Here is a 57,671-nt window from a genome sequence, read left to right on the forward strand (position 1 = left end):
TTTGTAACTCTACATCCATTGCCCTACTTACCTTTCAGGGTTTTTTCTGTTCATTCTTTTATTCAGAATACCCGGAAAGTGACAGAAGAGGGTTAGTCCCCATTAGGATGCAAATTCAGGATTGATCGACGAGAGATCAAATTGCTTGATCGCCCGTTACAATAAGCATAGCTACTGATGCAGAATCTGGGATCAAAATATTTTGACTAAAGATTTCGTTTAGCTGAAAAGGCTTTGTTTTGTTCTTTTTGTTCAATTGTTAATTCTCAATTTCTTGGTTTTTTAATTGGAGTCGTAATTAAATTTCCTCTCAGATCAGCCTTATCTCCTTTAAATCTTTGTTTGAAGTCAAAGTCTAAGCAATATTCTCCGAACTTTACCCAGAAGCAATCGCGATACAACAATCCAGCATCGGCAGCGAAAGGCTGTAAGTTAAATTTGCCAAGATTTACGCAAGGGTGATTGCTAAAATTTCAACATACTTTCATTAAAAATATTTTTTAGTGCCCAAAGATTAAAATTTTTAAGAAGTCGTCACTTGCACCTTTGACATCAGAGTATATAGCTTCAATAATGTTCTTATGTAAAAATCCGTACTTGTATAGGACTCCTATTTGATTTTGCTAAATATACTGAGAGCCAAAACCTGATCCGGCTAGCTTTCAGTCAGTTTGGCTTTTACAAATCAAATGGGATTGCTATATAAACTGATATTAATAGGGTTGCATTATGCTTTTCTTGAATTCAATAACCAGCTTAAAAAGTCGCCAAAAAAACAATAAAATAGGCACGCTTTTTTGGACTCATAGTAACATTGTGCTGCTCACTGGATATTTAATTAGTCTACCGATTTTTACATTGATAACTTTATCCTTATTATTGCCCTTATTCACTGCTAGCTTATTCACTTCCATTGGAACCTCGCACCACTCTACATCGATTCCTTGGATAGATGATGCATCTGAATGTGAACATACTGGGAGAAACTGGAGCGATCGCAAGTGTTGGGATAATGAACACAATCCCATGTTCTGAATGGATATTGCCCAAAGAGAGTATCCAAACAATTAGAAGAATCGCCTAATTTGACAAAACAGGCTAACAGCCTTGGAATTAGATCAAAATGGATATGTAGCCTGTTGTTTGTTCAACCTTGAATCAACCTAACTTTGTGCGTAATCTGCAAGAAACTCACTTTTTATCTATAAATGCTTACATATCAGTTCTCTAAAAACTGAATAACCAACTTTGAGCATTAAATGAGCATTGTGGTAAACAGCAGTAAAACACTGACTGGTAAGGCTAGAAAGGATCAAGTAGCGGTAAGGGTTGATTCAGGATGAATAAAAGCTTGTTTCCCTAGAACTGACTTTGTGGACGAGAAACAGGTGGAGATAGCGACTTAAAAATAAAATCATCAATCTCTCCTATTAACTCTGGGCGATCGCAGTATGGAGTTGCTAGCGGGCAAAATTGTGGAAATGACTCCAGAAACCCTAATTCATTACAGCTAGAGTAGATGAGAGTGATTTTTCTTAGTGATGAATCGCGTCTAGAGGCGCGATTCATCTGGTTTTATCAACCAGGGGGCCAGTCCAACTGCCGTCCTCCCAAAATATGCAAATGTAAGTGATAGACTGTCTGACCACCATCATCACCAGTGTTGATGACAACTCGATAACCGTTTTTCAGTCCTGCAACTTCTGCAACACGTTTGGTTGTTAACAAAAGATGCCCCAATAGAGCATGATCTTCAGATTCAGCATCAGCTAATGTGGGAATGGGTTTTTTGGGAATGACGACGATGTGAACGGGCGCTTGGGGGTGGATGTCTTTGAATGCCAGAGCCAAATTATCCTCATAAACAATATCAGCGGGAATTTCCCGACGAATGATTTTGCTGAAAATCGTTTCTGTAGTTTCATTCATGCCAATCTACCTACTCATCTGCTAGAGATTTTAAAGGTTTACTGTAGTGACTTGATCATTTAGACAAAAAAATATTCCTTTCTGTGATAAAGTCTTTCATAGACAAAATTCCTCCCACCCCAGCATAGAGACAATAATTACAATCTCTCAGTCAACTCTAGGGTGGGATTTTCATGCTTAGAAAGTTGTATATCTTGTGTACCAGTGCTTTGGAGATTTATATGAAACAGTCAAAATACTATTTTGTTGTTTTTATAATTATCATAATTAGTATCTTTCTGCGTTTCTGTTTGTTGCAAAATCAAAGTCTTTGGTTTGATGAAGGCTGGAGTTTAGCTTTATCTGATGGTACAAGCGTTCAAGAAAATCTCTTTAAAATTATAAATCGAGAAGCTGGTGACAAATATCAACCGCTTTATTATTTAGTCTTGTTTTATTGGCGTTCGGTTTTTGGAGATAGTGAATTTGCCATTCGATCGCTCTCAGCCCTGCTGGGAGTCGCCTCAGTCATTACCATATTTTTTACTAGCCTACGTATCTATGGAAAAAAACATGCCTTATGGTCGTCCATGCTCCTAGCAGTTAGTTCTTTTAGCGTATTTTACAGCCAAGATGCCAGACCTTACGCATTATTAATATTTATAGCCTCACTTCAAATATATTTTTTTAGTTATTCATTCAGTGTAGATAAAAGTAATAAGATTATTTCACAATTACTTTTTGGTATCTTTACTGCCATCGGAAGTTTTGGCAGTATTTTGATAATAATCTTTAGTTCAGCCATTTGTTTATCTCATGCTATTGTCTATAGAAACTTAAAAGAATTGATCAAATGGTGGATACCTCCAGTAGTTTTTTCTTTCCCAATGATTTTGTTCTACTTGTCTTCACCTGCCGCATCTGATCCAACAGCTACTACAGTTACTCGTAGTGGATTACCCATAATTCAAAACATTATGTTTGTGATCTACGGTATATTAGTCGGGACATCTTATGGACCACCACTGGAGGAATTACGCGATGACGAAAAGATAAAAGTTGTACTTGGCTACTGGCCTCAATTATTAATATTTGTTATTGTTATTACTGTGATTTTTCTAGCTTTAGTAACAAGTTTATTAAGACCCCGCAAGAGAAAAAGATATCAACGGGCCGATTACTTCTTTACATCACTTTTGGTCACATCATTTTTACTAGCTTTTATGTTTGCTCTGGTGACCAAAATAAATTGGCTACCGCGCCACTCTTTTTATCTATGTATACCAGTTACCATTCTGATTCCATCAGCGTTTTTACATAATTACCAACGGAATAATAAACTTTATATAGTGCCTCAAGTTACCAAGTTAGCTACTATTTCTTTACTAATTATGAATGTTTATTCAAATTTTCAATACTATTTAAATCCAGCCTATGCAAAAGATGACTACCGTTCAGCTGTTCGCTACCTTCTACAACATCGAAATGAATCTGCAAAATCTGTATTCTTCTATGGACAGCCTAGATTATTACAATATTATGGAGATTCATCGACTATATATGCACCACAAAATGTTCTAAAAACTGTCAAGGGAAAAAATCTGGCAGAAAAAGTTAGTACAATGACCAAAAATGCAGATCCAGTTTTTGTAATAGTTAATCGCGAATTTGATTGGGAATTAAAAGATATTTTTAAAAGAGAAATGAGTGATTTATATAAATTGGAAGATGAGGCTGATTGGCCTTATATGAAAATCTATCGATTCACAAGGAAGAAGTAGAAAAAACCGCCATAATAATCTAATTGTAAGCTGTCATATTCAAAAATGCATCATTTATGTCATTTTCAAAAATACAGCATTTGCGATTGCTCTCAACTTGCCATTGACATATTCCCCTTGATACCAATTGCTTTTTTAGAGCAAATTTTAGATGAAAACTGGTTTCCCGAATATAACCACAATCATCACGGTAAGGTTACAGCGAACGCGATGAACTCAAAAGACAAAAGTTTTTAGAACAATTAGCTACTTGGTCTTCAACAGAAATAGTTTACGTGGACGAATCAGGAATGGATAACCGTGATGATTACGGTTACGAGTAGAATCAGCAAGGTGAGCACTTTTATGATTTAAAATCGGGACAACGTAAAGGAAGAGTTAATATAATTGCTGCTTTGTGTAACCAACGCTTATTCGCACCATTTACTGTAGAAGGAGCGTGTAACCGAACAGGAGAGTGAGACTTGGCTCTAATCATGCTTAATTCCGAGCCTAACTCCTGGACAGGTTGTGATAATGGATAATGCAACTTTTCACAAAGGAGGAAACATTGAAAATTTAATTACAACAGCTGGATGCTTCCTTATTTACTTACCTCCCTATTCACCTGACTTAAACAAAATCGAAAAATGTTGGTCATGGCTTAAGAGTCGAATTCGCTCTTCAGATAGAAAACTTCGATAGTCTACGAACTACGATAGAGGATGTCTTGCGTTTAGTGTCCTAATCTATCTGGCTACTGCTATACCACCTGTGGAAGCAGAAAAGGTGGCTATGGTAATCAAATGATGGATGCGATCGCCTCTGAACTTCCAGATGGTGCATGGAAAATGTTAGCTTTACCTGATGGGCAAGTGCGAGTCACACTGAGTTGGCGTTTACTCTAGTTGATCTGGCTCAAGAAATTCATCCACGCCAAACCCGATTAAAATGAATACGCAACTCGCGCTTCCTCAAGGAGTATCAATCCGTGCAGCCGGACTTAATAGGCTTGGAAATTAGTAAAGGAGAACTGAGACGTTTGACTGGGTTCGATCCAGAAGACGTTTTTCGACCCTCGGTTCTGCGAGATAGCAAGAAGCGATTAGGGTTTTTCATCAATGAAATGCTGGTGACGCTGGCGCTAACCCCAGTAATTGTTGGCTTTGTTTACGCCTTTATTATTCTGCCGACAATTGGTTCTTCAATTCGACTAGGAATTCTCTTACTAATTTTAGTGCCAATCCCGATATTAGTTGGGCGATCGCTTTGGCGACAATTGACCTGTCCTGAAGGACTGACAATACTTTTAGATGAAGTTGATAAATATCATGACCTGATTAGCACTATAGATATTAATGACCAATTGGCAGCATCAGGAAACATAGAAAGCAGTATCCATGACCGAGATAAAGTAACCGCCGCCCTGCAACTGATTAGAGAAGATTTAGTCCGCGCTCTGAAAACGGAACGGATTTTGCGAGATAATAAAAAATTGCTTGCTAATAATCAAGAGTTATTTGTCAATAATTTAGCCAATCTGCAAGCTTTAGAAGTTAGTAGTCAAGCGGGCGAATATGCTCAACTACTAAATCAATCATTGCAAATTGCGATCGATGTGCAAGCAGAAATCAGAAAATTGCACAAAGGCTGAATTGATGTTTGAAAAGTTACAAATGATACTGAAAAACCTCTCTCCTCATAGGAGAGAGGCTTTGAATCTCTCCCCAACACTAGTAGGGAAGGAGATAGGGGGTTAGGTTTCAATTGCTTTGATGTTTAGCAAAATACTTTCCAAGTCCAAACTTTCCTAAAAAACAATCACCCCGTTGACTTAAATGAGCAACAAACCCAAAATAATTGTCTTGGATGATGACCCTACAGGTTCTCAAACAGTCCACAGCTGCTTGCTGCTAATGCACTGGGATGTGGACACTTTACGCAGCGGGTTGCAGGATGATTCGCCGATTTTCTTTGTGCTAACTAACACTAGATCGCTAACACCAGAGTCAGCTGCATCTGTCACCACAGAAGTTTGTCAAAACCTGAAAATTGCCTTGAATGCTGAAGGAATTGACGATTTTCTGATTGTCAGCCGTTCTGATTCTACTTTGCGGGGACATTATCCCATTGAAACCGATGCGATCGCACAAGAACTCGGCCCTTTTGATGCTCATTTTCTCGTACCTGCATTTTTTGTTGGCGAAGCCTCTCGAAGAGACGGCGGACGCATCACTCGTGACAGTGTGCATTACTTAATTATTGCTGATGTACCTACCCCAGTCCATGAAACAGAATTTGCCCGTGATTCCGTCTTCAGCTACGATCACAGTTACTTACCCAAGTATGTCGAAGAAAAGACTCAAGGACTAATTAGTGCCGAAACTGTGGAAAGGTTTCTCCTGGCCGATATTCGCGCTGGTAGTTTGGAACGCTTGTTACAACTCAATGGTAATCAGTGCGCTGTCGTAGATGGTGAAACTCAAGCCGATCTCAACCGCTTTGCAGTAGACATATTAGCAGCAGTAAGTCAAGGAAAACGCTTTCTGTTTCGCAGTGCAGCAAGTATTTTAACGGCTTTAGCCGCTTTACCACCCCAACCCATTGCCGCCGAAAACATGGCGCAGTACGTGCGACAAGGCAAACCAGGTGCGGTGATTGTTGGTTCCCATGTGAAAAAGACTACTCAGCAATTAGCAGCGCTGTTGCAAGTAGAAGGAACTGTGGGAATCGAAGTGAATGTAGCGCGATTACTTGATGATGGGGCAGATGAATCTGCGGCACTGCTAACTGAAATCAAAGAAAGTACACGGGTGGTACATGAGGCTGGCAAAACACCAGTGGTTTATACTAGCCGTGAGGAACTGAATTTTAAAGATGTCAAGACACGATTGGAGTTTGGGGCAAAAGTTTCAGGTTTATTGATGGATATTGTGCGCGGTTTACCATCTGATATAGGATTCTTAATCAGCAAGGGTGGTATTACCTCTAATGATGTTTTAAGTAGTGGACTAGCTTTAACTTCAGCCCGCTTACTCGGTCAAATTTTAGCTGGTTGTTCAATGGTGTTAACGCCATCGGATCATCCTCAGTTTCCTAATTTGCCAGTGGTGCTGTTTCCAGGTAACGTCGGTGATGCTGATGCCTTGGGGACAATTTATCGGAGGTTGACTAAAACAGTCTTGAGTGCTGAGTGAAAATGATCATAATTTTGAACTACAGCAAATCACAAGTTAGTGAGGTACAGTATTTTAGTCTACAAGACAGATAAAGAGCTTTTTTTATTTACTCCTGACTCCACACTTTCTTGCCTGACAATGTTGTTGTATTTTGCAACTGATCTAATATTAATAATTATTCGGAGTGTCCCTTGTCTTTTGGCTAGTAATGCATGACTTCTGATTCTGCGACTCCCAATCTAGAGTCAAATTCTGCACTTCCTAATGCAGAACCAAACTCTATCCTTTCTGAGGTAGAGGTAAATCCTACTGTTTCTGATCTAGAGTCTGATTCTATCCTCCCGGATGCTGAGTTAAATTCTGTCCTCCTTTATTTAAAATCAAATACTGTCCTTGCTCCTGTAGAATCAAATCCTGCTAACCCAGATGTAGAGTCAAATCCTGGTACGGCATCAGATTTTATCCTGACTGATTTAAATCCCAATGAGTCAGCCTTATCAGGACATCGCGTAAATGACAATACTCAAGTTCAGTTAAAAAGTCAGGAGGGACGACTATTATTAATCTTGCCTCCGGAATCTCAAGTATCTGCCTCAGAACTTAGTTGGTCTGATATTTGGCAACAAATAAGACAGCGTTTGAATGCAGGCGATCGCTTCCGTATATCTAATACCCCTGTGCATCTGATGGCACAAGACCGCCTAGTAGATGCCAGACAACTGCAAGAACTTGCTGAGGCTTTAAGTGAAGTCCAACTCCAGCTAATATCTGTCTCAACAAGTCGTCGGCAAACTGCGATCGCTGCCGTGACATCCGGATATTCTGTAGAACAACTACAGCCCGTAAGTTCTCTGGTCTCAGAGTCAAAAGCTACAGCTATACCCCAGGCAGATGCCCTCTATCTGGAAATGACAGTCCGCTCTGGAGTAGAAATTCGTCATCCTGGTACAGTAATTATCTTGGGAGATGTAAATCCAGGTGGTATTGTAATTGCAGATGGAGATATTATCATCTGGGGTCGTCTACGTGGAATCGCTCATGCTGGGGCCGGAGGCAATCATGAGTGTCTGATTATGGCTTTGCAAATGGAACCTACCCAATTGCGGATCGCAGATGCTGTAGCTAGGGCACCAGAAAAATTACCGATGCAATTTTTTCCAGAAGTGGCACATATTATGCCCCAAGGGATTCGCATCGCTAGGGCTAGTGATTTTTCCAGAAACCAATTTACTAAGATCAATCAGTAGCCCTGAATATTTACTTAAAAGATGAAGAATATGAAGGATGAAATATAGCGGTTTTCATGTAGATGGAATACACTACTCTAATCCCTTTCCCCTAGTTAAGTGTATTTCACACAACCGAGCGTAGATGCTTTTTCGGCTTGTCGCCAGACATCGCTAGAAAAAAATATTCATCCCTCGCCCGAATCAGGGAGACCAGATATTTCTTCATACTTGATACGATACTTCATACTTTATACTGCGATTTACTGTTTTATATTTCTTGAACCCTCATTGACCGCATTTCTATCATGACTCGCATTATTGTGATTACCTCCGGTAAAGGAGGAGTGGGCAAAACCACAGTTTCAGCAAATTTGGGCATGGCTTTAGCCAAAATGGGGCGTCAAGTTGCCTTGGTTGATGCGGATTTTGGTCTGAGAAATTTGGATTTACTGCTAGGGCTAGAAAACCGCATCGTCTATACTGCGGTAGAAGTCTTAGCCAGAGAGTGTCGCTTAGAACAAGCCTTGGTGAAAGATAAGCGCCAACCCAATCTCGTACTCCTGCCAGCAGCCCAAAATCGCTCCAAAGATGCAGTCACACCTGAACAGATGAAGTTATTGGTGAATGCGCTAGCGCAAAAGTATCAATATGTGATCATTGATAGCCCCGCCGGCATTGAAAATGGGTTTAAAAATGCGATCGGCCCAGCAAAAGAAGCGCTAGTTGTCAGCACACCAGAAATTTCCTCAGTTCGTGATGCTGATCGGGTAGTGGGGTTACTAGAAGCACAAGGTATCAAGCGTGTTCATTTAATAATTAACCGCATTAGACCCGCAATGGTGCAGGCAAATGATATGATGTCAGTGCAAGATGTTCAGGAACTTCTCGCCATTCCCCTGATCGGGGTAATCCCTGACGACGAGCGTGTTATTGTATCTACCAATCGCGGCGAACCCTTAGTGTTAGCGGAAAATCCCTCTTTAGCTGCCACAGCCTTTGAGAACATTGCTCGTAGATTGGAAGGGGAAAGTGTCCAATTTATGGAGATCGACTCGTCCCAAGACAGCATCTTCGCCCGTCTACGAAGGTTGTTGTGGACAAAGATTGTTTAACTTACTTTTCCAGTCTCCACGCCAGACCTATTCGTAATGATTGAACTTCTAGAACGACTTTTTTTTCGCGGTCCTGATAGCAGTCGAACTCAAGTTAAACGTCGCCTGCAATTGGTGATTGCTCACGATCGCGCCGACATAGACCCTCAAACGTTGGAAAAAATGCGGCAAGAAATCTTAGATGTAGTCTGTCGCTATGTCGAAGTTGAGACAGAGGGCTTAGAGTTCTCCTTAGAAAGCAACCAACGAACAACAGCTTTAATTGCGAATTTACCCATCCGCCGGGTCAAAGGCGTCATACCTGAATGGGAAAGGGGCGATTAGTCTCTATAGGTTTAATTTTAGTATTTTTTATCTTTTATATCAAGTTCGGATGAACACTTATAATTAAGCTGCCCTGGTTTTTGGCCACCAGTAGTAGCAAGTTAAACCAGAGATTAAATCATGTTGTTTCATCAGTTCTTGACAACGAAGCACTAATAAAGCTTCTAACTCATCTGCGAAAATAGTTGATGTTTTAATTGCGACTGCACTTGATTTAATTAATCCGGTACATTTAAAAAACTGGTTTACAAACTGTTGTTACTGTACTTCGTAAACCTGCAATCTGCTGTATTTATTAGCTAGCGATCGCACCTTTTTCACCCAACCTCACAAAATCGCGTTGCTCCGGTTCCTCCGCGCATGATGATGCAACAAAGCGGCGCCTGTTCAGACGCCAAGTCAGTCATTGTGTAGTGCTAGATAATTGCAACTGATACCAATTCTGTATGAAGATGCGCTAAACCATATTTAAGTACAAGAAAGAAAAACGAACTGCAAAGGACGCATTCGCGCAGCGTCTCGTTGGCGCAGCCTCTCGTAGAGAAGAGAAGGACACAAAGAAAGAAGAAGTTAAAAGGGTTTAGCGCAGCCTTTAGAACTCCACTCGTAAAACTTTCGCAGTTCGGACAATCCCATCAGGTGGCGGTGACGTAGTACCACCGTCGGTCGTAAAATAAGCCACCCGACCATACTCCCCCGTCATCCGTCCCCAAACACCGCTAGACGGTCCGAGCAACTGCTCGGTGAGAGGGTCTACCTGCGACGCTGTGCCTCACCCCACGGTTCTCGCTCGGCTCTAAGGACACGCGATCAATGGTGTTTTCTCGGTGCGTCGTGACGTACGCAATGCCAGCGTCTTCGTCGATGCAAAAGTCATCGAACATTCTGCCGTCGGCGACGTGTTCCGGTTTGGCAGCGGGTTCGTGCGTATCAGGATCGACACGCACCCGCATGAAGAGCTTTTGAGCGGTTGTCGTGTAGTAGAGATAATGGCTCCTCGACGCATACCGCACTCCGTTGAGTCCCGGTTGAGGCGGTTTGAGCGGACTGTTGGGATTGAATGCCATGCTGTCATGCTTGAGCCAGACGCTGGCTTTAAGCTCGTTTCCATCTGTGGGGAGATCGACTCGCCAGAACAAACCCGCAACCGAGTCTGCGATGATCATCACAGTCGGCGCGATCAAGCAACTGCCGTTGAGCGCACGCACGGGATCGGGAAATTCCAGAAGGATTTCCGGCTTGAGCGGACTGTTAGGAGTCCAACCGCGCAAATCAAAGCGTTGCAGGTTCGATTTGTGGGTTTCATACACATCTGAGGTGCAAATATAGAAAATGTCTGGCTCGACCTCTACGAGGCTCAACGCGGGGAGTGCAAAGGTGTGTATCAGGATTGGATTGATCGGCACGTCCGCAGTTGTGGGCGGAATGTACCAAAGCTCCTTTTGATTCATTGCAGTGACAAGAATAGAGCCATTACTGCGGATTGCCAGGTTTTCAAGGAAATAATGCTTTGGAAAACAAGCGATCGTCGTGAGCTTGGCTTGTGGCACGGTTTCAGACGGCATAACGGTTTTCGTGTAATGGTTAACAAACGATTAGACCTGTTCTTGCGGAGCTGGGATTTCAAACGCATTGAGCAACGCGCAGACGCTGTGATAGATCCCAATGAGCGTAATGGCATCAACTAACCCCTGCTGCCCGAAGGTGCGCTCCGCCTCACGGTAAAGCGCATCATCGACACTGTGTTCAGTGGAAAGTTGTCGTGCAAAACGTTGGGCAATCTTCTCTTGGTCGCTCAGGTCATCGGGCAACCCGCCGCTCACCAACGATCGTATAGACTCCTCCGAAAGACCTGCCTTTCGAGCCACAGCCGAATGTGCGTAAAGCTCGTACTCTGACTTCCATACAGCACCCACGCTTAGGATCAATACTTGGCGGACTCGATCGCTCAGCGAGGTATATTTCTCTTCAATGGCTTGTAGCTCCAAGAAAGCCGAGGTAACATGGGGGCTGAAAAGCACCGGATTGAACGGACCGATTAGTCTGCCATCTTTAGTTTTGCTCTGAAAATGAGCGCTATCCGCCCACGGAACTGCTGTCTGATTTATACGATCATAAAGCCCCTTCTGCTCAACCGACAGCATTTGAGGATCTAAAAGGGGCAGGCGACCGCCCAACGTATCAGTTTGATTAAACATTACGATTTTTTCTCCTGTAATGACTCACTTGCATCCCTTGCTGTTTCTAGCTCAGCAGCCAAACTGTTCCATCGAAGCTAGAGATGGCGATTTGTTGATTATTGGGGTTAAAGCTGACATCGGCAAGCGTGAACGGTTTTAAGGAATCCAAACCTAAACCCTAATTCGCTCTGGAGTTACCGAGCTATTTCAAACCTGCATTTTCAGCATTGACTTGTGCAAAACTTGACCACTCCTGCTCTGCCCGTCCGTGCGCAATCGCGCTTAGCATATGTTCATACACTAAATTCACAAGCGGCATCGGCACATCAGCCTCATCTGCAACTTGTCGCACCAATCGAATATCTTTGAGACCTAGTTTGAGTGCAAATAAAGCTGGGTCAAATCGTTGCTGAGCAATTTGAGTTCCGTAACTTTCATACATCGGCGACTGATACACCTGATTCAGGACTTGTAGAAAGGCTTGTGGCTCAATTCCCGATTTCTGCATTAACGCAAATGTTTCACCCAGCGTTTCCATTACGGCAGTGATGGTAAAATTGCCAGTGATCTTAACTAAGTTCGCCAGCGATGGGTCTGTGCTGACGATCGAGATGCCCCGACTCATGGCTTCAAGTATCGATCGACAGTGTTCGATCTGATCGTTATTGCCACCTGCTACAATCCAGAGATTGCCTTTTGCAGCAACATCAGGTCGTCCAAACACTGGCGCTGCGAAGTAAGCCTGTCCAGCCTGGGCATGATGTTGAGCTAACTGCTTTGAGAGATTCGGACTAATACTACTCATCGAAATGTGAATGGCATCTTTGGCGAGTCCTGCACTCAGTCCCTCATCGCCCAACGTAACGGCTTCGACCACTGCATCGTTTGACAGCATCGTAATTACAACTTCACACTGACGGGCAACTTCAATCGGTGAGTTCGCAACTTGTGCGCCTGCTTGCTCAAGCTCATCTGCTGCGCTCCGGGTGCGATTGTAGACAACGAGATCGGGATATTTCTGAAGCAAGACATTCGCCATTGCTTTTCCCATATTGCCTAAACCAATGAATCCAATTTTCATTTCGACTACCTTTGTAGAATTGAATCTAAGTGCGATCGCACAGATCAACGATCATATTGAATCGTTAAACGCTGTTTGAGCGATTACTTATTAAAAAAGCTGATTAAATCTGAAGCGAGTCGTTCAGGGCATTCAATGGGCAACCAATGTCCTCCTTTGGACTCAATTTCAGCCACCGTTTTTTCGGCTTTTTCAGCATTGCCAGCGTAGTGTACGACCACCGCGAAACCATCCTGAGCGAGTCGAATTGCAGTTGCCTGTTCGATGCCACGCGACGCACCTGTGACGATCGCAACTTTGTTATTGTTCATCATCAATGACCCCTATTTTTAATCGTTATTGCTTCAGTCCAACGGCGTTGGAGGGAACGTCGAAAGCCATGAGCGTCAGCGAAACGCCAGTGAACCATCCGAGAAGGACAGTCACATCAACGATGCCAGCATCCCCCAACAATTCTTTAGCGCGTCGGTAGAGACCTTTTGGGACTACGCGCGAAGCGATCAAAGCTGACACGAGTTCATATACCACTTGCTGCCGAGGATCGTCAAATGAAGTCGGCAGTCCGGCAATCATTGCTTCCACCTTCTTTGGTGGTAGACCGCCCATTTTCTCTGCGATCATCTCGTGTTCATAGTTGGAATAAGCTGCTGACCAGTGACTATTGATGAGATTGGTAGCAATCTCGATTTCAGCCTTTGTCAGGGTTGATTGGGTCTGATAATAAGCACCCGTGGGCACGATCGTTTGAGACAGTTTCGGATTTGCCAACCAAATCTTGTGAGGACCGGGCACGAGACCCCGCAGTTTCATCGTGAAGTCATACGCTGCTTTCATGTTGGCAGGCATCTGATCAACGGGAGTCTCCTCAAATCGGCCAAACGTACCAAAGTCGGATTTTTCGGTCATATTGTTGGTACTTCGCTTAGCGTAAAGAAGGGTTAACGGTGGAACGCTTTATGCTGGGAGTATAAACTATTGTTGCAACATCATTACTACATTTACGGTCGTACAATCAATTCTTTCAGTCGTAACTGTACAACCAGTGCCTTGTTAAAAATCCGTCCTCCTTTAACTGAAGTTGTGCTTCCTGAGCAGTACTTTCGTTTGCCCCTGGAACCACTTCTGGCTGCATCTATTGCCAGCGACGCACACCCACCGACTCAAACACCCCAGCTTTGTGAAACGGTTCTGTGATTTGAACTTAAAAATGAGAATTTAGCTTATGATATAGATTCAAAGCATAGGTTCGTTGTCGATAGAAAGTACGCGCCTCAGCAGCATTCGCGACGTTGATGATCATCAGCGTGCCAACGATGCCGCCCTCTGCGTTCTCGAATGGCCCACCAATGTGCATTTTGGCGGTGTTTTCCTTGAGATATTGGAGATGGCGATCGCGAGTCTGTTCACGCAGTTCTCCAATGATTTAATCAACTTGCAATCTCATCTAACGTCGGTTGTTCCTGCTTTGATGACCTTAGTGACCAAGGCTGAGTCTAAGTAAGCACGGACTTCGACAATCTGCTGATCGCGGAATTGGCAGATCCAACAGTATTCATTATTGAACTGAACACCACTCTTCGCAGTCGCTTGGGTGTAAAGTTCAACGATCGCAGTGTCTCCATCAACGAAGACATCGCGCGTGAACAATTTCAAATCCCCGCTGAATAAAGGATTAAGCCGTGAGAAGGTCGCTTGGTGGAACGCAGTTTTCGATTGATAATTGCCTGCGAGGGGTTGTGTACCCAACACAGTCCATTTCACATCATCTGCAACAGAGTCAAAAAATTTTTCGGACGTGTCGCTTTCTAAATGCTTGAATATGTTGCAAACAGTCTCATAAGTAATCATAACACCACTTTTTTCGTCCTTTTCACTTTAATGATTTTGAAAGAGTCGCATTCACCAGATCGTTATGTTAAGCCCTAACTTAAGCAGAGAGCTGCCGATGATTCCCGTCCGATCCCCGTGTAAGCATCCGCGATCGGACAAGTCCAATACCGGGAGTATAATGTTCGCGGGACGATCGCCTAAACAGGGTAACGTGTATCCAGTTCTTTGCCGTTGACGACAACGGGACTGGCATCAGTCATAATAAATACCAAGACCGCAGGAACAGACCCTCGATTGATCCAAGCATGAGTTGCACCTCGCACAATTACGGAATCACCAGTTTTCAGGTGAACAGTCTCGCTACCCTCAAGCTCTAAATCGATCTCCCCTGCCAAAACCACGTCGTAGTCCAACGTCTCCGTTCTGTGGGGAATTTTGGCATGACCTGGAGGAAACTCCGTAATCCGAAACGCGGCTCCTTGACCATTTCCCACATAATTAAAGTCATGATAGCGCTGAACAACCCCTGCCTTTTGCTCAACGGCAGCTTCCGCAGAATTATCAACGGGCATCTTGTCTGTTGACCACAGTTCACACCCACTGATTTTTGTCTCCGTACCAACTGACATAGCTGGCAACACCTCGTCGCTAGTTGCCATAGCTTTACCACTCGAATCATTCGCAACAACTACTCTTCTCACTTTAAAAGCCATTTTTCCTCCATCAAAAAATTCCATTCAATGTTGATTGTGTCTGATAGTAGGCACCAGTGGGTATGATCGTTTTAGACAATTTCGAGTTTGCCAGCCAAATCTTATGGGGACTGGGCACTAAGCCGCAAAGTTTCATTGTGAAGTCATATGCTTCACGAGTTTATTTAATTTTCGTTTTCTGCAAATTAGATTGTTTCTCTAACTTACTTCCAGAGAAAGGCTGAATACAATGACTATAAACGACAAAAGATTGACCTAAAATGTCAAAGAGAGAATTAACGCAGGCGGTTCGGAAAGGATGGGATTGCACGCTGTCTCAATTAAACTAGTGCAGGGCATTTTAAGTGCCGCCCTTGCTGCTGACTCAGACTTAGAGGCAGAACAAATGTTGGCTGCCATCGGGCTTTACCCAGAAATCCTAAAAGATGCTGATGTATACATTTCCCATGAAAAGTTCACTGCCCTTTGGGTAGAATTAGTTCGTTGTTCCGGCAATCCTAGCATTGGTCTAAGGATGGCGGAGTTCGCACAGCCTAGTAGTTGGGATGTGGTAGGTTATGCCGTCGAGAGTAGTCCTAATTTGAATGAAGCAATGCGGCGTATTGTTCGCTCAGTAAGAGTTCTGCACGAAGAGGCAGAGATGGCTTTTGAAATTCAAGGCAAGGTCGCACGCCTAACTCATGCTATCTCAAGTTCTCCTCTCCCTTTACACCGTGCTGCCTGTGATTGGGTTGTAGCAGGTATCTTCTTGCTGATTCGGAGAATAACAGGAGTAGATTTTGTGCCCCTCAAAGTGGGGTTCCAGCACAGCTTACCTGAAGATATTTCTGCTTATCATCGATTATTTCGCGCTCCCGTAGAGTTTGATCAACCCATTAATGAAATTGTTTTTGATTCTACTTTTCTCTGTTTACCGCTCTTGAAATCAGATCCAGGTCTCGGAAGAGTGCTAGACCGTTATATTGAGGATTTACTGGCGAAGTTGCCTACTTCAGGAAATTTTATCGATGGCGTTCGTCGGGAAATCAGTATAGAACTACGTGGAGGGAATCTGGAAGTTGAGATGATCGCCAAACGCTTGGGATTTGTCTGCCGCACCCTCCAGCGCAAGCTTAAGGAAGCTGGCACTTCTTATCAAGAACTTCTCGATCAGACGCGGCAATCGCTCTCAATGCATTATCTTCAAGAACAACACATGGCTGTGTCTGAAGTGGCATTTCTCTTGGGTTTTTCGGAAGCTAGTGCTTTCTATCGGGCATTTAAACGTTGGACAGGCACAACACCAAGTGAATTCCGTCGTACTTTGAAACTCATCAATGATAAATAACTAGTTGTACTAGACTAAAATTATAATCGCCTCGAGCCGAAATCAAGCCGATTTTTGACCCAGATTAAATCGTAAGGCTCTTTCTGCTCAACCGACAGCACTTGAGCATCAAAAACAAACAAGCGACCACCCAGCGTCTCAGTTTGGCTTGACATCAAATTGCTTCTCCAAATTACAATCTAAAGCTTTCTGAACAGTGAGCGAGCAGTTGTTTGCACTAAGATTCAAAAGAAATTCAGCCTTTCTACATCATTGTTGCAACACTGAGCCGTCAATTGCTATTTATCCCGCTAGTTATATTAGAGTAACTTTAATAGGGGCAGATACAAACGAAAATATAACTAATGTATCTCTTTATTACGGTTAGATAATTCAGCAGTCAGGTCATTTTAGCGTTGATGCAGTGCTTGATGTAAAAACATTTGATAACTATGCTGAATCAGCAATGAAAAATGTTCCATTTCTATTCCAAAACACAAATGTTAAAGCAACAACTAATTTGCTGACATCATTAGCTTATGAGTTGATCTCAAAACTAATTCATACACTGACATTACCAAATCATCCAGAGTTTCAGTAGTGCGTCAGTTAACTATGAGTAATAGGTTGGGTTTCACTGCGTTCAAATCAATATAGCAGTTGTTAAACAGGATAAAAAAATCCCGTTGTCGTCACTGCTGACAACGGGAGTATATAGGATTTTTAATAAACTATCGGTAGGCTACTTGTGGGCCTGCCCAAATTTCTGTAACCTTTTTACCAAAAGTAATCGCCTGATCATTGCCTGTTGTCGTTACAGTCTTGCCATCATTAGCAACTTGCATTAATGGCCAGTTTTCCTCACCCAATTCACCTGCACGGAACAGCACATGATCCGGTTGGCTTTTACTCCAACCTAACAATACGGCAATTTTTTCATGATCTTCTTCATTAGCAGGAGCAACTGTGTTAGCGTGATTTTTTTGCCGATCCCAAATCACTGCACTATCTGTAGAATCACCTGTGTTAAATATGCCTTCAAACTTGCGTGCTAAGAAGCGATCGCCTTTTTCTGACCAGCTAACTGGAACTAATACCCCAATTTTACCGTTCGTATCAGTTTCTTCTAACGACACCGCCTTTACAGCCTTTACCTTTAATAAAGGATCACTAACAGAAGTAGTTGAAGCCATCACCCACAACTTCTTGGTTTGCATATCTTGAACAAACAGAACGCTGGTGACACGACTGTTATACATTTGGGGTTTTACTTCTAGTTGTACCCGGCTATAAACAGCATATTTCCCATCGGGAGAAACTACAGGTATGCTGCGGTAGTGACGCACTCCCGAACCACCCTTAGAACCAATTGCCTCTTGAGTCGCTGTGATCCATTTCCAAGGAATAGGATGAGGACTGCCTATGGGATCTATTTGTTCTGCTTGAGCTTCATCACGTGGTTCAACAACACGTATTTCCGTCGCTGTGGTTGGTTGTGATTCTCTTAGAGTTGGTGCTACTTGAGTTGCTGTCAATGATTCAGTCAAAGACTTTTCTCTAGAAAGAGAATTTTCTCGCCCTTTCAAAGACTTGATATTAGCAGCTTTGAGTTTTCGGATTAAATTAAGTTGACTAACAGGAACATCAGTTAATGGTGCGAGTTCAACTGCTGCCAAAGGATCAGGAACAGTTAAATCGCTGTTTGACACAGAATTATCTGCTTGAGCCAAAGACTCAGTTTTATCCGCTGGTAATACTTGCGCTTGGTGGACAGCAGTACTTTGTGTTGGCACAGAGTCAAATTCTTCTGTCAACGAGTTGATTTGATCTGTTTTTAATATTTCAGCTATTTCAGGTTCCTTAACTACAGCTATTTCCTTTGATACAGAGTCAGACTCTCCAGTCATCGAAGTTAGTTTTGCTACTTCGGATCTGACTGGGGTCGAGTGACTCGATGCCCCTAGCAAGGGTGCGATCAGTATCACAACGACAACGTAATTGAGAAATGGTTGCGCGCGGAACCATCCTGACAGCAAAAGGGGTTTAAGCATTTGTAGACTCTCTAGAGGGGCGGTTGCTATGTGAGAAGCAATACCTATGCAGCAATGGGGCAGGCAGTAATTATATGTATAACAAGAAACTAAAAGCAATGACGAGATAATTTCTTCAAAGCTTGCAGAGTTTTACAAAAATTAAGTATCATTGTCTACACCTTTTATTACTTAGGTACTGAATATTTTTTTTCAAGAATATGCGAGTATAGTAAATATGCTAAGTTCTCAGTAATTACTACACGAGATATAATATTGCTGTTGCTATACCCAACCACACCTAAAAACAGGTTTTAGTCAAGGGAGATTCAAGTATAGTTTGTGGCTGATGAAGCTGGCAACCAAGAGTGAAATGACTCGATTATTGGGGATTGTACTAGCGATCGCTAGTACGCAGCAAACAAGCCAGGTTACACACTAGATATAACAGCGCAAACCCTCATAATGGTAAACATGAGGCGTTACCTGAAAAGCTGCAAAAGCAGACGCATAATACATCATACTCAGAAAATATTGCTGTCAGCAACCCAAAGTTATAAATTGCAATCTCAACTACAAAAATAGCTAGAAACACAATAGTTTTTTAGAAAACTAACTGCATTTAACGTCAATTTAGGGAAGATGAACAGGAACACAACAAAATTTACTCGGTAGATGCTCTAGCAGCTCGTGACGAGACGCCACTAAAGGATTTGGCTATCCTTAGGCAGATGCAGCTGATACTAACTGTTAGACTTATTAACTTAACTATTAAGTTAAATCTTGCAGCCTTTGGTTTCACCAATACGAAAATATTGTACCACCAAACAGCCGATATTATTTACCATTAACTAATGACTAACGATTAACAACTAATTATTAATGAAAATTGTATTCTTTGGTACACCCCAGTTTGCTGTGCCCACGCTGGAAAAGTTATTGAATCATTCAGAATTTGAGGTGTTGGCAGTTGTCACCCAACCAGATAAACGCCGGGAACGCGGAAATAAACTTACTCCAACATCTGTAAAAGCGATCGCTACTGCTCACAACTTACCAGTATGGCAACCCGAACGGGTGAAAAAAGACACTGAAACTTTAATCCAACTCAAACAATTAAACGCAGATGTGTTTGTTGTTGTTGCATACGGACAAATTTTATCGTCAAAAATCCTAAATATGCCAAAGTTAGCCTGCATTAATGTGCATGGCTCGATTTTACCCAAATATCGCGGTGCAGCGCCGATTCAGTGGTGTTTGTATAACGGTGAAAGAGAAACGGGGATCACAACCATGTTAATGGATGTGGGGATGGATACCGGTGCAATGCTACAAATTGCCACTACACCAATTGGATTACTGGATAATGCCCAAGATTTAGCCGACAGGCTAGCTGGGATCGGTGGGGATTTGTTGGTAGAAACTCTGTTGAAGTTGGAACGTCAGGAAATTCAACCAATTCCCCAAGATAATTTAGCCGCTACTTATGCGCCTCTGATTCAAAAACAAGATTATGGTTTGAATTGGTCAAAAAGCGCTATCCAATTACACAATCAAATTAGAGGTTTTTACCCTAACTGCACTGCTACCTATCGTAACAACCTGCTGAAAATCACCGCTTCTGCTCCCCTTGCTTCTGTAGGCGATCGCGATCTCCCACCAGAATTACAGGATTTTATACATAAATTGTCTGATTTGTCAAATGTATCAGATCAACCGGGAGTTGTAATGAGCATTGCCAAAGGAATTGGGGCGATCGTCCAAACTGGGGAAGGTTTGTTGCTGTTGCGAGAGGTTCAGCTAGCTGGTAAACGTCCCCAGTCAGGATGGGATTTTGTGAATGGTACCCGCTTAACTGTGGGAGAAATATTTGGTGCGGGGAGTTGAGGGGCTACCAATTTTAGATTTTGAGTCGCACCAAAGGGGCGCTGACAGCGCCACTTGGACTTTGGTGAAGCAGTGCGTTCTTCTCACATTGGGAGAGGCTACGCCAACGCGGAGCATCTCGTAGAGAAGGGGGTCTCCCCCATGAGCGACTGCTGTTAGCGCAGCGTAAAGCCTTCTCTTCTCCTTCTCCTATCGGAGACGCTGCGCGAACAAAGACGCTAACGCGAACCAGAGGCAAGTCTTGCAATACGCTGTTTGCGTTCGCCAACGGCATGGCAACTCTTAGAGATGCTGTTCGCGTTCGCTTAGAGCGACTCATCGAGCGTCGGTACGAGCGTCACCCGAACGCGAGTGCGTTTCCGATAGAAGAAGGGATTAAAGGAAAAATCTAAAATTTAAAATCGTTTGACTGAGCGTCCCTTGCGCGTCTCTAAGAGTTGCCGAAGTCTAAAATCTAAAATTAAATAACTCCTGACTTTTCATAAAAGTGGCAAGATTGGCAAGGGCCATCTGGGTTGACTGCACAGCGAATGATTTCTGAATGAGCATTGTAGCAGCAGGTGGCATCGCCAATTACCCAACGTCCCGCAACCAAACTTTTCTCAGATGGTCGTTTAGCAGACTGGACGTAAATGGCAATATTATGCAAGCGGTAGCGCCCAGCTTTAAGTTGGTATCGATGGCGGCGCTCTAAAACTGCGTAAGTTTTACCTTGAAAATCGAGATAGTTTCCGGGTTGGGGTGTCCAATCAAGTTGCACTCTGCCGAGCGACTCACGCGGATGCGTCAGAATCACCTCGGTTTGTAAAGAGTCTGACTCCATAAGCTTATGTGATTTGATTTACATTATAAGGATAGTATCGCAATCGCTTTCTTTAGCTTACCGAATTTAAATTACAATTAATAATTCACTATATTTGCGAGAAATATACAAACAGTAGAGTAGCACAGCTGTGCTACCTAGAGATTACGGCAACCAAAAGTCAGGTAGGATAGATTTGCCCAAGTCACGCAAAGTTTGGTTGAGCGATCGCCCCACTTGTATATGCACTTCATCCTCTTCTACAGCTAAAATCTCAGATGGCTGACCTTCTCCCAAATAAGACACCACCAAATTTGCCGCCTCCAAACCAGTAACATAAGCCTTTTCCTGTGACCAAGAACCATGACGGTTCACAATCCAATCCCCACTCATAAATACATTCTCAAAACTTGTCTTAGCGGGTAACATATAACGATAGCTACCAGGTGCAAAGTGAGTCACCGCCTGAGTTAGCCGAATTACACTGCTATCAATGATCTTTGCCTCCCGAAACGCTGGCACACAAGTTGTTAAATAACGCTGGACTATTGGTAAAATCTCTTCATCGCTCAAACTGAGAAATTGATTCGCGTGATAGAAATCAGCTTCAATCACTGTTCCTGGCTCATCCCGATATTCATCATGTAGAGCATTCAAATCAAAAAACGTCCAACCTGTAGTTGCGTCGAATCCAAAGCAAGCATTAGAAGGACGAGGAATATCAATTTTGCGGTCAAACCATAGTCGCGTTGCTAAAACATCAATTGCTCCTAAATTGCTCAAATTACGGAATTCTTCACGGCTTTGTAAACTAGGGCTAGTTGAGACAATCTTCTTCATACCCGTGATCCCAACTGCAAAAATCACCGCATCTGCTTCAATTACTTCATCACCGCAAACCACACTCTTGGCTCGATGATTACTATCAATAATTAAGTCTGTAACTCGGCGCTTGGGCAACACTCGTACACCAAGTTTTTCGATACGTTCCACCCAAGGATGAAATATCTTTTCCCCGACAGTTCCCCGACACCAAACTACATCAAAATCCGGTTGATGAGCCAGAATAAAAAAGTAAAGCATCCCTAAAGTTGCTGCGGCTGAACATTGTTCACCAGGGGCAAACAAGCCCACCAATAACATTGGTTCAAAAGCCTCGCGGTAAAGTCGTGCAGAAACGTTAAAGTTTTTGAACAATTCACGGGCAGTTACAAAGTCATAGCGCCGCCAAGCATCATCAGAATTGTCAAAATCAACAACAGCATAAAGTAAAGGCAGGGCGCTAAGACGGTCAATTAGTGGCAGCCGCTTAAACTGAGTGTAGAGAAAAGTTCCCAGAGGTGTTGGGAGTCGCGGTAAATTTTGAAAAATCGGTGATTCAACTTCCAAACCTGCTGGCGAATATTGCGAAGAACGAGTCCAAGTAGTAAAAGGATTAATTTCTAATTCATTAATTAGGGAAAAAATATTTTTGTAAGGATACCAAAAGCCATGAATTCCAGCTTCAACAGATTTTCCTGTGGCTGTTTGCCAACCTGCTACCAATCCACCAGGATAGGGGCCTGCTTCTAGAAGGGTCACATCATAGCCTTGTTTTGCCAAGTGGTAGGTTGCTCCTAAACCAGCCCAACCAGCACCTACAACTACCACCCGTTTTTGTTCTGACCCTTCTACCATCTCAGCCTCCGATTGTTGCAGTCCATCAACTAATGTAACGTGAGTTCGACAAACCTCTCTCTGCCTTGAACTTTCGTTAAAGTTTGTCTTTCTGGGAGTCGGAGAGGGATGGTTTTGCGTAGTAAAACCTCTAAGAGGTTTCAATATTTACGCTAATTAGGTCGTTTCCTTTGGATGCAATAGGCGCTTTGGTAGCATAGCTGTGTGCCCCTATAAACTATATTCCATCGAATTGAAAACAGTTATAAACTTTGAAGAAAGGCTAAAGGGAAGCATCTCAGTAAAAATCACTTGCGGTTAATGCTGAGTTAAGAGTATAACAGAAGACATAACTAACTATTCATAAGGAATAATCCTAATGACTCAATTAACAAATGCAAAATTCAGTCTAAATGACTTTGAATTACGAGATGGCATTTATTTTCCTAGCGACTACGAACAGTTGAATAATACTCAACATAAAAAGACATGGGACGCAATTGGGAAAACATACTACGGTTCCCAAAAATTTGAAAAACTTGCAGATACATCGCCTATCAAACAAGATTACACTCTGCTAACTGGCACGCCTGGAGGTACTTGGAATAAATTTCCGTTGAATAAATCTGTTGATTCTATTCTGGAGATTGGTTGTGGTTATGGTCGCGCACCTTTACATCTTTCTAAAGCGAAAAATCTCAGATGCGAGAAATATTATGGAATTGATATTTCTGAGCCTTTATTGCGGCGGTTAATCAAAGTTAAACAAGAATATGATTTTTTCCCAGAAGCTGAATTTAACTTGATTTGCAATTCTGCTGAAATATTGCCTTTAGAAGATAATTCTATAGATTTGGTAATTTCTAACTGCGTCTTTATGCATATTCCAGATGCACAATTAAGAAATTTGTTGGCTGATATATCTCGTGTACTCAAACCTAGTGGAATTTTTGTTTTTAATCATTCATTTCACAATAAGTCTTGTCCTTCTCATATTATCCATAATTTTATCAGAAGGCTGAACCCATTTGTGAAAAATCCAGTTTATCTCAAGCAATATACATCTGCTGAAATAAATAAAATGTTAGCGACTGCTGGCATACAAACAAAGTGTCCACAATACACTGTCGAACCAACAGAAGAATATGCAATTTTGCCGGAAACCATTAAAGGAATTCCAGTGCCCTTTGCTAATGCTATTAACAGAAGTCTTAAACCATCAGATGCTTTAAAAGAAACTTTGGCTTATGGTTTTAGTGCCTACAGCACTCAACTGGACTAATTACAGCTATTTTCAGGTAAATAGACCACGCCCTACGGGCACAGCAATGCTGTGCCCCTACGACAGATGTGGTTTAAATAAATGAAAACTCCTGTAAAAAACTATCTCGTTGTCAGTAGCCAAAATATATAGGGCATTGAGCCAAGATAATGTTGCAGAGTGTGTTTTCCTGATTTACTAACTTGTCTATAAATGATATTGGAGCACTTCAGCCCATCACTATCCTATTTGATTTGTGAGAATTGCAAACCGCAGATCCCCGACTTCGTAAAAGTTGTCGGGGATCTTGTTTATTACGAATGATTCAGGATTGCTATATTTGTTATGTAATTTACCAACTTTTCATAACATATTGGAAATAAAGTTGGTAAATTATGGATTAGTTGAGCTAATTCTTCCCCAGACAACTATGCCATTGGATTTATCGCCTCTTTGGATATCACTCAAAACTTCATTACTTGCTACATTTATCACCTTCTTCTTGGGGATCGCTGCTGCCTACTGGATGTTGGGATATCGTGGCAAAGGTAAATCGTTGATTGAGGGTATCTTTATTGCACCCCTGATTTTGCCCCCTACCGTTGTCGGCTTCTTGTTGCTGCTATTTTTTGGCAAAAATGGCCCTGTAGGGAAACTCATGCAGGCTTTTGACTTCAGCATCGTCTTTACTTGGTATGGTGCAGCGATCGCAGCTACCGTAGTTTCTTTCCCTTTAATGTATAAAACTGCATTGGGAGCCTTTGAACAAATAGATACTAATCTGCTGCGAGTAGCTAGAACCCTTGGTGCAACTGAAGCCACAATCTTTTGGCGGATCAGTTTACCCCTAGCACTACCCGGCATTGTCGCCGCCACAATGCTCGCTTTTGCCCGTGCTTTGGGAGAATTCGGCGCGACGTTGATGCTGGCTGGTAATATTCCCGGACAAACACAGACAATTCCAATGGCAATTTATTTTGCTGTGGAAGGGGGAGCAATGAATGAGGCTTGGTTTTGGGCGAGCGCAATTATGGTGATTTCTCTATCTGGAATTATTGCAGTCAACTTCTGGCAAGAGTTGAGGGAAAAAAAGAGGGGAGCGGGGAGAGCAGGGGGAGCAGGGGGAGCAGGGGAAGCAGGGGGAGAAAATCTTTATACCCCGCAATCTAGCTTTGAATCTGGTGGATTGTTAGTCAACATTGAAAAAATACTTCCTAGCTTTGATTTAAAAGTTGCTTTCACTACTGATGAACAACCCTTGGGATTGTTAGGGGGTTCTGGAGCAGGTAAGAGCATGATTTTGCGCTGCCTTGCGGGGATAGAAACGCCTTCTTGTGGACGCATAGTTTTAAATGGCAGAGTCCTGTTTGACTCGGAACAAAGAATTAATTTACCTAGTCGCGATCGCCGCATCGGTTTTTTAGTGCAGAATTACGCCCTGTTTCCGCACATGAGTGTGGCGCAAAACATCGCTTTCGGCTTGCCCAAAAAATTATCTGCCGGGAGTATTAGGGTGCAGGTAGAAGAACAATTATTAGCGATGCAGTTGCAGGGATTAGGCGATCGCTATCCGCACCAACTTTCTGGGGGTCAACAACAACGGGTAGCCTTAGCAAGAGCATTGGCAAGTCAACCGGAAGCATTGCTTTTGGATGAACCGTTTTCGGCACTAGATACTCATCTACGTAGTCAATTAGAGGAGCAAATGACAGAAACTCTCGCTGGCTATCAAGGTGTGACTCTATTTGTCACCCATAATATGGAAGAAGCTTATCGGATTTGCCCGAATCTGTTGGTATTGGAGCATGGTAGAGCCGTTCATTATGGCGGCAAACATGATATTTTCCAGCATCCAGCTACTGTGAGTGTCGCCCAACTTACCGGATGTAAAAACTTCTCCCGTGCTGTTCTCCAGTCATCACAACAGGTGGAAGCGACTGATTGGGGTTGTACTCTCCAAGTCATTGAACCAGCCAAGAGCGAATTATCCCACATCGGTATTCGTGCCCATCAGTTCATTTTTACCAACGACTCATTACAGGAAAATACCTTTCCCTGCTGGGTAGTACGAACAAGTGAAACGCCCCATCGAATGACGTTGTTTCTCAAATTACATTCTGCTGGCAAGAATTCTCAAGATTACCATCTGCAAGCTGAAGTCTTCAAAGAAAAATGGGCGATTATGAAAGATCAACCTTTTCCTTGGTATGTGCGTTTAGATCCTCTGCGCTTGATTTTGATGCAATGAACGCAGAGATGTACGTAACAGGGGGTATTACATATTTGGGCGTTGCATAAAATGCTTGTGGAGAGTTGGGTTAGACTACGACCTGGAAGTCGTCAAACTCTAGTTCCTTGTGAAGTAAGAATTCCATCGGCTAAAAGGCGATCGCGAAGACAAGGATATAGAATGTGTTAGTTAATAGGGTAGGCATCTTTCGTGTAAGAGGTCAAGATGATACAGACACCCGCCAGTCCAGAAACCGAAACCTTATTGATTGAGTTGCCTAAGACGATTGGGCTGTACGTCACCCAGAAACAGTTTGCCGCTTTAGCAGCAGCCAACCGAGACTTGACATTAGAAAGAACCGCAGATGGAGAGTTAATTGTGAACCCACCAACGGGTTGGGAAACTGGAGAACGCAACCGCAGCCTCACTGGACAACTCGATCGCTGGTACGAAGAAAACGAAGATTTGGGTAAAGCCTTTGACTCTTCGACTGGCTTCATTTTACCCAATGGTGCGACTCGCTCCCCCGATGCCTCTTGGGTAAGCCGAGAACGTTGGCAGGCACTTACTCCAGAACAAAAAGGAACGTTTCCTAATATCTGCCCGGATTTTGTTGTAGAGTTACGCTCTAGTTCAGATCGGCTTGGGTCTTTGCAAACTAAGATGAAGGAGTATATTGACAATGGCGCTCTGCTGGGCTGGTTAATCGATCCGCAGCAGCGACGGGTGGAAATTTATCGACCGGGATTAGCAGTGGAAGTGTTGGAGAATCCGACTGAGTTGTCCAGTGAAGCAGTGCTACCGGGTTTTATGTTGAATTTGCGTCGGCTGTGGGATTGAAAATTGGGCGTTGCATAAGCGATCGCTCGCTGTTTGTAATGTCTCAGGTCTTTTGCTGAAGCAAAATCTGATCAATGAATGTCCTTTTTCTGGTTGGCTGAAAAAGCTGGAACCAGGAACTACGGCAACACCAATATTTTTAATTAGATGGTAAGTGAATTCAACATCAGTTTTGTAGCCAAATTTGGAAATATCTGCAAGAACGTAATAGGCTCCTTTGGGAACGAAATAGGGAATGCCAACTTGATCTAGAATCTGTAAAATGTTGGCTCGCTTCTGATGATAAAGTTTGGCTAGTTCTTGATAATAGGATGGTGGCAGTTGCATGGCGGCAACTCCGGCTCGTTGCAATGGTGCAGGAGCGCCAACGGTCAAAAAGTCATGGACTTTGCGAATCGCTCCCGTCAATTCGGGGTTGGCCAAAATGTAGCCGACTCGCCATCCAGTGACGCTGTAAGTTTTGGATAAACCGTTAATGGTAACGGTGCGTTCTTCCATTCCAGGAAGGGTTGCTAAGGCAATATGTTGAGTGTTGTCATAGAGAATATGTTCGTAGATTTCGTCTGTAAACGCTAACACATCCCACTTTTGACAAAGTTCAGCAATTATGGTGAGTTCTTCATGGGTAAAGACTTTACCTGTAGGGTTGTGAGGTGTGTTGATAATAATAGCTTTGGTATTGGCATTGAAAGCTTGACGCAACTGTGATTCATCAAATGTCCAATTGGGGGGATGCAGTGTTACGTACTGGGGTTTAGCTCCAGCTAAAATCACATCGGGGCCGTAGTTTTCGTAATACGGCTCAAATATAATTACTTCGTCACCGGGATCGACCGTCGCTAGCATCACAGCTGCCATTGCTTCTGTGGAACCGCAGGTAACAGTGATTTGGGTTTCGGGATTGATATCTAAGCCGAGATACCAACGAACTTTGTTGGCGATCGCATGACGAAATGGGCGATCACCCCAAGTAATGGCATACTGGTTGACATCTGCCTCTATTGCTTCGTAAGCTGCCTGTTTCAATTCCAAGGGACAGGGAAAATCAGGGAACCCCTGCGCCAGATTCACTGCACCATGTTGCTGTGCCACCCGCGTCATCTCTCGAATCACCGACTCTCTAAACTGGTGTGCCTTCGCTGATATTTTTTGGCGCTGCATCTCACTCACCCCTATACCTCCGTTGATCTCTATTGCAGTTATCCGGGAATTTCTGTAAACCAAATAAAATTCATAATATTGATATTTTTATCGTAGTATACTCAACCTTATAATCTATATACTTAATTATTGATATTAATAGTCAATTACTGAAGTACTGAGCCAGAATCATCATGAAATCTTTGCACCGTCCCGATCTTTATAGCTGGTCTAATTTCAATCCGGCAAGAAATATTGATTTCAATGGGATTGCCTGGATTCGCCCAGATGGCAATATCTTGATTGACCCAGTAGCCCTATCAAACCATGATTGGAATCATCTGAAATCCCTCGGTGGTGTAGTTTGGATTGTGCTGACGAATTCCGAGCATGTTAGAGCAAGTAAAGAAATTGCCGATCAAACCTATGCTAAGATAGCTGGCCCTCTGGCAGAAAAAGACATTTTTCCTATACGTTGCGATCGCTGGCTGTCTGATGGAGAAGAATTTGTACCAGGACTGGAGGTGATTGAACTCCAAGGCTCGAAAACTCCCGGTGAATTGGCTCTGTTACTGGAGGAGACGACTTTGATTACAGGAGATTTAATTAGGGCACGCAAAGCTGGTAGCTTAACTATATTGCCAGATGATAAGCTGCTGAATCGAGAGGAAGCTGTTGCTTCTGTTCGCAGGCTGGCTCAACTGAGTCGGATAGAAGCAGTGCTGGTGGGGGATGGTTGGCCCGTCTTCCGCGATGGAAGCGATCGCTTACAGGAACTTGCAGCGACGCTGTAAATGGGTGGGTAGCACAGCTAGCTGTGCTACCCTACAGGATATTGTGGTTCAAATACATGAAAAAGGTTGTAAGAAAAATTGTAATGAAAATATTACAGGCTGATGCAAGATAATAGCGCCTGGATTTTACTCTGTTTAACGGGAAAGTCAGGAAGCAGAGGGCAGGAGGCAGGAGGAATACTACCCTCTATAGACCAGAGGGAGCAAGGGTTTGAATCCCCTACAACTTGTGCTTGGCCCAAATCATCCGGGGTCGAATCCGATAAGTGATTTGCTCCTCCTGCCTCCTTTAATTATCAGGAGCAAAGCGCGATTATCCTGTGGAAAGGCTGCGCGATCGCGTGCAGAATATTTACAGTATTGTCTAAAATTATGGATAATTCCCCAGTGGTCGCTCAAGCAGATGCATCCTTACCAAATTACACTCAGGAAAATATACGAATAGTGGAGTCAGCAGTTGGATCGAATTCTCCTATAAAGGAAAAGGTAGGAACTGACTTTGACTCTCGCATGATACTGCGGTGTTTGTCACTTGCTCGCCGCGCTTTAGGACGTACTTCGCCAAATCCGCTAGTAGGAGCGGTAATTGTCAAGGATGGCGAGATTGTCGGCGAAGGGTTTCATCCTCGTGCAGGTGAGCCTCATGCAGAAGTGTTTGCCTTGAGGGCAGCAGGCGATCGCTCTCGTGGTGCAACAATCTATGTCAGCCTTGAACCTTGTAATCACTACGGACGGACTCCCCCTTGTTCGGAAGGATTGATCCAAGCAGGAGTGGCAAAAGTAGTAGTGGGTATGGTTGATCCCAATCCACTGGTAGCTGGAGGTGGTATTGCCCGTTTACGTGCGGCGGGGATCGAAGTGTTGGTAGGAGTAGAAGAGTCAGCTTGTCATCAACTAAATGAAGCTTTTGTGCATCGCATTCTCTACAAGCGACCTTTGGGAATTTTAAAATATGCCATGACTTTAGATGGCAAAATTGCTACTACCTCTGGTCACAGCGCCTGGGTGACAAGCCAAGAGGCCCGTACTGAAGTACATCAACTGCGGGTGGCAAGTGATGCAATAATTGTCGGCGGGAATACAGTCCGACAGGATAATCCTTATTTAACCAGCCATCAGGTCGGGGCACATAATCCCCTGCGGGTGGTGATGAGTCGCCATCTCAACTTACCGGAAAATGCCCATCTCTGGCAAACTGCGGATGCTCCGACTTTGGTGTTGACACAAGAGGGTGCTAACCCCGATTTTCAAGAACTGTTGCGAAAACTTGGAGTGGAGGTGGTGGAATTAACATCACTTATACCAGATAAGGCAATGGCGTACTTGTATGAGCGAGGTTTTTGTAGCGTATTGTGGGAATGTGGTGGAACCTTAGCTGCTAGTGCGATCGCTCAAGGAGCAGTGCAAAAAGTTCTAGCATTTATCGCCCCGAAAATCATTGGTGGTAGCATTGCTCCCACACCTGTGGGCGATTTGGGGTTTACTACCATGACTGAGGCATTGTCTCTAGAACGTGTTCGTTGGCGTGTAGTAGGCTCTGACTGCTTAGTGGAAGGTTATTTCCCCCAAAAAACTAATAGTCAATAGTAATAACACTTGACTATAAATCAATTCTTCGTGATTTTGCTATCATGAACACTGACGTTCATGGGCAATGTCACGGATAAGGGCTAGCCGAGATTGAATGTAGTGGCAGAGAAAATCAGTTTCGTTAGAATCTAACAACACTTGTGTTTCAGTTTGTTTCACTAACCACTGCACCAAGCTAGCATCATCCAGTTGCAAGAGGAGCTTGGCTTGGGCGGTTTCAACCACTGACCAAAGCTGACGCATAATCGTAGGAGTCATCAGACCTCAATTGAATAATTAGCTTAGTTGTCTTCAGATTACACAATTTTGATCGCAATTGAGACATGAATGTAGAAGCTGAGACAAGTATTATTAAAAACTTAATAATGGTATTTATAACTTTATGAAGATTAAGAATTTAAAACTCAGTTTTGAAAATGGGGATTGGAAATTGGGCATGGGAAAGACAGATTTTCGGGCGTTAAGTTGCAAAACCTAGAAAATAAATCCACTAATTCTAAAAACTGGGTTTTTGTGCTTGGGAAGACCGAAATTATGCTGATTGTAGTCCAAGAAAGCCAGTTTTTTCAGGACTATATTGAATACTGAATCTGTCTTCTAGAATACAAAACCTTGTGATCGCCATTTTACTGTCGAATAATACACTCAGATTCATCCTGCTTTCCTAATCAAAAATTACTTCTTCTGCTCTTGAGCCATGATCTTTGATGCAATGAAGGCCGCATCCTCTCCAACGCCCAACAGAAGGCCAGACTTCGCAGTGTGTAGCCAGGGCAGACCTAGTAAGTAAAGTCCCGGATAATTTGTGAGACCACGCTTGTGAATCGGATAGCAATCACTATCTAAGACCGACAAGTGAACTAAGCTGAAATCGAACTTGTAGCCCATAGCCCAAATCACGCTAGTAACACCGATGGATTTTAAGTCCAACTCTAAAATCTCTTTGCTGTCATAGGCATCCTGCAAATTAAGCAGGTTTTCTTTGGGGATATCCATCCCGTTTTTCTCGATATAGTCGTCAATCTGTTTGAGCAAATCGACCTCAAACTTATCCGCTTTGTCCAGATTTTCCTTAAGATCAGCAGCCAATGTAATCTTGCCGTCATCTACACCTTGAATCCGACCTAACAGCACTATCCCATCTCGCGCAAATTGGTGCAGGTTGAGAGTATGACCGCCACCTTTACCAGATAAATGCGGATTTCCCTTAAACTTAGCTTTCAGGGACGGTAGCTTATCTACTGTCCGCTCATAAGACCCCATCTTGCCTATCCACCAGGTGATATCTTTGCCCCGATACCAACGAGGTATCCGACCAGCACTGCTGACGCACAAATACACTTTGATTCCGCTCTGATAAAGCTCCTCGGCAATCTGACAGCCCGATTGTCCACTACCCACCACTAGCACCGCACCAACTGGTAGCGCCTCTGGATTGCGGTATTCGCTGGAATGAAGTTGCTTTATCTCTGCTGGAAAAGCAATGCTGAAAGATGGAATTTTAGGGCGCTGGAATAGACCAGTAGCTACTACCACATTGGTCGCTGAGAACATTCCACTGCTGGTCTTGACAATATAGCCTGCTTTTGGAGAATTTTGTTCTACTGCTGTGACTTGGATGCCATAATGCACAGGTAGGTTGAAGCGCTCCACATATCGCTCCAAGTAAGTTACAATTTCGTCACGGGTCATGAAACCATCTGGCTCATCGCCTTGATATTCTGCTCCTGGTAGTCGAATTTGCCAATTGGGGGTCACGAGGGTGAACGAGTCCCAACGCTGATTGCGCCAAGCATTACTCGCTTGAGGTGATTGCTCAAGGACAATATGTTGACAAGCTTTCTGGGTCAAGTAATAGCTAATCGAAAGCCCAGCTTGTCCACCCCGATAATGACCGTTTCTATGTATTCACTCATGGATTTGCCAAAAGTTCGGAGCCGTATCTGGCGTTACAATGTAGGGGCGAGCGGTAGTCATAATTTTCTCCTTGGAAGCGTTGTTTATCTTCAGAGAATTTACCATGTTTAATAATATTCAGTAGAATTAATTGGCAATCCTGGGCACTCAACAGCAATCCAAACCAGGGCAAACGCATCTAAATCATTCTCGATCGCAATTTAGGATAACGCTCTTCCATTAGTCTTATGAGAAAATAATATAGTGAAGTGGCGCAAAGCCTTGTTTAGTCTATATTTTAGGCCAAAAAGCCTGTCGAAATGATCAAATTTGTAGACGATTACTGTGAATGTGATAGGAAGCTGTTTTCTACTCCACTAATAGCGTAGCTAGAATCTTTTGCAACACAACCGATTAGATTGCGTTAGGTGTTCGTGACCAGTTGGTGAGGATTATCAATTGCCTCATACATCCCACCAAACGAGTTACCGTGCATCAAGTCACTCTTTAAATGACCAATAATCCTTTCAGATAAAACAATACTAACTCAATCAATACATCTACTGATTGAGATATTAGTGCATCAGCCTGAGAAACTGATTGATCGTGTTCACAATAGTTTGGCACTCCTAGCGATCGCTAGGTAATTGGGGATAAAGAAATTAGTTTGGCTGATGTCAATTCTAGTTGCACAAAGTACTTTCAACTTTTGAGAACAATGTTTTCCAGGTAACTAACATCTTTTGGCTGTTGATGGACTCACAAAATCATGTAAATCTGCATCCCAAATGCTGATGTAAATAAGATCACATTTTTGGCGGATAATCTGACCTTTAACTGAGCCATTCTTAAAACTAAAATTATCAGACTGGCGCTGTTGTACCTGTTTAAGTCCCTGCTTAATTTCTTCAGTGGCTTGCCCATCTAACATTCCATTCAAGGTAACCTCCATTAGCTGCGGATCTACCGATTGGGCAAAAGCTACCTCAGTTTGACGCAGCACTTTAGAATTACGGTCAAATAAGTAGCCAAGTTCAATTTTGTTTGGCACTGGTTTGTAAATAACAGCACGCGTCTTGCCCCATGCGCCTCTTAAATCTTGATCTGGTTTGCCGAGGGTAGCTTCTACGATATTTCTTGCTGTACCCGTAGGGAATGCAGGAACGCTTTGTCTGCTCGTAGTGGCAGCTAATTTACTCCGGGGCTTGTTCTGTGGTGTGGAACGCACTTCTGGTGTGGGAACTGCGTTGGCATTGCCCAAAGCAGGCGTCGCCTCATTCTTTGGTTCTGGCTGTGGTGTGAATACTGCTACTGGCGCTGGAGTATCTGAAATTACAGGCTTCTTTTTTGGCGGTGGTGTGGATACAACTGGGGGATTAAAAGTTGGCAAAGGATCGGGAATTACTGGCTGTTGTGCTGGTGAGATCGGTACAACTGGAACTGGAGAAGTTTGGGAAGAAACAGGTGGTTCGGGAGATACAGGAGTGGAAGGCGAAGATTCTGGCGATGGGGTGGGACTTGTGGCAATGGTTATTTCTGGTTGTTGCTGACGAGTGAAGCTAGAAATTGCGACTGCACCAATCAAGCCGCCTACCAGCAAACTACCAACAATCACAGCAGATTTTTGCCAGTTTCCACCAGAGGAAGACCCGGCGAGCGCAGAATTTTTTTGCGGGGAATATAATGGCTGGGCTTGTGTAGTCGATGTAGCAGTAGGAGAAAAAATGACTGTGGAAGCATTTGCCGCTAACTCAGGAAGTATATTAGTCGCAGACTGCAAGGCATGTAGCATTTTACTGGCAGTGCTGTAGCGATCGCCAGCATGAGGCTTAATTGCCTGATTGAGTACCGCCGCCAATTGGGAAGAGACGTTAGGGGCGAACTGAAGCCAAAGGATTTCTCCAGTTTTCAGATCAGTTAATAGTTCTTGCGGATGTTTGCCAGTCAGCAGATAAATTGCCGTCAAACCTAAGCTATAGATATCAGTGGCGTAAACTGGGCGGCCAACCGCTTGTTCGCTAGGCATATACCCAGGCGTACCAATGACAAGCGATCGCGTCGGGTATCCTGGAGAATTCACCACTGAACGGATTGTTTCTTTGACTGCACCAAAATCAATCAAAACTGGCTTGGCATCAGCAGAACGGAGAATGATGTTATCTGGCTTGATATCTCGGTGAATAATCCCTTTGCTGTGGACATAATCCAAGACTGAAAGCAAACTCAAGAGAATTTGCCGAACAGCAGTTTCACTCTCAAATCCTTTGGCTTCGACAATTTTTCTCAAGGTTTGGCCGTGAATCCATTCTTGAACCAGGTAAAACTGCCCGTTCTCAGAAAAGTAGGCGTAGAGTTTAGGAATTTGGTGACTACTTTCACCCAAATACTCCAAGGTTGCGGCTTCCCGTTCAAACCGCTGTTGGATAATTTGGTAGATTTGCGGGTCATTATTGGTTATCGGTTTGAGTTGCTTGATCACACAGCGACGGCGAGAAGGCATATGGACATCTTCTGCTAGAAAGGTTTCACCAAACCCACCAGCGCCGATTACCTGGATAATTTGATAGCGATTGTTCAGCAGGGTTATTGTCATGAAAAATTACAAGCGTAGATACCGGAGACACTTCGCCTCTGGGCTTGTCGTCAGACATCGCCCTTTCCAAATGTACATCAGATGAGTTAATGAGTCATGGACACTGAATTGAGAACGGGTCTGTCTCCCAGTAAGGCGGATTGCCAAATTGCTGAATCAGGAAATCCATGAACACTTGAACACGTCGTGAGTGCTTACGACTGGGTAAATACAATGCATAGACACCTGTATCTGGATCAGTTTGTGGAGAGATTTGAAAATCAGACAACACTGCCTGCAATCGTCCAGCTTTAATATCTTCACCGATCAACCAGGTTGGCATCAAGATTAAACCACTGCCATCTAAACAAACTTGACGCAGCATCTCCGAGTGGTTTGCCACTAGAGATCCACTCACTTTTACTTCACACACTTCTGTCTCACGCTGGAAGCGCCAGATTTGATGATTTGTGGAATAAGCAAACAGCAAACAATTGTGCTGAGTTAAGTCGTTCGGATGACTCGGTTTACCATGTTGCTTAAAATAGGCTGGGCTACCGCAGACTAGGCGATTATAGGTCGCGAGTTTGCGAACCATTAGATTGTCATTGGAGCGATCAAGGTTGCTGATGCGGATAACCATATCTAGATCGGCTTCTACCAGGTTTGCCAGTCCATCGCTCAGTTGGAGGTCAAGTTTCACTTCTGGGTACTGAATCAGAAAATCGCTCAGAATCGGAGCAATGTGGAGCCGGCCAAACGTCACAGGCAGACTGATTCGCAAAGTGCCGTGCGGAATATCACCCTGTTCCATAACACAAATGTTGGCTTCTTCCACATCTTGCAGAATCTGCACGGCTTTGTCGTAATACTTCTGCCCCTGTAGTGTGAGCGTGATGCTACGCGTAGAGCGGTTGAGTAACTGAGTGTTCAGCATCGCTTCCAGGGAATTGATTTGGCGCGTCACCGAGGATACGGCTAACCCTAACTGCCGTGCAGTTTCAGAAAAGCCACCAGTTTCTACGACTTTGACAAACGATCGCATCGCTGCCAGTTGATCCATCGCCTCCCCCGAAACTAATTATTGCAGAAAACGCAAAGGTGTTTAGCGTATTTAGTAGATTAACATTCTTTTCAAATGAGATTAAAGTGAAACTATCGATAGTTGCAGAACAGTCCCAAAGGAGGCAACGATGACGCTGACGATCACAATTACGTTTGATTTCATTTGTCCTTGGTGTTTAGTGGCAGAAACGCGGTTGAATCAAGCGATCGCGCAACTAAATTCTGCTGTTAAAATTGAGCGTCTCTGGTTTCCCTTTGAGCTAAATCCGCAAATGCCAGAAGCCGGAATGGATCGCAAAGCCTATCGCACTCGTAAATTTGGCAGTTGGGAATACTCGCAAGGGTTGGACGCAAAAACGGTGCAGGCAACACAAGCTGATCATATTAACTTCCGCTACGACCTGATGAGTGTCACACCCAACACCCTGAAAGCACATCGATTGACCTGGTTTGCAGGTAATCAGGGCAAAGCGACTGAGATCGCTGTCCGCATTCTCAATGCCTATTTTACAGAAGGTCGAAACATTGGTGATGTTGAGACTCTAGCAACTTTGGCAGCAGAGATTGGGATTGATCCTGCTCAAGTAAAAGCGTTTCTGGAGTCAAAAGCCGGAATTCAAGAAGTCAAAGACTTAGAACAACAGGCGCTCGCCCAAGGAATTCATGGTGTTCCGGCCATTCGCATTGGTCGAGAAATCATATCTGGAGCGCAATCAGTTGAAGTCTTTCTGGCAGCTTTGCAACAAGCAGTGAATAAATTAGTAAATGCTTAAGGACTTGCAAGTAAAAAAATATCCCGAAACTAACACACAAATCTTCTCTATTTCTCTTCTCTCTGTGTTCTCTGCGCCTCCGTGGTTCGTTTATTTAGATAATTTATTTCTTGGAAATCCCTTATACCAATTCTGTATGAAGGTGCGCCGAACTATATAAAGAACGAACCACAAAAAAGAGGCAGCGCGGTCTCCTCCCAAAAGGAGAGGCTGGAACTGTACAACGGGTCGATACTCAGCGATTGTTTGTGTGTATTGGCGGTGTTCCGAACACGGACTGGGCAAAGGATACTCCGATTATTCGAGATGATGCAGGCTATCTGATCACTGGATCAGAGTTGCTGAAAGCAGGTCATCCGCCAGCAGGCTGGACTTGCGATCGCGACCCGTTCTTCTTAGAAACCAGTGTTCCTGGCTCGTTTGCGGCAGGAGATGTGCGGCACGGCTCAGTCAAGCGTGTCGCTTCCGCTGTGGGAGAAGGCGCGATGGCAATCACGTTTGTGCATCAATATCTGGAGGAAAATAGATGAACGCTACTGATCGTCGTGCCATTGTGATTGGTGGATCACTGGCAGGGCTATTTACAGGAACCCTGCTGCGATCAATTGGTTGGCAGGTTGATATTTATGAGCGATCGCCTCATCTGCTCGATAGTCGCGGCGGCGGCATTGTGCTCCAGCTTGATGTGATTGAAGCGTTTCAACGCGCAGGCATTCTCCAGGACAAACTGGGTGTTGTAGCGCAGGAGCGTTATTACTTGAAGCGGGATGGCAGCATTCAACGAATGCCGATGCGTCAAACTTTGACCTCCTGGAACTTGCTCTACGCTTCGATGCAGCGGCAGTTTCCAGATGAGCATTATCATCAAGGGAAATGCTTGAGCGAGATTGAGCAAAACGGCAATCAGGTGACAGCCATATTTGGGGATGGTACGCGTGAGACGGGCGATTTATTGGTAGGAGCCGATGGGCCGAATTCAACCATCCGCCAATTGCTGCTGCCTAGCTACACGCCCCAGTATGCAGGCTATGTGGGTTATCGCGGCTTAGTCGATGAATGGGAGCTAGACCCAGAAACGGCTGCCATTTTTACCGAGCGCTTTGTGTTCTTTCAGTTTCCCAATTCACACATTCTGCAATACGTCATTCCAGGTGAGAATGAGTCGCTTGTGCCGGGAGAACGTCGCTTTAATTGGGTCTGGTATGTCAATTACGATCAAACAACTGAATTGCCGTACATTCTGACTGATAAGCACGGCAAGCGTCGAGATTTCTCGATTCCACCCGGTCTGATCGCGCCATCTGTAGAACAAGAGATGCGATTGTATGCGAATCGAGTCTTAGTTACTCCGTTTCAAAAGCTAGTGGCAGCAACAAAAGAACCGTTTGTGCAAGCCATTCTGGATCTGGGTATGCCCCAAATGACTTTTGATCGCATTGCCTTAGTGGGAGATGCAGCGTTCATCCCCCGCCCGCATACCGCAGCAAGTACCTCAAAAGCGGCAGCAAACGCGATCGCCCTCGTTGATGCCCTTATGGATCATCAGGATGTTTTGGAAGCACTCTCCGCTTGGGAAGGCAATCAGTTAGCGCTGGGAATGCGCCTATGGAAACACGGTCAAGCCTTGGGAGAGCAATCCCAGTTTATCTATGGTACAGAGCGCTGGGAGGGAGAGCAATGAAGTCACTAATCAGCTTGAATCGGTTTGAGACATTTAGCAATGGCGTGTTGGCGATCGCAATGACCCTACTGGTGATTAAATGCAATCCAATGTGTCAGCTTGCATTGTGAATGTGTCAGCTTACATTGTGAATGTGTCGGCTTGCATTGTGAATGTGTCAGCTTACATTGTGAATGTGTCGGCTTGCATTGTGAATGCGTCGGCTTACATTGTGAATGTGTCAGCTTACATTGTGAATGTGTCAGCTTACATTGTAAATGCGTCGGCCGCATTAAAAACACTACCCTTTACGCAAAGCTGTACTAAGTGAACTCTATAGTCTCAACAAACTCTAAAATACTCTGCTTGATGTCTTCGGCTTCTTCTTCAAGGGAATCGGGAGTTTCGCCGTCAAGAAAGCTGTGCTGACTACTAACTATATACAAAAATTCACCACTGATAAAGGTGAGCAGCCCTCGATAAGCATCTAATCTGATCGCAGTTCCATTATTTTCTTGTTTAGAAATCGTCGAACCTTTGGGCATATCGATTAACACGTAGTAAGCACCTCGCAAAGTATCTTCCAGATATTCGCTATACTCCACAGAAGCATCTGGTACATTGGCAAAAATCGCTTGGGGTACATACTTGTCAACTAAGATTGTTTGTAAATATTCTTCTTGTCCAACAGACTCCAGTTCCTCTAACTGTTCCAGGGGGAATGGATAATAATCGATTCTCAGCAAAGTACCAATGTCATCAGAAAAACCAACAACTCCTTCCTGACTTTGAATTCTACCGCCCTGCTGCGGATCAACCGGAATCGGCACCGTAAAATTATTTAAGGGGGATTCATAGTTCTGTTCACTAAAATCTTCTATGACTACTGTTTCATCTTCGTCGTCTGCATATTCTTCCTCTGCTTCTTTAAAAGCTGCAATTACCTCCTTAATGATTTCCTCTGCTTCTTCATCTTCAAGTTCCAAGGCTGCTTGTAGCTTTTTGAGGTAGGCTTGTTTCGGTTTGGGGATGGCGAGGTCATCGTCTAAAAGCACTATCACCCCAGCCGCAAAACCATCCAGTACTAATTCATCAGAGAGAGATACTTTGGCGACATTAAACAAAGGCCCAATTCCCTCTTCCTCTGCAATGTCTATGAGTCTATCAACTATTTCGGCGATATCATCTTCTGAGTATTCCTCGAAGACCTCGAATTCCCAGAGGATACCCGCTAAACTTTCTGCATCTACATCTTCAATGGATGAATCAGCGATCGCCGTGACAGTTGCAATCGCCGCCACCGCTTCCTCTGGACTTAGTGATTCCTCTGATGTCTTTGGTGAGTTAAAAACCAAGTCATATTTTGTCATAATTGCTACCTAAATTAATTCTTTGATAGTAATAACAGATTGAAAGTGACAATGGTCAGTTTACCAATGGAGCGAATCTTCTAGAGAAAAAGTTGGCTAATACATATTTTACTCAGTATTGCTCAGGTGTAACAAAACATTGCCTTGTTGATAGCTAATCTCCCGTGCTAATTAAGCTTTGTTGTAATCCAACTCCACTTTCCTCCTGACTTCCCATATTATGATTTGAGACATACTCCGAAGCGATCGGCGATATTTTCCTAAAAACTTAAATCTAACCACTGACTAAAGTATCCTTGGTCTCCCGAGGATACCTGATATTTCATTTCAACCTTGTCCAGCTTTTCATAGTAATCCAAATGACCGCTGATCGAGTCTTTCAGATGGTAGTAGTCTGCCAAAGCAACTTTGATCATTGAAAAAGTTTGTAGTAAGTTAGTGCAGTCTTCTCCCAACGCAAAAGAGCGTCTCCTTGGCGCAGCCTCTCGTAGAGAAGAGTTGGGGAGACACTTTAGCGTGAGAGGCTATGCCAACGAGTCATCTCCCTTCGCGCAGCGTCTCTTTGGCGCAGCCTCTCGTAGAGAATAGTTGGGGAGACACCAAGGGCGAACGAGCATCATCCATCCCTTGCACCTCTTTGTCAAAAGAAGGGTCAGGACTTTAGTCCTTGATTTGAGCGCTAAAGCGCTCACTACAAACTAAGCATTCTTAACTTTACACAGTAATAGTAATTGACAAGGCGAACTTGATCGAGCTTGCATTCGATTGGGTTATTAACCAGGTATTGACTTTGGAGTGCAAATTCTGGTTTCACACCCAAGCAGTTAAGGTGTTCTAAAATCTGTTGTCGAATATACATTTAAACACTAACTAGGCTCAATATTTACCGCAAGTCACTTTGACTAGATATTGTAAATTTTTGTTATGAAGCGATTACCGTTAATAACTGTTATATTCCTTTGTTTTTATCCTCTAGCAAATGAATTATATCTACCGATCAAATTATAAACTAGCTAGCGATAGATACCTAGACTGTAGACCAGATGTCACAATACCCAAGTTTGTAGAACCAACAATACTCGAAACGTTGTATTGTTGGTTCTACAAATATGAATTTCATGAAATTTTGAGTTTTTTTTATGGTACAAACTCCTCCATCTCAGTTTTCACCAGATCAATACAAAGTTGATTCTGCACACGAAAAAGTACAAGCTATTATAGAAACACCACCATCAGATACGGAGATTGACCTAGAGTTTCTTTACACCAGAGATATTGAATTTCGTCAAGAAACCATTTACTTTCTTGTGGTTGATCGCTTTTATGATGGCGATCAAGATAATAGCGAAGGTGCAAACTCAGAACTGTACGATCCAACTAGACAAGAATGGGGTAAGTACTGGGGTGGTGACTTGCAAGGTGTGATCGATAAATTGGATTATCTCAAAAATCTGGGAGTGACAGCCCTTTGGCTAACTCCACTGTTTGAGCAGGTTGAAGAATTATTTGTTGGTAATGCAGCGCTACATGGCTATTGGACAAAAGACTTTAAACGGCTCAATCCTCGCTATATTGCTGATGGAGAGAACCCTTCTTTAAATGCTACCCAAGAAGAAAAAAATACAACCTTTGATCGGTTAATTACGGAACTGCACAAGCGCAATATGAAGCTAGTGCTAGATATTGTCTGCAACCATAGCACACCTGATACCAGCGGTAGCAAAGGAGAATTGTATGATGATGGCGTGAAAATTGCTGACTTCAATGATGATGTCAATAATTGGTATCACCACTATGGCGAAGTGCAAAACTGGGAAGACGATTGGCAAGTACAGAACTGTGAACTATCTGGTTTAGCAACCTTCAATGAAAACAATACTGAATATCGTGAGTATATCAAGTCAGCCATTAAACAATGGCTAGACCGGGGTGTAGATGCACTGCGGGTGGATACTGTCAAGCATATGCCCATTTGGTTTTGGCAAGAATTCACTGGCGATATGAGCAATCACAAACCAGATGTATTTATTTTTGGTGAATGGATTTACAGTAATCCTACTGACGAACTCTCAGTGGAATTTGTTAACCACTCAGGCATGACACTTCTAGACTTTGGGTTGTGTGTGGCAATTCGAGCCGCATTGGGGCAAGGTTCAGAAAACGGATTCCAAACAATTCAATATATTTTTGACCAAGATTATCGCTATAAGGGGGCAGCAGAGTTAGTCACTTTCATCGATAATCATGATATGTGCCGCTTCCAATCGCTGAACCCCGATCCTGCGATGCTGAAGGTTGCGATCGCCTTAATTATGACATCTCGCGGCATTCCCTGCATTTACTACGGCACAGAACAGTATCTGCATAACGACACCGACGGTGGTAACGACCCTTATAACCGCCCAATGATGGAAAATTGGGATACTGAGAGTGAGATTTATCGTTGCATCAGGCTGCTGTCGGGTTTACGGCGACTAAATCCTGCCGTGTCAATGGGTAGCCACTGGCAAAAATATCTCACCCCCGACATTTACTGTTATGTGCGTCGTTATCGTGACTCCCTATGTTTTGTAGCTTTAAACCGGGGAGGAGAAGTTACTCTCCCGGAAGTAGAAACAGAATTGCCCGATGGGGAACATACCTGCGTAGTGACTCGCAACAAGTATGAGGTGAAAGATGGTAAGATTTATGACTTAGTATTAGAAGAACGGGGAGTGATTGTTTTCAGCCACGTTGGGGAACGGATAAAAGCACAGACAATTGTGCGCGTCCAACTCAATGGCGTGGATACCAAACCCGGTGAAATCATTGTGGTAACTGGAGATTGCCCAGAGTTGGGTAACTGGGATATCAGTAAAGCATATCCCCTAGAGTACATCAACTCGAATACCTGGTCTGCTGAGATTCCCTTTGATGAGAGTACTGGTAAGCTGATTGCTTATAAATATGCCATGTGGCGGGAAGGGCGATCGCCTCTGCGGGAAAATCTCGTAAATCGCCGTTGGGTGATTGCCAAAGAAGGTACCGTTAAATGGCGTGATACCTGGGCATCGGGAAGAGAATCTTAGAAGTTGTTTGAAAAGTGGTTGGCTGTGATTTTAGGCACTTATTGATCTCCCTTTTTAAGGGGGATTTAGGAGAATTTAAAACGTTTTGCTACCAACAAGAGGACTTTTCAAACATCCTCTTAGAATGTCTACAAAAGTAGCTGTTGATGAGTGGAGCACCCATCAACAGTTTCATACCAATTTTAAATCAGTAGGCACAGCTATAACTGATAAAAAAGACATAAAATATGGATAACAAACTTTCTTCTTTCAAGCCTTAAATGGCTCAATGGATGGAAATGCATATAAAGTCTTTATCGAACATTTTTTGCTTCCACAATTATGGATTGGTGCAGTAGAAAGGAAGGATAATCTGCCTGCACATCAAGTCGCAGAAATTAAACCCTTAATTAAATCTGTTGGTGCAAGTCTTCTGTACCTGTCTCCTTATTCCCCTGAATTTAACCCCATTGAACATTGGTGGTCACAGTTAAAAGCGTTCCTGAAACAATTTTCTCCCAAGACTGCATCTGGAGTCGATGGTTTAATTAAAATAGCACTTGAATTAATTAATCCTGAACATCTCAAAAATTGGTTTACAAATTGCTGCTACTGTACCTCATGAACTCCGAATCTGCTATCTTGTCCTGGGACTAGATCGGGCGACCAGTCTGCTGTTTGTGCTTCACCACACCGCGAGCAAATGCATGTGTATCGATGATATTCAACTATTTCTATTGGTCGCTCTGCCATCTGTGCTACTTGCTGTGTTTCGATTTTTATCGGTTTGCAAACAAAGTCCGTCTGACCACAGCAACGACACAATTGGGGGCGTAAAATCTCAAATCTATCTACTCGCCCAAACCCCTTTCTAGTTTTACCTGGATGTCCTGGTTGTCCTCCAGGCTTCCGTTTTGGAGTCTCACTGTTCCCATCCCCTACTTCTTTTTGATTTTCTGATTTTTTTAGAATATCCCCAGATGGCGGCTTCGATGATGTAGAACTATCTAAATCTCTACTAACATGCAAGTTTTTGTACTTCTTGCTCTAATTCTAAAATTTTCTTGTTTAGTTTATCTATAGCGATCGCCTGCTCGGCTGCCAAAACAAAGGAGTTGACACCAGCAAATGCAAATCAACCACTCAAAGACAGCCAGCTAATTGTCGATGTCTTTGACAATAGCGTGGCACGTCAAGCAATGAAAATTATGCTGAATAATTAAGCATCCCTTGTCTTCATGCTGGACTATCAGCTGATTATGCAAAAGTGATTTGGAATGTACGTTTATCGCCTTCCTTCTGAGGTGAATGATGATATCTGATTATCCGCTGGCACGAAACCTAGTAATATTAACCGTGGCTGTGGCGTATGAAGCGATCGTCTCATTCATTCCCACAGCAGAACAGCGTAACTTCACCATCACTCTAAAGGAGCTGACTATTCAATCTCTGTTTTTGTAAATTGTGTAGACGCTCTTAGTAGCTTGTCGCAGACATCGCCCATCAGAATTTACCAAATTCTCAGGGTTTAAGTAAAAGCAACTAATAAGCGGCAAGTTTTGTGGCGAGGTGTAAATCCCCGTTACAAAACTTAATTACTCTTTTCTCTGCGAGACGCTTTGCAAACGCAGCGTTAGTGAGTCCATGTACCTCTACGAGGAAGCAAGCTACGCGCAGCGTCTCGTAGAGAGCGTCATTATAAATTACGAATTAACTAGCTAGATAGTTGTGTATCTTATCCTTGTGTTTTCGTAGACTACCCAAAGCTTGTTGCTCTATCTGTCTTACTCGTTCTCGACTAATACCCATACGTTGACCAATCTCCGCTAAAGAAAGTTCCTTTTCATTTGTTAAACCAAAACGTAAAGTTAATATTTCTCGTTGCTGGGGAGTTAATGTTGACAATAAAATTTGAATATTTTGTTGGAGAAACTTTTGGTCAGTGTATAATTCTGGGGAGAGTCCATCATCCTCCAACACATCTTGTAATTCTGTATCTTTTTCTGAGCCAACGCGCAATTCTAGAGAGACAGGTTGACGTGCTAAGAGGAAATAATCTCGAATTTGTTTGGGATCTAAAGATAGTTCTTCAGCGATATCAACTGCGGTAGGAGTACGACCTAATTTTTGAGTTAGTTCACGTTGAATACGCTTGATTTTGTTCAGTTTTTCTGTAATATGAATAGGCAAGCGGATAGTCCGTCCTTGTTCAGCGATCGCTCGTGTAATTGCCTGACGAATCCACCAATAGCCATAAGTTGAAAACTTGTACCCTTTAGTAGGGTCAAATTTCTCAACTCCTCGCTCTAAACCTAAACTTCCTTCTTGAATTAAGTCGAGAAAATCTAGGTTATGTCTTTGATATTTTTTAGCAATAGACACTACAAGTCGCAGGTTAGCTTGAATCATTTTCTGCTTGGCTTGATGTCCCTGATGTAGCTGTTGCAGCAGTGATTTTTCACCGATATTTATATTTTCAATCCACTCTTTTTGTGTGGGTTGACGTTTTAATTGAATAGCTAATTTTTCTTTCGCAGCAAGTAAAGCCATCATTTGTTGAACTTGCTTGGCAAAATTAATCTCTTGCTCATAAGTTAATAAAGGTATACGTCCAATCTCGCGAAGATAAGTACGCACTGTATCAGTAGTATATAAAGGGTTTTCATTTTTATTACTTCCTTCTATAAACTGGCTAGATAGATTATTCATAGTTATTTGAACCTTCAGAAATACTTGTTGGTTTAGAGGTAAATAAATTGGAATCCAAGAGAATTAGTGTGAAATTCAGAAATGAAATTAGAATGCAATTTTTAATTTGGATGATTAAGGTACTAACGTTAATTGTGACTGGAATCAGTTTTTAGCTTAACTTTAAAAGGTAAAAGTCAAGAATTTGTCAAGATTTTTCTGGTTGTTGTTATGGATAATTATTTCGCCAAGACTAATATTTTTTAAGTTAAGAGCTTGATGTTACAGGAGCTTGTCAAAGAATTGAAAAGATTATGTCTGTCCAAATTCCAGCAGATTTAAATTTGGTAAAGTATACAACCTAAGTCTCAAAACCAGAGATAAAGCCTGTTTTACTTCATAATTCTGCTATAAATAGCCAGATATAATGTCCACTATGACGCATGAAAGTGCTTTTTCCTTCCTTCTGTCTCTTTACAGTCCTACTCTAAGTCAAGTCGTGTTTTCGGAATCTAAGCAAAGAAAATCACTCCCTGTATATGTTGGTATAGAGATATTGATTTTCCCTCTAGGATTCTATTTAAAAAGTCACCTCAGTTTGTCAGCAGTAGGAAGACCTCTAGAAACTGCTTTTGCAATAGGTTTTGCAGCACTGGAGACAATAGGTTATGCCTTGATTACACTTTTGCGATCGCATGGAAACCTATTTGTCTTTATATCTTAAAAGACTGCGATTGCTCTTGAGTAAAGTTATACTTTTTCTAATCTTTTTCGGATTTTGACCTTTTCTTAGCAAACAAACTAGTCATACTTAATCCAGTAACCAACAACCCCAATAGTCCTAGTCCGTTCAAAATCGGGTAAATTCCCTGTAAGCCAAAGATTTCACCACGATGAATTGAAAGCAGTAGACTACGCCCAACTCCAAGGTTAGCTGACCACTCACCTACCAGCGTAGCTGCAATACCAGTTATCAATGTTACAGCAAGCGGTAAAGCCAAAATAATCGCCAGAGTCCGGTGGTACTTGCGAAATGAACGCATTATCCAAAATCTCCAGTGGAAACTATAGCAGCAACTTGATCAGGTACAGAACTATTTATCTCCAAGTCAGATAGAAAGCTTGTTTTCTTCCTGTCTCTTATCTTTTGACTGAATTCTAGATTTTAAATTTTGGATAATGGAATTCAAAGATTCAAAATTCAAAAAGGTCTGTCCCTTGCGCGTCTTGTAAGAGTTGCCCTGAATTGAAATGCAAGAACAATTCTATTATCCAAATCTAAAATTATTTATTCAGAGCAACTACCTGGAAACATGGGGTCAATCTAAAATCTAAAATCTAAAATCTAAAATCCAAAATCTAAAATCCAAAATCCAAAATTGTTTGACTCCTGCTCGATGTTAGTTTTCCCTCACTTTTTAGAAACAGTGGCGATATTTGTATCAAGTGTTTGTAACCCTTTAAGAGCTTTCGCTTTATCTTTTGCTTTCAGCGCACCCTTCACCTGGGTCGCAGCATCTTCGATTACATTATAGGTTTTTGAAGATTTAGTTTTGACACCATCCTCAACCTTAGACCAAGAATTTTCAAACTTATCAAATTCCTGTTGAGCTTTATCAAACTTTCCGGCTGACACCGCAGTTTTTGTATTTGAAACTACACTGATCAAAGGATTAAAACCTCCCTGCGTAGCAGCAGTAGTTTTGGATACTGTTGTTCCTTTAGTGGTTTCAGTGGTAGCAGGAGTCTGGGTAGTAGATTTTTGCTCGCTGTTGCATCCTAGCAATGTCAGTAAGCCAATTGCAGTAACAGGGATGATGTAGATTAAGCGCTTCATAAGACCTCTTGAATAATCATAAATCGCTAAGTAACGACGTATCAGCTACTATATCAGCTAAAGTTGCTGGAGAGGTAGGAAGATTCTATGCAGGTTTTACTTATAAAAACAACGTATTATTTTATATAAATATTTTTGTACGGATGCATCAAGGCTGTTTTTGGATGTTTATTGCGCGTTTATGCCCGATCATTTTTGATTGGTAATAAGGTGTGATTTGTTACTTTGTTTCTGATTAAAAAGTCTTGAATGGAGTTGACAAATTCTTTTAACTCTAAAATTAAGTTAGTAGTATCTCTAAGGTCTTGATGGTAAGCCAATTGTTCTAATTTGTCAGCTGCTAGGTATATAGCTTTGGCTCCAATGTTGGCACTAGCACCTTTAAAGTGATGAGCTTCTCGCGCTATTTGCCCAAAGTCATGAGATGCGATCGCTGCAATAATTATCTCTAAACGGGGTTTAATATCTTCAACGCATAGTTGCAATAGATTTAATTCAAATTCTGCGTCATTTCCCGATAGCTGATGCAAGTGTTCCCAATCAATTGCTAAATTAGTGGAAATTGTCTGCTCATACACAACTGCCTCTTGTTTTGAGAGGATAACGCCTGTCCAATGCTCTAGAGTCGCAGCCAATTTTTCTTTAAACACTGGCTTACTCAGATAGTCGTCCATTCCGGCATTTAGACACATTTGTTCATCTTCTTTCATCGCATTAGCCGTCATCGCAATCACCACAGGACGACGACGCAAGGCAAAGGCGTCCTCTTGCCAACGATGAATTTCTTTTGTGGTTTCCAAACCGTCGAGAATTGGCATTTGGCAATCCATTAGAATCAAATCGTAAGGAATTTTTATTAATAGCTGCAAAACTTCCTTTCCATTAGCAACGACATCGGCTTTGTAGCCCAAACTCTGGAGCTGCTTCAAGGCTACTTTCTGATTCACTAAATTATCTTCAGCAAGCAGAATTCTTAACTTGAATTTAGTAGAGGGGTTAGGGGAAGAGGAAGGAAGAATGCCGGAAGTTTCTGTACTCCGGACTTCTTCAGTAGCCTCCGGACTCCAGCCTCTAGCAGCTTGTTCTGATTCAGGCTGAGTTTCTAAAATAGTTATAATGGTATCGCGCAGTCGTGATGACTTAATGGGTTTGACTAAATAAGCAGCAAATCCTATTTTGAGCGCCTGCTGCACTTCATCCAGTTGATTAGTAGAGGTGAGCATAACCAAAGGTATTTCAGCAATTGCAGTATTGGCTTTAATTTGTTCTTTTATTGTCATGCCATTTGTTTGAAGTATTTGCATATCAACTAAGGCGAGATCATAGGATTTCCCCTGCTCATAAGCTGACTGAATAGCAATGAGTGCAGCAGCAACACTGTCAGCTTGATCTACCTGCATTCCCCAATGACTAGCTTGATGGTAGATAATTTTGCAATTAGTAGCGTTGTTATCTACCATTAACAAGCGGCGATTGTTCAAAAGTCCGAGTTCGGATTCTGGCAAAATAGGCTCAACTTGCTTGGTAAAAAGCACCTCAAACCAAAAATTAGATCCTTTACCCATCTGACTTTCTATCCCAATCACTCCTCCCATCAAGGTGACTAGTTGTTTACAGATGGCTAATCCCAAACCGGTACCACCATACTTGCGAGTGGTAGAAGCATCCACTTGGGTAAATGGTGTAAAGAGTTTGCGTTGGTCTTCAGGGCTAATGCCAAGACCCGTATCTGTGATTGCAAAATGGATGGTGGCTGTAGTAGAGGAAAGCGTTCGCAATTCGGCTTGCACTAATATTTCGCCAGCGCTGGTGAATTTGATAGCGTTGCTGATTAAGTTCATGAGAATTTGCCGCAGCCTACCAGTATCTCCTTTAAGGTGGGTGGGGACGTTGTGCTCAATCAGTGCGGCAATTTCTAATCCCTTGTTATGGGCTGAGGAAGCCAATAATTCCACCACTTCTTCAAGACAAGTAGATAAGTCAAAATCTAGAGTTTCGAGAGCCATCTCTCCAGCCTCAAGTTTGGAAAGATCCAAAATCTCGTTAATTAAACTTAAAAGGGCGTCTCCACTACTACGAATTGTTTCAATAAAATCTCGCTGTTCCGGGTCTAAGGGAGTATCTAACACCAAACTGGTCATCCCCAATACAGCGTTCATCGGAGTGCGAATTTCATGACTTATATTTGCCAAAAAGGCACTTTTAGTGTGAGAAGCTAATTCGGCTTGGCGACGGGCAATTTCAAGTTCTTGTCGCTGACGAGTTTCTGCTGCTAATAGTTGGGCTTGGGTTAAGGCAATACCTACTTGGTCGGCTATTTGCCGCAAGAGATCAGTTTCAAAGCTAGACCAGTGGTGGGAATCGTCACACTGATGAACTATGAGCAAACCGCGGAGTTCTTCTTTGACAAGAATGGGCACAACCAAATTGACTTTGACCCCAAACTGTTGCATTAATTCCAGATGGCTTTGTTCAACTTCCGGCAGCTCGAAGTTAGCCAGCCCGAAAATCTGTCCTTGACGGTACTGTTGTAGATAGTACTGTTGTAGATATTCGGCTTGAAAGTAGGGGACGGCGATATTTTGCTCTTTGATTGCTGGTAAGCCAGAAACTACTGCTTCAATAACAGTGGGTGCAGACTCATCTGGCAAAAACTGATAGATCAAAACTCGGTCAGTCTGGAGAATCTTTTGCACCTCCTCGACAGTGATTTGGAGAATTTCTTCGATTTGCAAAGACTGGCGAATCTTGAGGGTGATTTCGGTAAATAGTTGCGATCGCAAGTTTTGGCGTTGTATTTCTTCTTCAGCCTGTTTACGCTCAATAAACTGCCCTACTTGCTCGCCAATCGAATTCATCGTTTTTGCCAAATCTTGGTCAGGCGGCTGGATTTTACGGTTGAAGCAGGTAATCACACCGAGGATTTTGTGACCACTGCGGATCGGAAAACCAAAAGCTGCGTGTAATTCTACTTGAGAGTTAATTTTGAAGCGGGAGAAACTGAGTTCTTTAACGACATCAGCGATCCAAACAGGTTCAGAACTAGCCCAAACCCGACCAGGTAGTCCAATTCCTGGTGTAAATGTGGTTTGCCGATTCAGTGCTTCAAACTCTTGCACCTCAAGGGATGCTTTATGCCACATATCGAGAAAACGCAGCACATTTGCTTGCTGATCCACCATCCAAATTTCACCCAAATCCCATCCCAAACTCTCACAAATTCCTTGCAGGATTTGGCGAGTAGCTTCGCCCGTCGTAGCGGACTCTGCTAAAACGCGGGTTGCAGCATATTGTGCAGTCAGATGCTGTTGTGTTCGTTTGCGAGCGGTGATATCAATGCCAGTACCAACAACGTATTCTACTGATCCTTTGTAGTCTTTTAAGAAAGTATTCGACCAGGCAATCAGCCGCCGACTGCCATCCTTCATTACCCAATAGTTTTCGTACTCCAGGAAGCCTCTACCAGTTAGCAATTGCTCAAAAACTGCTTTGACTGACTCCAACTCCTCAGGAAGTAGGAACAAGTTCCAGAAATACTTACCCCTCACCTCATCGAAGGAGTAACCAGTTATTTGCTCACAAGCTTGATTGAAACGAACGATTTGCCCTTGAGAATCGAGAACTATTACCAACGCACCAACTGTATCAAGGACTGTTGAGATCAAGTTGCGTTCTTGATTTAAGGCTTCTTCTGTCCTTTTGTGCTCCCTGACCTGACGATAGATCAAGTAGTAAACTACAGCAAGAACGATAAAACTTAGGCAGATGGCGATCGCAAGTGTCAGAACTGTGTTGTGACTCCTGGCTTTTTTTGTTTGTGACTGCTGCTGAAGCTGCCCCCTTTCCTCGTTCTCCATCTCATTGATCACCTTGTGGATATCATCTATGAGATTTTGTTGATCATTTCTCAGTAGTACTTGCAACGCCGTCTCTAATCCCTTGTTCTGGCACAAGTCGATAGTCTGTTTTAATTCAATCAGTTTAGCTGTTATCAGAGATTCAAGCGTTGCAATCTGCTTTTGTTGGTTTGGTTGATCTGCTGTTAAATTCTTCAGATTGGCAATTTCTTGATCGACGTTAGCAAGTGCTGCTTGATAAGGTTTTAGATAAATTTGTTTTCCAGTGAGGATGTAACCACTTTGTCGAGTCTCAGCATCCTTTATTTGGGATAAACTCTTGATTTTTTTATAAGTGTTTTTTACTATACTGCGATTATTAGTAGATATTCTTGTATTTTGATCAGAAACCACACCAATCAGAACTAAAATTGCCGACGCCAAACTAAAACCTGCAACAATCCTTTTGAAAAATTGCTTACGTACCCTCTGCGTCTGTTTGCCTTTGTTGGTCACAAGTACCAAACTTGCTAAATTTCGGCGCAATTCCAGTTGTTTGATGACTTGATGACCTAAGGTTCGTAATGCCTCTATCTGATCTGGAGTAAGTTCTCGTGGTACGTAGTCAATCACACATAGGGTTCCTAGCGCATATCCTTCAGGATTAATCAGAGGTACACCAGCATAAAACCGAATATTTGGGTCAGAAGTGACTAGTGGGTTTGCAGCGAACCTTTCGTCATCTGTTGCATCAGGCACAACCAAAACATCAGGCTGTAGAATAGCATGGGCACAGAATGCCAAATCTCGATGTGTTTCTAGGGCATCCACACCGACTTTTGACTTGAACCACTGACGGTTTGTATCAATTAAGCTAATTAAGGCAATAGGAGCCTGACAAATATAGGAGGCTAAATGAGTGAGGTCGTCAAAAGCGGCTTCAGATGGCGTGTCGAGAATCTTATACTGTAAAAGCGTCTCGATTCTCTGTGCTTCGTTATCAGGTAATGGTGCTTTCATCCTTGAGCCTTATCTACATTTTGGGGACTGAGGAAGAAGCAGGGGGGCAGGGGGGCAGGGGGCAGGGGGCAGGGGGCAGGGGGCAGGGGAGCAGGGGGGAAGGAAATAACCAATGCCCAATGCCTAATGCCTAATGCCCAATGCCCAATGACCAATGCCTAATGCCCAACCCCCAATGCCCAGTTCAACAAACTTACTTCAATTAATGACAATAGTTTGGTTAAAAGCGTTAGCGTAATTTCACTGAGTTCGACCTTATTAAAGAATTGTCAAATGATTAAGTCCCTGCTGTATTTTTTCTGGGCTGGTTTATTTGAAATTGGGGGCGGCTACCTGATCTGGTTGTGGTTGCGCGAAGGTAAGCCGTTCTGGTGGGGCATATTGGGTGGAATTGCTTTAGCTTTCTATGGGGTTATTGCAACTCTCCAATCGGCAAGTTTTGGCAGAGTATATGCGGCTTACGGTGGCGTGTTTATCGCAATGGCAATGCTTTGGGGTTGGAAGGTAGACGGGGTAACTCCAGACCGCTACGACCTAATAGGAGCAAGTTTCGCTTTAGTGAGTGTTTTAATTATCATGTTTGCACCCAGAACTTAACTAAAATTTCTATATTCTCTAATGAGAGTAATAAAAGAAGCTAATCGGTGATCAGCAACCATGCGGATATCAACGGGTTTTTACGTGAGATATAAAGAAAAATCATAATATATTTGGGCAAATTATCTGAGAAAAAGATAATTATTGTAAATTCTCATAATTATCTTGGTTTGTAACAGTAGGTAACTAAAAATTTGGAATGTTGTAGCGCTTGAATAAAATGTTATTCTTCAAAAAAAAGATCAATTAGTGCATAAATACACCCTTATTTAAATCTTGACAATTACAATCAGGATTATATTTTTTTTGTTAACATTTCAAGAAAATTAAGGTTAAGTATCTTTCAAGACAAAAATGTTTAACCAAAAAGAATCAAATGTAGTTAAGTATACAAAAAATAGGTGCTTAGGAAGAAAAACAAGTGTTGAAGAAAGTTGTAATAATTGGGGCTATCACCCTATTGATTTTGGGAGTACCGCTGATGGGCAACGCTTTTGCCCAAACACCAGCTGCTACTGTGCCTGCTGCTGATACTGGAGATACGGCATTTATGCTGATTTCAGCAGCACTCGTGCTGCTAATGACACCAGGATTGGCGTTTTTCTATGGTGGATTTGTGCGATCGCGCAATATCCTAAACACATTGATGATGAGCTTTGTGGTGATGGCAATCGTTGGAGTGACTTGGATTTTATGGGGCTATAGTCTTGCCTTTGCACCAGGGTTGCCGTTCATTGGGGGATTGCAATGGTTGGGCTTGAACGGTGTCGGGTTAGAGATAACCGATTATCTCAAAGGGTCAAACCCAGCAGAAACAGTTTCTTATGCGCCGACTATTCCCCACCAGGCATACATGATTTATCAAGCCATGTTTGCCATTATCACCCCAGCCTTAATTTCTGGGGCGATCGTTGAGCGGATGAGTTTCCGCGCCTATTCGCTGTTTGTGCTGCTGTGGTCAACCTTTATTTACGCTCCCCTGGCCCACATGGTATGGGCGAAAGGTGGATTTTTAGGTTTGTACGGTGGTTTGGGTGCCCTCGACTTTGCAGGTGGCACAGTAGTTCATATTAGTTCTGGCGTTTCAGCCCTGGTAGCTGCACTCGTCCTTGGGCCTCGGAAAACCCATCCTGATCGTCTTAGCCCGCCGCACAATGTTCCTTTCATTTTGCTGGGTGCTGGCTTGCTGTGGTTTGGCTGGTTCGGTTTCAACGCTGGGAGTGCCTTATCTGCTGCTAGTGGAACTTCTGGTAATGTAGTCACAAATTTAGCAACAACAGCCTTTGTTGCCACCAATACAGCAGCGGCGGCAGCAGCTTTAATGTGGCTAATTTTGGAAGCAGTTTTACGGAGTAAACCGACTGCTGTGGGAGCGGCTACAGGAGCTGTTGCTGGTTTGGTGGGCATCACTCCCGCTGCTGGATTTGTCACACCGCTATCAGCGATTTTAATTGGTTTCGTCACCGCCTTTGTTTGCTTCTATGCTGTGAGTTTTAAGCATAAGCTGCAAATTGACGATGCTTTAGATACCTATCCTGTGCATGGTGTTGGTGGTACAGTGGGGGCAATTTTAACGGCGATCTTTGCCACGACTCAAGTCAACGGAGGAGGTAAAGACGGAGTGCTGCGTGGTAATTTTGGTGAATTGGGAGTTGAACTAGTAGCAATTGCCGTTGCCTATGTGATCGCAGGTGTTGGTACGTGGATTATTCTCAAGATTATCGATGCTACAGTCGGGCTGCGAGTCAAAGAGGAAGCTGAATTGCAAGGTTTGGATATCAACGAACACGGTGAAGAAGGTTACAATTCCGAGTTTGGCGATAGTCCCATTCAGACGATAAGCCCATTCGGTAATACTGAGCGCTGAGTGCTGAGTTAGGAGTTATTCAATTACTGCATTGCTTCACCAAAATCCAAGTTGCGCTGTCAGTGCACCAAAGGTGCGACCAAAATTTAGAATTTAGGTGATTTGCGATCGCTAGCGTTAAAATTTGATTCAAATAACGGGTAAATTTCGCTAGTCGTGTCTACTTCTTTTAAAACCTTTCCTATCTGGGCATTTTTATCGCTGTTAACCAACGGCATCCTAATGTTGGCGGTCATTCTGCTAATTTGGCAACAGCAGAAAATGACCGCTTTTTTTGGGATAATAACATCCCCAGAGCCAATCAACCTGAACAGCGATCGCCAAATTGCTACACCTGATTTAGGTCGCCGTCACCAACTCACTTATCAACAGTGGGTAGACATCCTCAAGCAAGAAGCCAAGGTAGCTGCTGACCACCGGACTCCGCATTTAAGCATCCTGGTGGGAGATTCTCTGAGTTTGTGGTTTCCCCCTGAGTTATTACCTGAAGGTAATAATTGGCTCAATCAAGGAATTTCTGGCGAAACCAGCAATGGACTCTTGAAAAGATTGAAGATATTTGATCGCACCCAGCCAAAGGTGATTTTTGTGATGATTGGCATTAATGACCTAATTGAGGGGATGAGCGACGGGGTAATTTTAGATAATCAGCGGCAAATTATCAGTTACCTACGAAAGGTGCATCCCACAGCCCAAATTGTTGTCCAATCGATTTTGCCACATGGGGCAGAGCAAACAACCTGGAAAGGACGAGATAAACTTCTGGGTGTTGCCAATAGTCGCATTCGCGAGTTGAATCAGCAACTGCAAAGCATATCTACCAAAAAAGGTGTCAAATATCTTGATTTATATCCCCTGTTTACCAACAAGCAAGGTAATCTCCGGCGCGAATTTACTACTGATGGCTTACACTTAAGTCCTGAAGGCTATATAGTTTGGCGTTCTGCATTGCAGATTTATAGCGAAATCGAATTAAAACCCCAGCGTTAACGTCCTTTGGGGGAAAAAGGGTAAAGGACAAAAAGAAGTAATATCTTTGAATACAACTCTGTATAAATCGCGTCTTGGCGCGAGAAAATAAAAAATAGTGGTTTAAGTAGACAAATCTAATGGATACAAAAGCTTTTAAGCGCACACTCCAACATTCCGAAAATTACAATCGCAAGGGCTTTGGTCATCAAGCAGAAGTTGCTACCCAGTTGCAGTCTGAGTATCAGAGTAACTTGATTCAGGAAATTCGCGATCGCAATTACACCTTACAACGAGGTGATGTGACGATCCGACTAGCCCAAGCCTTTGGCTTTTGCTGGGGTGTAGAACGGGCTGTGGCCATGGCTTACGAAACCCGTCAGCACTTCCCCACAGAACACATCTGGATTACTAATGAGATTATCCACAACCCTTCTGTAAATCAGCGAATGCAGGAGATGGAAGTAGAATTCATCCCCATTGAAGGAAAAAATAAAGACTTTTCTGTTGTTGGAACTGGTGATGTCGTCATATTACCCGCTTTTGGAGCCAGCGTTCAGGAAATGCAGATACTTCACGATAAAGGTTGCAAAATTGTTGATACAACTTGTCCTTGGGTATCTAAAGTTTGGAATACAGTAGAAAAGCACAAAAAAGTTGATTATACTTCCATTATTCACGGGAAATATAAGCACGAAGAAACAGTTGCTACTAGTTCCTTTGCTGGCAAGTATTTGATTGTGTTGAATTTGCCAGAAGCAGAATATGTTGCTGACTATATTATCAATGGTGGGAACCGGGAAGAATTTCTGACAAAATTTGCTAAAGCTTATTCAGCAGGATTTGATCCCGATCAAGATTTAGTAAGAGTTGGCATTGCCAACCAAACTACGATGCTTAAAGGCGAAACTGAGCAAATTGGCAAGCTTTTTGAGCGGACTATGTTGCAGAAGTATGGCCCCACAGAGTTAAATCAGCATTTCCAAAGCTTCAACACTATCTGTGACGCCACCCAAGAACGGCAAGATGCCATGTTGGAATTGGTGGAGCATAATTTGGATTTAATGGTAGTAATTGGTGGGTTTAATTCATCGAATACTACTCAATTGCAACAAATTGCTTTTGAACGAGGAATTCCTTCTTATCATATTGATACTGTTGAACGCCTTAAATCAAGATATTCCATTGAACATCGGCAATTAGATGGGCAGTTAATAACTACAGAAAACTGGTTACCAGATGGTGAAATTGTTGTGGGAATTACTTCTGGTGCTTCCACGCCAGATAAGGTGGTAGAAGATGTGAGTGAAAAAATTTTTGCAATGAAAGCCACAGCAACACTGGTTTAAAAAAAGCTCATTCCCAACCCCTCTTTAGCAACACTGAGGGGTGTTTATTACTAATCTATTTATTGAAAACTTTTAGATTAACTAGAACAAATGGCTGTTTATGAGCAAATTGCTAAAAGCTATGATTTAACTCGTTGCGCTGACCCTGATATTGCTGCCCAATTAGCTAAACACCTCCAAATAAAATCAGATTCCTCGTATCTTGATGTGGCATGTGGTACAGGAAATTACACGCTAGCTTTAGCAAAACACGGTGGTGTTTGGCATGGAATA

General features: G+C 43.0%; 53 protein-coding genes and 4 pseudogenes (1 of these 57 running past the window's edge). 30 read left to right on the top strand and 27 right to left on the bottom strand.

Going from position 1 to position 57,671, the window contains the following annotated elements:
- Positions 1–803: 803 nt before the first annotated feature.
- Together V7K48_RS00835 and V7K48_RS00840 are read right to left on the bottom strand one after the other, a co-directional pair.
- Complete coding sequence (locus tag V7K48_RS00835; RefSeq protein WP_335068695.1) at positions 804–1,028, bottom strand: hypothetical protein; 225 nt, start codon at positions 1,026–1,028, stop codon at positions 804–806.
- Positions 1,029–1,578: 550 nt separating this feature from the next.
- On the bottom strand, positions 1,579–1,929 hold the full coding sequence (locus tag V7K48_RS00840; RefSeq protein ID WP_334976520.1) for a histidine triad nucleotide-binding protein: 351 nt from the start codon (positions 1,927–1,929) through the stop codon (positions 1,579–1,581).
- A gap of 221 nt (positions 1,930–2,150) precedes the next feature.
- On the opposite strand from V7K48_RS00840, the gene V7K48_RS00845 reads away from it, so the two are divergent.
- The 7 genes and pseudogenes from V7K48_RS00845 (at position 2,151) to minE (ending at position 9,512) form a co-directional block, all read left to right on the top strand.
- Positions 2,151–3,689, top strand: coding sequence for a glycosyltransferase family 39 protein (locus V7K48_RS00845; protein ID WP_335068697.1), 1,539 nt, complete (start codon positions 2,151–2,153; stop codon positions 3,687–3,689).
- Between the two features lie 194 nt (positions 3,690–3,883).
- A pseudogene (locus tag V7K48_RS00850) lies at positions 3,884–4,416 on the top strand (IS630 family transposase); the annotation flags it as partial.
- 243 nt (positions 4,417–4,659) lie between these two features.
- Positions 4,660–5,322, top strand: a complete 663-nt coding sequence (locus tag V7K48_RS00855) for a hypothetical protein (protein ID WP_335068699.1) — start codon at positions 4,660–4,662, stop codon at positions 5,320–5,322.
- Between the two features lie 184 nt (positions 5,323–5,506).
- Entirely contained in the window at positions 5,507–6,865 is a 1,359-nt protein-coding gene (locus V7K48_RS00860; RefSeq protein WP_335068701.1) for a four-carbon acid sugar kinase family protein, read from the top strand.
- A 194-nt stretch (positions 6,866–7,059) separates the two neighbouring features.
- Positions 7,060–8,094: a septum site-determining protein MinC gene (gene minC / locus V7K48_RS00865; protein WP_335068703.1), complete on the top strand. Its 1,035-nt coding sequence runs from the start codon at positions 7,060–7,062 to the stop codon at positions 8,092–8,094.
- Between the two features lie 287 nt (positions 8,095–8,381).
- The gene (gene minD / locus V7K48_RS00870; protein ID WP_273768711.1) at positions 8,382–9,188 is read left to right on the top strand and encodes a septum site-determining protein MinD; all 807 of its coding nucleotides are present in this window, start codon (positions 8,382–8,384) and stop codon (positions 9,186–9,188) included.
- A gap of 36 nt (positions 9,189–9,224) precedes the next feature.
- A complete protein-coding gene (gene minE / locus V7K48_RS00875; protein ID WP_334976532.1) occupies positions 9,225–9,512 on the top strand; it encodes a cell division topological specificity factor MinE in 288 nt (95 codons plus the stop codon).
- A gap of 592 nt (positions 9,513–10,104) precedes the next feature.
- Here the strand turns inward: minE and V7K48_RS00880 are convergent.
- From V7K48_RS00880 to V7K48_RS00890, 3 genes are read right to left on the bottom strand one after another with little or no spacing between them, the layout of a single operon-like run.
- Complete coding sequence (locus tag V7K48_RS00880; protein WP_335068705.1) at positions 10,105–10,248, bottom strand: hypothetical protein; 144 nt, start codon at positions 10,246–10,248, stop codon at positions 10,105–10,107.
- Positions 10,232–11,077: a hypothetical protein gene (locus V7K48_RS00885; protein WP_335068707.1), complete on the bottom strand. Its 846-nt coding sequence runs from the start codon at positions 11,075–11,077 to the stop codon at positions 10,232–10,234. The genes V7K48_RS00880 and V7K48_RS00885 overlap by 17 nt, the downstream gene beginning before the upstream one ends.
- 30 nt (positions 11,078–11,107) lie before the next feature.
- Complete coding sequence (locus V7K48_RS00890) at positions 11,108–11,710, bottom strand: carboxymuconolactone decarboxylase family protein (RefSeq protein WP_335068709.1); 603 nt, start codon at positions 11,708–11,710, stop codon at positions 11,108–11,110.
- Between the two features lie 19 nt (positions 11,711–11,729).
- Here V7K48_RS00890 and V7K48_RS00895 point away from each other — a divergent pair, with 19 nt between their 5' ends.
- Complete coding sequence (locus tag V7K48_RS00895; protein WP_335068711.1) at positions 11,730–11,852, top strand: hypothetical protein; 123 nt, start codon at positions 11,730–11,732, stop codon at positions 11,850–11,852.
- Between the two features lie 42 nt (positions 11,853–11,894).
- Here the strand turns inward: V7K48_RS00895 and V7K48_RS00900 are convergent, their stop codons facing one another.
- From V7K48_RS00900 to V7K48_RS00910, 3 genes are read right to left on the bottom strand one after another with little or no spacing between them, the layout of a single operon-like run.
- The gene (locus tag V7K48_RS00900) at positions 11,895–12,821 is read right to left on the bottom strand and encodes an NAD(P)-dependent oxidoreductase (protein ID WP_335068713.1); all 927 of its coding nucleotides are present in this window, start codon (positions 12,819–12,821) and stop codon (positions 11,895–11,897) included.
- A gap of 35 nt (positions 12,822–12,856) precedes the next feature.
- A complete protein-coding gene (locus V7K48_RS00905) occupies positions 12,857–13,087 on the bottom strand; it encodes an SDR family NAD(P)-dependent oxidoreductase (RefSeq protein ID WP_335068715.1) in 231 nt (76 codons plus the stop codon).
- A gap of 22 nt (positions 13,088–13,109) precedes the next feature.
- On the bottom strand, positions 13,110–13,679 hold the full coding sequence (locus tag V7K48_RS00910; RefSeq protein ID WP_335068717.1) for a carboxymuconolactone decarboxylase family protein: 570 nt from the start codon (positions 13,677–13,679) through the stop codon (positions 13,110–13,112).
- A gap of 69 nt (positions 13,680–13,748) precedes the next feature.
- Between V7K48_RS00910 and V7K48_RS00915 the strand changes: the two genes are divergently transcribed.
- Entirely contained in the window at positions 13,749–13,967 is a 219-nt protein-coding gene (locus V7K48_RS00915; protein WP_335068719.1) for a hypothetical protein, read from the top strand.
- A gap of 246 nt (positions 13,968–14,213) precedes the next feature.
- Here the strand turns inward: V7K48_RS00915 and V7K48_RS00920 are convergent, their stop codons facing one another.
- Both V7K48_RS00920 and V7K48_RS00925 read right to left on the bottom strand, forming a co-directional pair.
- Complete coding sequence (locus V7K48_RS00920) at positions 14,214–14,621, bottom strand: nuclear transport factor 2 family protein (RefSeq protein WP_335068721.1); 408 nt, start codon at positions 14,619–14,621, stop codon at positions 14,214–14,216.
- Positions 14,622–14,800: 179 nt separating this feature from the next.
- Complete coding sequence (locus V7K48_RS00925) at positions 14,801–15,316, bottom strand: cupin domain-containing protein (protein ID WP_335068725.1); 516 nt, start codon at positions 15,314–15,316, stop codon at positions 14,801–14,803.
- A gap of 304 nt (positions 15,317–15,620) precedes the next feature.
- Here V7K48_RS00925 and V7K48_RS00930 point away from each other — a divergent pair, with 304 nt between their 5' ends.
- Entirely contained in the window at positions 15,621–16,643 is a 1,023-nt protein-coding gene (locus V7K48_RS00930; RefSeq protein WP_335068727.1) for an AraC family transcriptional regulator, read from the top strand.
- Positions 16,644–16,663: 20 nt separating this feature from the next.
- Here V7K48_RS00930 and V7K48_RS00935 read toward each other — a convergent pair whose 3' ends face one another.
- Both V7K48_RS00935 and V7K48_RS00940 read right to left on the bottom strand, forming a co-directional pair.
- On the bottom strand, positions 16,664–16,798 hold the full coding sequence (locus V7K48_RS00935) for a hypothetical protein (protein WP_335068729.1): 135 nt from the start codon (positions 16,796–16,798) through the stop codon (positions 16,664–16,666).
- Between the two features lie 555 nt (positions 16,799–17,353).
- On the bottom strand, positions 17,354–18,673 hold the full coding sequence (locus tag V7K48_RS00940; protein ID WP_335068731.1) for a hypothetical protein: 1,320 nt from the start codon (positions 18,671–18,673) through the stop codon (positions 17,354–17,356).
- 861 nt (positions 18,674–19,534) lie between these two features.
- Here V7K48_RS00940 and fmt point away from each other — a divergent pair.
- Complete coding sequence (gene fmt, locus V7K48_RS00945) at positions 19,535–20,539, top strand: methionyl-tRNA formyltransferase (protein WP_335068733.1); 1,005 nt, start codon at positions 19,535–19,537, stop codon at positions 20,537–20,539.
- A gap of 13 nt (positions 20,540–20,552) precedes the next feature.
- Here the strand turns inward: fmt and V7K48_RS00950 are convergent, their stop codons facing one another.
- From V7K48_RS00950 to V7K48_RS00960, 3 genes are all read right to left on the bottom strand, one after another.
- The gene (locus tag V7K48_RS00950) at positions 20,553–20,813 is read right to left on the bottom strand and encodes a hypothetical protein (RefSeq protein WP_335068735.1); all 261 of its coding nucleotides are present in this window, start codon (positions 20,811–20,813) and stop codon (positions 20,553–20,555) included.
- A 186-nt stretch (positions 20,814–20,999) separates the two neighbouring features.
- Positions 21,000–21,362, bottom strand: a complete 363-nt coding sequence (locus tag V7K48_RS00955) for a DUF6464 family protein (RefSeq protein ID WP_334976542.1) — start codon at positions 21,360–21,362, stop codon at positions 21,000–21,002.
- Positions 21,363–21,506: 144 nt separating this feature from the next.
- A complete protein-coding gene (locus V7K48_RS00960) occupies positions 21,507–23,018 on the bottom strand; it encodes a hydroxysqualene dehydroxylase (RefSeq protein WP_335069015.1) in 1,512 nt (503 codons plus the stop codon).
- 358 nt (positions 23,019–23,376) lie between these two features.
- Between V7K48_RS00960 and V7K48_RS00965 the strand changes: the two genes are divergently transcribed.
- From V7K48_RS00965 to V7K48_RS00975, 3 genes are all read left to right on the top strand, one after another.
- On the top strand, positions 23,377–24,279 hold the full coding sequence (locus tag V7K48_RS00965; protein ID WP_335068737.1) for a class I SAM-dependent methyltransferase: 903 nt from the start codon (positions 23,377–23,379) through the stop codon (positions 24,277–24,279).
- Between the two features lie 409 nt (positions 24,280–24,688).
- Entirely contained in the window at positions 24,689–26,506 is a 1,818-nt protein-coding gene (gene modB, locus V7K48_RS00970) for a molybdate ABC transporter permease subunit (RefSeq protein ID WP_335069017.1), read from the top strand.
- A gap of 207 nt (positions 26,507–26,713) precedes the next feature.
- Entirely contained in the window at positions 26,714–27,328 is a 615-nt protein-coding gene (locus V7K48_RS00975; protein ID WP_335068739.1) for a Uma2 family endonuclease, read from the top strand.
- On the opposite strand, the gene V7K48_RS00980 is transcribed toward V7K48_RS00975, so the two are convergent.
- Positions 27,287–28,489, bottom strand: coding sequence for a pyridoxal phosphate-dependent aminotransferase (locus V7K48_RS00980; protein WP_335068741.1), 1,203 nt, complete (start codon positions 28,487–28,489; stop codon positions 27,287–27,289). The two genes, V7K48_RS00975 and V7K48_RS00980, sit on opposite strands and share 42 nt — an antisense overlap.
- Before the next feature lie 173 nt (positions 28,490–28,662).
- Here V7K48_RS00980 and V7K48_RS00985 point away from each other — a divergent pair, with 173 nt between their 5' ends.
- Together V7K48_RS00985 and ribD are read left to right on the top strand one after the other, a co-directional pair.
- On the top strand, positions 28,663–29,262 hold the full coding sequence (locus V7K48_RS00985; RefSeq protein WP_335068743.1) for an MBL fold metallo-hydrolase: 600 nt from the start codon (positions 28,663–28,665) through the stop codon (positions 29,260–29,262).
- A 372-nt stretch (positions 29,263–29,634) separates the two neighbouring features.
- Positions 29,635–30,849 carry a bifunctional diaminohydroxyphosphoribosylaminopyrimidine deaminase/5-amino-6-(5-phosphoribosylamino)uracil reductase RibD gene (gene ribD, locus V7K48_RS00990; protein ID WP_335068745.1) on the top strand — a complete coding sequence of 405 codons (1,215 nt, stop codon included), beginning with the start codon at positions 29,635–29,637 and terminating at the stop codon, positions 30,847–30,849.
- A gap of 42 nt (positions 30,850–30,891) precedes the next feature.
- Here ribD and V7K48_RS00995 read toward each other — a convergent pair whose 3' ends face one another.
- The 5 genes from V7K48_RS00995 to V7K48_RS01015 form a co-directional block, all read right to left on the bottom strand.
- Positions 30,892–31,110 carry a hypothetical protein gene (locus tag V7K48_RS00995; protein ID WP_163937100.1) on the bottom strand — a complete coding sequence of 73 codons (219 nt, stop codon included), beginning with the start codon at positions 31,108–31,110 and terminating at the stop codon, positions 30,892–30,894.
- A 417-nt stretch (positions 31,111–31,527) separates the two neighbouring features.
- Positions 31,528–32,760, bottom strand: a complete 1,233-nt coding sequence (locus V7K48_RS01000; RefSeq protein WP_335069019.1) for an NAD(P)-binding domain-containing protein — start codon at positions 32,758–32,760, stop codon at positions 31,528–31,530.
- Positions 32,761–32,764: 4 nt separating this feature from the next.
- The gene (locus V7K48_RS01005; protein ID WP_335068747.1) at positions 32,765–32,947 is read right to left on the bottom strand and encodes a hypothetical protein; all 183 of its coding nucleotides are present in this window, start codon (positions 32,945–32,947) and stop codon (positions 32,765–32,767) included.
- Positions 32,948–33,481: 534 nt separating this feature from the next.
- Entirely contained in the window at positions 33,482–35,341 is a 1,860-nt protein-coding gene (locus tag V7K48_RS01010; protein ID WP_335068749.1) for a protein kinase domain-containing protein, read from the bottom strand.
- 94 nt (positions 35,342–35,435) lie between these two features.
- Complete coding sequence (locus tag V7K48_RS01015) at positions 35,436–36,383, bottom strand: LysR family transcriptional regulator (protein ID WP_335068751.1); 948 nt, start codon at positions 36,381–36,383, stop codon at positions 35,436–35,438.
- A gap of 130 nt (positions 36,384–36,513) precedes the next feature.
- Between V7K48_RS01015 and V7K48_RS01020 the strand changes: the two genes are divergently transcribed.
- The 5 genes from V7K48_RS01020 to V7K48_RS01040 all read left to right on the top strand — a co-directional run bounded on the left by V7K48_RS01020 (position 36,514) and on the right by V7K48_RS01040 (position 39,149).
- Positions 36,514–37,158, top strand: a complete 645-nt coding sequence (locus V7K48_RS01020; RefSeq protein WP_335068753.1) for a DsbA family oxidoreductase — start codon at positions 36,514–36,516, stop codon at positions 37,156–37,158.
- A gap of 248 nt (positions 37,159–37,406) precedes the next feature.
- Entirely contained in the window at positions 37,407–37,688 is a 282-nt protein-coding gene (locus tag V7K48_RS01025; RefSeq protein ID WP_335068755.1) for an NAD(P)/FAD-dependent oxidoreductase, read from the top strand.
- Positions 37,685–38,839, top strand: coding sequence for an FAD binding domain-containing protein (locus V7K48_RS01030; protein ID WP_335068757.1), 1,155 nt, complete (start codon positions 37,685–37,687; stop codon positions 38,837–38,839). Before V7K48_RS01025 ends, V7K48_RS01030 begins: the two co-directional genes overlap by 4 nt.
- Positions 38,836–38,949: a TMEM175 family protein gene (locus tag V7K48_RS01035; protein WP_335068759.1), complete on the top strand. Its 114-nt coding sequence runs from the start codon at positions 38,836–38,838 to the stop codon at positions 38,947–38,949. Before V7K48_RS01030 ends, V7K48_RS01035 begins: the two co-directional genes overlap by 4 nt.
- A 2-nt stretch (positions 38,950–38,951) precedes the next feature.
- Complete coding sequence (locus tag V7K48_RS01040) at positions 38,952–39,149, top strand: hypothetical protein (protein WP_335068761.1); 198 nt, start codon at positions 38,952–38,954, stop codon at positions 39,147–39,149.
- Here the strand turns inward: V7K48_RS01040 and V7K48_RS01045 are convergent.
- A complete protein-coding gene (locus V7K48_RS01045; RefSeq protein WP_335068763.1) occupies positions 39,142–40,188 on the bottom strand; it encodes a hypothetical protein in 1,047 nt (348 codons plus the stop codon). The two genes, V7K48_RS01040 and V7K48_RS01045, sit on opposite strands and share 8 nt — an antisense overlap.
- 1,139 nt (positions 40,189–41,327) lie before the next feature.
- Here V7K48_RS01045 and V7K48_RS01050 point away from each other — a divergent pair.
- Entirely contained in the window at positions 41,328–43,256 is a 1,929-nt protein-coding gene (locus V7K48_RS01050) for an alpha-amylase family glycosyl hydrolase (protein ID WP_335068765.1), read from the top strand.
- Positions 43,257–43,512: 256 nt separating this feature from the next.
- Positions 43,513–43,860, top strand: a pseudogene (locus V7K48_RS01055) (transposase); the annotation flags it as partial.
- 14 nt (positions 43,861–43,874) lie between these two features.
- Here the strand turns inward: V7K48_RS01055 and V7K48_RS01060 are convergent.
- Positions 43,875–44,331, bottom strand: a pseudogene (locus V7K48_RS01060) (DUF6444 domain-containing protein); the annotation flags it as partial.
- Between the two features lie 4 nt (positions 44,332–44,335).
- On the opposite strand from V7K48_RS01060, the pseudogene V7K48_RS34815 reads away from it, so the two are divergent.
- Positions 44,336–44,696: pseudogene (locus V7K48_RS34815) on the top strand (ThiF family adenylyltransferase); the annotation flags it as partial.
- A gap of 249 nt (positions 44,697–44,945) precedes the next feature.
- Here the strand turns inward: V7K48_RS34815 and V7K48_RS01075 are convergent.
- Positions 44,946–45,944: an RNA polymerase sigma factor, RpoD/SigA family gene (locus tag V7K48_RS01075; protein ID WP_335068768.1), complete on the bottom strand. Its 999-nt coding sequence runs from the start codon at positions 45,942–45,944 to the stop codon at positions 44,946–44,948.
- A gap of 415 nt (positions 45,945–46,359) precedes the next feature.
- Between V7K48_RS01075 and V7K48_RS01080 the strand changes: the two genes are divergently transcribed.
- Entirely contained in the window at positions 46,360–46,647 is a 288-nt protein-coding gene (locus V7K48_RS01080; RefSeq protein ID WP_335068770.1) for a hypothetical protein, read from the top strand.
- A gap of 37 nt (positions 46,648–46,684) precedes the next feature.
- On the opposite strand, the gene V7K48_RS01085 is transcribed toward V7K48_RS01080, so the two are convergent.
- The 3 genes from V7K48_RS01085 to V7K48_RS01095 form a co-directional block, all read right to left on the bottom strand.
- Positions 46,685–46,966, bottom strand: a complete 282-nt coding sequence (locus tag V7K48_RS01085) for a peptidase (RefSeq protein WP_334975643.1) — start codon at positions 46,964–46,966, stop codon at positions 46,685–46,687.
- Between the two features lie 368 nt (positions 46,967–47,334).
- Positions 47,335–47,760: a DUF4363 family protein gene (locus tag V7K48_RS01090; protein WP_335068772.1), complete on the bottom strand. Its 426-nt coding sequence runs from the start codon at positions 47,758–47,760 to the stop codon at positions 47,335–47,337.
- 179 nt (positions 47,761–47,939) lie between these two features.
- Positions 47,940–52,616: a GAF domain-containing protein gene (locus tag V7K48_RS01095; RefSeq protein ID WP_335068774.1), complete on the bottom strand. Its 4,677-nt coding sequence runs from the start codon at positions 52,614–52,616 to the stop codon at positions 47,940–47,942.
- A 273-nt stretch (positions 52,617–52,889) separates the two neighbouring features.
- On the opposite strand from V7K48_RS01095, the gene V7K48_RS01100 reads away from it, so the two are divergent.
- The 5 genes from V7K48_RS01100 to V7K48_RS01120 form a co-directional block, all read left to right on the top strand.
- Positions 52,890–53,213, top strand: a complete 324-nt coding sequence (locus V7K48_RS01100) for a YnfA family protein (RefSeq protein WP_335068776.1) — start codon at positions 52,890–52,892, stop codon at positions 53,211–53,213.
- Between the two features lie 421 nt (positions 53,214–53,634).
- Positions 53,635–55,080, top strand: a complete 1,446-nt coding sequence (locus tag V7K48_RS01105; protein ID WP_335068778.1) for an ammonium transporter — start codon at positions 53,635–53,637, stop codon at positions 55,078–55,080.
- Between the two features lie 156 nt (positions 55,081–55,236).
- On the top strand, positions 55,237–56,070 hold the full coding sequence (locus V7K48_RS01110; protein ID WP_335068780.1) for an SGNH/GDSL hydrolase family protein: 834 nt from the start codon (positions 55,237–55,239) through the stop codon (positions 56,068–56,070).
- Positions 56,071–56,189: 119 nt separating this feature from the next.
- Positions 56,190–57,398 (top strand): 4-hydroxy-3-methylbut-2-enyl diphosphate reductase, encoded by a 1,209-nt coding sequence (locus V7K48_RS01115; protein ID WP_335068782.1) that lies wholly within the window; start codon positions 56,190–56,192, stop codon positions 57,396–57,398.
- Between the two features lie 90 nt (positions 57,399–57,488).
- Positions 57,489–57,671 carry the 5' portion of a class I SAM-dependent methyltransferase gene (locus tag V7K48_RS01120; protein WP_335068784.1) on the top strand. It continues 609 nt past the right edge of the window, so 183 of the gene's 792 nt are visible here — the first part of the coding sequence; the start codon lies at positions 57,489–57,491; its stop codon lies off the right edge, out of view.

Origin of the sequence: Nostoc sp. (assembly GCF_036919615.1) — a bacterium.
GTDB lineage: Bacteria > Cyanobacteriota > Cyanobacteriia > Cyanobacteriales > Nostocaceae > Nostoc.

Coding starts and splice junctions, on each gene's coding strand:
- V7K48_RS00835 (WP_335068695.1), bottom strand. CDS start 1,028: ATGGGATTGTGTTCATTATCCCAACACTTGCGATCGCTCCAGTTTCTC.
- V7K48_RS00840 (WP_334976520.1), bottom strand. CDS start 1,929: ATGAATGAAACTACAGAAACGATTTTCAGCAAAATCATTCGTCGGGAA.
- V7K48_RS00845 (WP_335068697.1), top strand. CDS start 2,151: ATGAAACAGTCAAAATACTATTTTGTTGTTTTTATAATTATCATAATT.
- V7K48_RS00860 (WP_335068701.1), top strand. CDS start 5,507: ATGAGCAACAAACCCAAAATAATTGTCTTGGATGATGACCCTACAGGT.
- minC (WP_335068703.1), top strand. CDS start 7,060: ATGACTTCTGATTCTGCGACTCCCAATCTAGAGTCAAATTCTGCACTT.
- minD (WP_273768711.1), top strand. CDS start 8,382: ATGACTCGCATTATTGTGATTACCTCCGGTAAAGGAGGAGTGGGCAAA.
- minE (WP_334976532.1), top strand. CDS start 9,225: ATGATTGAACTTCTAGAACGACTTTTTTTTCGCGGTCCTGATAGCAGT.
- V7K48_RS00885 (WP_335068707.1), bottom strand. CDS start 11,077: ATGCCGTCTGAAACCGTGCCACAAGCCAAGCTCACGACGATCGCTTGT.
- V7K48_RS00890 (WP_335068709.1), bottom strand. CDS start 11,710: ATGTTTAATCAAACTGATACGTTGGGCGGTCGCCTGCCCCTTTTAGAT.
- V7K48_RS00895 (WP_335068711.1), top strand. CDS start 11,730: ATGACTCACTTGCATCCCTTGCTGTTTCTAGCTCAGCAGCCAAACTGT.
- V7K48_RS00905 (WP_335068715.1), bottom strand. CDS start 13,087: ATGATGAACAATAACAAAGTTGCGATCGTCACAGGTGCGTCGCGTGGC.
- V7K48_RS00910 (WP_335068717.1), bottom strand. CDS start 13,679: ATGACCGAAAAATCCGACTTTGGTACGTTTGGCCGATTTGAGGAGACT.
- V7K48_RS00920 (WP_335068721.1), bottom strand. CDS start 14,621: ATGATTACTTATGAGACTGTTTGCAACATATTCAAGCATTTAGAAAGC.
- V7K48_RS00925 (WP_335068725.1), bottom strand. CDS start 15,316: ATGGCTTTTAAAGTGAGAAGAGTAGTTGTTGCGAATGATTCGAGTGGT.
- V7K48_RS00935 (WP_335068729.1), bottom strand. CDS start 16,798: ATGTCAAGCCAAACTGAGACGCTGGGTGGTCGCTTGTTTGTTTTTGAT.
- V7K48_RS00940 (WP_335068731.1), bottom strand. CDS start 18,673: ATGCTTAAACCCCTTTTGCTGTCAGGATGGTTCCGCGCGCAACCATTT.
- fmt (WP_335068733.1), top strand. CDS start 19,535: ATGAAAATTGTATTCTTTGGTACACCCCAGTTTGCTGTGCCCACGCTG.
- V7K48_RS00950 (WP_335068735.1), bottom strand. CDS start 20,813: ATGCCGTTGGCGAACGCAAACAGCGTATTGCAAGACTTGCCTCTGGTT.
- V7K48_RS00955 (WP_334976542.1), bottom strand. CDS start 21,362: ATGGAGTCAGACTCTTTACAAACCGAGGTGATTCTGACGCATCCGCGT.
- V7K48_RS00960 (WP_335069015.1), bottom strand. CDS start 23,018: ATGGTAGAAGGGTCAGAACAAAAACGGGTGGTAGTTGTAGGTGCTGGT.
- V7K48_RS00965 (WP_335068737.1), top strand. CDS start 23,377: ATGACTCAATTAACAAATGCAAAATTCAGTCTAAATGACTTTGAATTA.
- modB (WP_335069017.1), top strand. CDS start 24,689: ATGCCATTGGATTTATCGCCTCTTTGGATATCACTCAAAACTTCATTA.
- V7K48_RS00975 (WP_335068739.1), top strand. CDS start 26,714: ATGATACAGACACCCGCCAGTCCAGAAACCGAAACCTTATTGATTGAG.
- V7K48_RS00980 (WP_335068741.1), bottom strand. CDS start 28,489: ATGCAGCGCCAAAAAATATCAGCGAAGGCACACCAGTTTAGAGAGTCG.
- V7K48_RS00985 (WP_335068743.1), top strand. CDS start 28,663: ATGAAATCTTTGCACCGTCCCGATCTTTATAGCTGGTCTAATTTCAAT.
- ribD (WP_335068745.1), top strand. CDS start 29,635: ATGGATAATTCCCCAGTGGTCGCTCAAGCAGATGCATCCTTACCAAAT.
- V7K48_RS00995 (WP_163937100.1), bottom strand. CDS start 31,110: ATGACTCCTACGATTATGCGTCAGCTTTGGTCAGTGGTTGAAACCGCC.
- V7K48_RS01005 (WP_335068747.1), bottom strand. CDS start 32,947: ATGCGTTTGCCCTGGTTTGGATTGCTGTTGAGTGCCCAGGATTGCCAA.
- V7K48_RS01010 (WP_335068749.1), bottom strand. CDS start 35,341: ATGACAATAACCCTGCTGAACAATCGCTATCAAATTATCCAGGTAATC.
- V7K48_RS01015 (WP_335068751.1), bottom strand. CDS start 36,383: ATGGATCAACTGGCAGCGATGCGATCGTTTGTCAAAGTCGTAGAAACT.
- V7K48_RS01020 (WP_335068753.1), top strand. CDS start 36,514: ATGACGCTGACGATCACAATTACGTTTGATTTCATTTGTCCTTGGTGT.
- V7K48_RS01030 (WP_335068757.1), top strand. CDS start 37,685: ATGAACGCTACTGATCGTCGTGCCATTGTGATTGGTGGATCACTGGCA.
- V7K48_RS01035 (WP_335068759.1), top strand. CDS start 38,836: ATGAAGTCACTAATCAGCTTGAATCGGTTTGAGACATTTAGCAATGGC.
- V7K48_RS01045 (WP_335068763.1), bottom strand. CDS start 40,188: ATGACAAAATATGACTTGGTTTTTAACTCACCAAAGACATCAGAGGAA.
- V7K48_RS01050 (WP_335068765.1), top strand. CDS start 41,328: ATGGTACAAACTCCTCCATCTCAGTTTTCACCAGATCAATACAAAGTT.
- V7K48_RS01075 (WP_335068768.1), bottom strand. CDS start 45,944: ATGAATAATCTATCTAGCCAGTTTATAGAAGGAAGTAATAAAAATGAA.
- V7K48_RS01080 (WP_335068770.1), top strand. CDS start 46,360: ATGACGCATGAAAGTGCTTTTTCCTTCCTTCTGTCTCTTTACAGTCCT.
- V7K48_RS01085 (WP_334975643.1), bottom strand. CDS start 46,966: ATGCGTTCATTTCGCAAGTACCACCGGACTCTGGCGATTATTTTGGCT.
- V7K48_RS01090 (WP_335068772.1), bottom strand. CDS start 47,760: ATGAAGCGCTTAATCTACATCATCCCTGTTACTGCAATTGGCTTACTG.
- V7K48_RS01095 (WP_335068774.1), bottom strand. CDS start 52,616: ATGAAAGCACCATTACCTGATAACGAAGCACAGAGAATCGAGACGCTT.
- V7K48_RS01100 (WP_335068776.1), top strand. CDS start 52,890: ATGATTAAGTCCCTGCTGTATTTTTTCTGGGCTGGTTTATTTGAAATT.
- V7K48_RS01115 (WP_335068782.1), top strand. CDS start 56,190: ATGGATACAAAAGCTTTTAAGCGCACACTCCAACATTCCGAAAATTAC.